The sequence below is a fragment of the Pannonibacter phragmitetus DSM 14782 genome, assembly GCF_000382365.1.
Classification (GTDB): Bacteria; Pseudomonadota; Alphaproteobacteria; order Rhizobiales; family Stappiaceae; genus Pannonibacter; species Pannonibacter phragmitetus.
Genome location: NZ_KB908236.1, coordinates 1 through 50,237, shown reverse-complemented (window position 1 = coordinate 50,237; position 50,237 = coordinate 1). Strand labels below are relative to the sequence as shown.

The following is a 50,237-nucleotide window of genomic DNA, read 5'->3' as shown; positions in this document are numbered from 1 at the left end:
CCATGATCGCCAAGGCAATAGCCCAGAATGAGCCGCAGCAGATCCACCGCACTCGAAAACGACCGCCGCCGCCGCAAGGCACCGGTCTGCGACGCGCTCTGCTCAAGAAAATCGGTGCCGCCAAGCCGCTCGACAACGCCTCGCCAGTCATCAGTCAGAAGTGATTCGGGTCTCATGCAAACTCAGAATCACAAAGCAAAAATCGTCGCAACAAAATAAGTTAGCGCGTATGGGCACAAGGCCGGGACGGCGCAGTGGGGAGGCTGCTCAGTGCCTCCTGAAAATGCGTACTGCAGCGGTTGGGTATCTCAAAAGAAAACCCGCTCTCCGCGCCGCCCCGGCCGCCGTGCCGGGGCCTGTGATGGGCGTACTGCTTTCAAGCCGCGACCTGATCACTGTCCGGAATATTCGCAATGCAGCCTCCGGTAAGGTGCAGAGCTTTGCAATCAAAACAAAACCCCCGGAACCTCGCGGCGCCGGGGGCTTTTCAATAGTCATACTGCCAGCCGGATTACTCCGCGGCGGCCTTGGACTTGGCGGGCTGCTCCAGCGCCACGACCTGGCGGCCGTCGAAGGCGAGGGCGATTTCACCGCGCTTGAGCTTCAGGGCCATCTCGCCGAACATTTCGCGGCGCCAGCCTTCCAGCGCAGGCACATCGGCCTGATCATCGGCGGCGATCTGCTCCAGATCCTCCACCGTGGCGATCACCTTGGCGGCGACGCCCTGCTGTTCGCTGACGAGCTTCAGCAGGACCTTCAGAAGATCCACTGCGGCGGCAGAGCCATCGGGCGCCTGACGGCCCTTGGGCAGCTTCGGAAGCTTCTCCTTGGGCAGGCTCATGGCAGCGTTGACGGCCTTGAGGATGTCCTCTGCCTGTTTGGAGCGTTCAAAGCCGCGCGGAATGGTGCGCAGGCGGCTGAGGGCATCTGCATTCACCGGCTGCTGGGCGGCAATCTCGTAGATGGCATCGTCCTTGAGCACGCGGGAGCGAGGCACGTCGCGGGACTGGGCTTCACGCTCGCGCCAGGCGGCGACTTCCATCAGTACAGCCAGCTCGATCGGCTTGCGCACGCGCATTTTCAGCCGCTGCCATGCATCTTCCGGCTCAGTGCGGTAGGTGCCTTCCGACAGCAGTACCTGCATCTCGTCGCCCACCCAGCTGATGCGGTTCTGTTCGGCCAGATTGGCCTTGAGGAACAGATAGACATCGCGCAGGTAGGTGACGTCCGCCAGCGCATATTCCAGCTGCTTCTGTGTCAGGGGCCTGCGGGCCCAGTCAGTGAAGCGGGAGGACTTGTCGATGCGCGCACCGGTGATGCGCTGCACCAGCTGGTCATAGGAGACCGAGTCGCCAAAGCCGCAGACCATTGCTGCGACCTGAGTGTCGAAGAGGGGCGTCGGGATCAGGCCGCCGAGATGATAGACGATCTCGATATCCTGCCGGGCGGCGTGGAAGACCTTGATGACAGCCTGATCGCGCATCAGCTCGAAGAAGGGCGCAAGGTCGAGCCCGGTGGCCAGTGCGTCGACGATGAAGGCATCATCCGGGCCAGCCAGCTGGATAACGCAGAGCTTCGGCCAGAAGGTCGTCTCGCGCAGGAATTCCGTGTCCACAGTCACGTAATCATGGGCGGCAAGGCGCTTGCAGGCGTCGGCGAGGTCAGATGTGGTCGTGATCAGATTCATGGTAACTCTGGTCTATACCGCAGACTTGCCATCTTGTCGCCATGAAACCGTCAGCCTCTTGTAATGTGCGCCGGCGAGGTTGCATGAAGGAAACACCTGCGCAAAGCTCAGGTTCCGGAGGACAGCTTCATGCGCAGGATTCTCATCGTCAACAGCAAGGGCGGCTGCGGCAAGACCACGCTAGCCACCACGCTTGCTGCCGCTTTTGCGGCAAGGGGCGAGCGGGTGTTTCTCGCTGATGCCGACCGGCAGCGCTCGTCGCTGGGCTGGCTGAAGCGGCGGCCGCAAGGCCTGCCGGTGATCCATGGGCTCGACTGGAGCAAGGGAGAGCATGACATGCCGTCCTTCAGCCATGGCTTTGTCTTCATCGACGGTCCCGGCGGCCTGCGCGGCGAGAAGGCAAAGGAACTGGTGGCGGAGGCCGATGACATCGTCGTGCCGCTGATGCCGTCGGCCTTCGACTGGGACGCGACGGCTGCGTTCCTGAAACGGCTCGCGGAGATGAAACGGATCCGCAAGGGCAAGGCGGAAATTCTCGTCGTGGCCAACCGGGTCCGCCGCAGCCGGGCTGATCAGCTTCTGCTGCAGCAACAGGCGCAGGAGTCAGGCTATCCGCTGCTGACCGAAATTGCCGACCGGGTGATCTATGCCCGCCATGCTGCCAGCGGAACCTGCGTCTTCGATCCGCCGGCAGCCCCGGCTGACGTTCTGGCGCAATGGCATCCGCTCATTCAGGCGCTGGATTGATATCCCAGCCGCAATGCGTTCTCACGGCTTTTCCTTTGCGCTTCCAGATCCGGCCAGTTTGGCGAAGAAGGCGGAGGTGCGCAGGAGGGAGCGGAAGCGGCTGCGGCGGCCTTCTGCCGGAACGCCTTCGCGCTGCAACATCCGCATCACCGTATAGATCATGAACAGCCCCTGCACGGCGGCAGTGTACCAGAAGAGGGAATGCGGCCCGTAACGGCCCATCAGCATCGAGGCAAAGAGCGGTCCGGCAATGGCCCCGACCGACCAGAAGAACAGGGTTCCGGCCGAGACAAGCGCATGCTGGCCGGGGGCCGCGTGGTCATTGGCGTGGGCCGAGCACAGGGAATAGAGCGGCATGGCAAAGGCGCCGAAAGCGAAGATGCCCAGATAATTGAGCCAGACGCTTTCTCCCGCAATCTGCGCCAGGAAAATGCCGGAGATGAAGGCGCCGAAGGTGGCGATGAGGATGATCAGCCGCCGGTCCAGTTTGTCGGAGTAATGCCCAAGCGGATATTGCAGCACCACACCGGCAAAGATGCCCGCGCTCATGAAGGTGGCGATGGAGGTGACCGTCATGCCGATCCCGTCCGCATAGACGGGGCCAAGCGAGCGGAAGCTGGCGTTGGTGAAGCCGACAACGATGCAGCCGATGGTCGCCAGCGGTGACACGCGCCACAGCACCCGCACATCGAAGCGCACATGCTCGGGCACCGCCGGGCTGGTGCGGTCGGTAAGGGAGATCGGCACCAGCGAGAGCGTCAGCGTCATGGCGATGATGACGAACAGTTCGAAGCCGCTGACGCCGACCGCCGGGATGATGTACTGGCCCAAGGTTACCGCGCCCAGATCGACAAAGCGGTAGATGGAAAGCGTGCGGGCGCGGTTGGCATTGGTGACGCGCGCATTGAGCCAGCTTTCCACCACGGCAAACAGTCCGGCGATGCACAGACCCTGAACGAGGCGCATCAGGAACCAGGGCAGGGGCGCGATATAGAGCAGCATCAGCATGGAAGCGGCGGCGGCAATCGCGGCCAGGGCGCAGAAGGCGCGGATGTGGCCGATGGCCCGGATGATCCGGGTGATATAGATGCAGCCGATGGCGAAGCCGATATTGTAGCCTGTGCCGATGACGCCGATGGTCTGCGGCGAAAAGCCTTCCTCCAGCGCGCGCAGCGAGATGAAGGTTCCCTGCAGCCCGTTGCCGCCGATGAGAATGCCGGCGGTGGCGAGCAGGGGAATGAGCGGGCGGATCGTTGACATCGGTTTCTCTGGAAGGCGCGTTGCGATTGCGGGCCGGCGCCTTGTTGCTGCGCTCTTGGACCTCTGGTCAGTTCTGTGTGCGGCGGTGCCGGGCCCGACTCAAAGGCCGCAGGCCGCCTGCAATTCCCTAGTCTCCCGTTGTACTCTGCGTTTGCCGGTGAAAACAGTTCACGAGGTGAATGGACACTTCACGGAAAGTGATCGGTTGGCGCGCAAGGCTCTAACGCGGCATGCCCCGGAAGGGCTGGAACGGGGGAGGAAACCCGCCTGCGTCTTGACTTTGGCGGCACAACGTGGCTTGTCGCTCGCACGATTGCGTGCCCTTTTGCGGGGCGCGCCCCTTGTTCATTGCCGAGATTGTCGAGGACTGCATGCACCGCTACCGGAGCCACACTTGCGGCCAATTGCGCGCGAGCCACGTTGGGGAAACCGTTCGCCTGTCGGGCTGGGTCCACCGTGTGCGCGATCATGGCGGGCTTCTTTTCATCGACCTGCGTGACCATTACGGCATCACCCAGTGCGTGGTTGACCCGGACAGCGCCGCCTTCAAGCTGGCCGAAACCGTCCGCTCCGAATGGTGCATCCGCATCGACGGCGAGGTGAAGGCCCGCACGGCAGAGACGGTGAATGCAGGCCTGCCGACCGGCGAGATCGAGCTGTTCATCCGCGACATGGAAGTGCTGGGCGCTGCCAAGGAGCTGCCGCTGCCGGTGTTCGGCGAGCAGGAGTATCCCGAAGACGTCCGCCTGACCTACCGCTTCCTCGATCTGCGCCGCGACACGCTGCACAAGAACATCGTCAAGCGCACCCAGATCATCGCCGCTATGCGCCGCGAGATGACCAAGGGCGGCTTTACCGAATATTCGACGCCGATCCTCACCGCCTCCTCGCCGGAAGGCGCGCGTGACTTCCTGGTGCCGAGCCGCATCCACCCGGGCACTTTCTACGCGCTGCCTCAGGCGCCGCAGCAGTACAAGCAGCTGCTGATGATGGCGGGCTTCGACCGCTATTTCCAGATCGCTCCCTGCTTCCGCGACGAGGACCCGCGCGCTGACCGTCTGCCGGGTGAATTCTACCAGCTCGACCTCGAGATGAGCTTCGTCACGCAGGAAGACGTGTGGACCACCATGGAACCGGTGATCCGCGGCATCTTCGAGGAATTTGCCGAAGGCAAGCCGGTGACGCAGACCTTCCGCCGCATCGCCTATGACGATTCGATCCGCATGTTCGGCTCCGACAAGCCGGACCTGCGCAACCCGATCGTCATGCAGGAAGTGTCCGATCACTTCCGCAGTTCCGGCTTCAAGATCTTCGCCCGCATGCTGGAAGACGAGCGCAACCAGGTCTGGGCCATTCCGGCCAAGACCGGCGGCAGCCGCGCCTTCTGTGACCGGATGAACTCCTGGGCGCAGGGACAGGGCCAGCCGGGCCTCGGCTACATCTTCTGGCGCAAGGAAGGCGATGTGCTGGAAGGCGCTGGCCCCATTGCCAAGAACATCGGCGAGGAGCGCACTGAAGCGATCCGCCAGCAGCTCGGCCTTGAGGACGGTGATGCCGCCTTCTTCGTCGCGGGTGATCCGGCGAAGTTCTACAAGTTTGCCGGCGAAGCACGCACCCGCGCGGGCGAGGATCTGAACCTCGTGGACCGTGACCGGTTCGAGCTGTGCTGGATTGTCGACTTCCCGTTCTATGAGTGGAACGAGGACGAGAAGAAGCTCGACTTCGCCCATAACCCCTTCTCGATGCCGCAGGGCGGCATGGAGGCGCTGGAGAACCAGGACCCGCTGACCATCAAGGCCTATCAGTATGACATGGTCTGCAATGGCTTCGAGATTGCGTCCGGCTCGATCCGTAACCAGTCGCCGGAGCTGATGGTCAAGGCCTTCGAGAAGGTTGGCCTGAGCGCTGCGGATGTGGAAGAGCGCTTCGGCGGCCTCTACCGCGCCTTCCAGTATGGCGCACCGCCCCATGGCGGCATGGCCGCTGGTGTGGACCGCATCATCATGCTGCTGGTCGGGGCGAAGAACCTGCGTGAGGTGTCGCTGTTCCCGATGAACCAGCAAGCGCAGGACCTGTTGATGGGCGCGCCGACGCCGCCCAGCAACGAACAGCTGCGGGAGCTGCATCTGCGGCTTAACCTCCCGGCCAAGTGATCTGATGCTGCGCCCGCCCAAAAGCGGGCGCAGCCGTATTACCCGGCGGTGATCCTTGTACCAAGGGCGCAGGCCGCCGCAGACCAGAGGCGTGAAACGTGAGCGTCAAGACCTGGTTTCAGGACCCGGATGGCACCTATGAGGTGATCCGGCGTCTCGTTTCCGAAAATGCCCGCGCCCATGTGCCGGGTTATCTGCTGTCCTTCCTGTTCATGGGCCTTGTTGCGGGCTCGACCGCGGCCAGTGCCTGGATCATGCGTGACGTGATCAACGAGGTCTTCGTCAACCGCGACCAGTCCATGGTCCGGCTGATTGCCTTTACGGTGATGGCGATCTTTGCGGTCAAGGGCATCTCGACCTACGGTCAGCAGGTGACGATGAGCCGGATCGGCAATGCCATTGTCGCCGATTGCCAGCGCCGCCTGTTCCGCACCATCACCCGGCAGGACATGGCCTTTTTCGACCGCACACCGCTGGGCGATCTGGCGACACGGCTTTCGCACAATGCACAGGCTGCCCGCAGCGTGCTGGACATGGTGGTTCTGTCGCTCGGCCGCGACCTCCTGAGCGTTGTGGGCCTCGTCGCCGTCATGGTCATTCAGGACCCCGGCCTCAGCGCCATTGCGCTGCTGATCATGCCGCCGGCCGTTTTCGGCGTGTCGCTGCTGGTGCGCCGGGTGCGCAAGCACGCCAAGTCACAGTTCGTTTCGACCACCAAGATCGTCTCTGCCGTGCAGGAAACCGCCATCGGTGTGCGTGTGGTCAAGGCCTTCCGCGTCGAGGACCGGATGCGTGCCGAGATGGACAAGGCGGTCAGTGATGTGGAACGCCGGGCCAACCGCATTGCCGCGCTGACGGCCCGCACTTCGCCGTTGATGGAAACGCTTGGCGGTTTCGCCATTGCCATGGTCATCCTTTATGGCGGTTTCAGCGTTATCGAGCAGGGCAAGGACCCCGGCGGCTTCTTCTCTTTCATCACGGCGCTGCTGCTCGCCTATGAACCGGTGAAGCGCCTCGCCCGCCTGCATGTGAACCTCAGCTCCAATCTGGTCGGCGTGCGTCTCATGTTCGAGATGCTGGACCGCCCGCCCGCCTTCGAGGATGCGCCGGATGCCGTTGAGCTGAAGACCGGCAAGGGCGAGGTCCGGTTTGAAGGCGTGCATTTCACCTATGGTGACAAGCCTGTACTGAACGGCCTCGATCTGATTGCGGAAGCCGGCAAGGTGACCGCTCTGGTCGGCTCGTCAGGGGCCGGCAAGTCCACCACCTTCTCGCTGCTGGAGCGGTTCTACGACATCCGCACGGGCCGCATTCTGATCGACGGTCAGGACATCCGGCAGGTGACGCTCGCCTCCCTGCGCGACCAGATCGCGCTGGTGACGCAGGATACCTTCCTCTTCGACCTCTCCATCCGCGACAACATCGCCCTTGGCCGCCCCGGCGCCGGGGACGCGGATATCATCCGTGCGGCTGTGGATGCCAATGCCCATGAGTTCATCGAAGCGATGGAACAGGGTTACGACACGTTCGTTGGCGAAGGCGGTGGACGGCTTTCCGGTGGCCAGCGCCAGCGCATTGCCATTGCCCGTGCCATGTTGCGCGATGCGCCGATCCTCCTGCTGGATGAGGCGACTTCGGCACTTGACGCGGAATCGGAAGCCAAGGTGCAGGGCGCGCTGAAGCGGCTGATGCAGGGCCGCACCACGCTCGTCATCGCCCACCGGCTTTCCACCGTGCGCGATGCGGATTGCATCGCCGTGTTCGACCGGGGCCGCGTGGTGGAAACCGGCACGCATGAAGCGCTTCTGGCCCATGACGGTGTTTATCGCAGGCTCTACGATCTGCAGTTCCGGGAGACGGCGAAGGGGTGATGCGGGCTTCTTTCAAGGAGCCTGCATTGCCGGGAATTGATACAGCGCAGCCGGAAGACAGAAAACGCCGGGCAGAGGGATCTGCCCGGCGTTCTTGTTTGCTGTTTCAGGTCTTCTCTTCCCGGCGAGCGTGGCTTGCCGGGGAAGGGGGATTACTCTGCCGTGGCGCTTGCGCCCAGCAGGTCCGGAAGGGTCTGCGGAGCGGTGGCGCCTGCGCCCAAAAGCTGGGTGACCGGGACCGGTGCCTTCGGGGCCATTTCGATTACGAGGTTCTTCGGATCGGCCGCGAAGGTGCGGGCTGCCTCCAGCAGTTCCTCGCCGAAGCGGGTGCCGGTGAGCGGGCCCATGTCCTGTGCCATCATGTCGACCAGACCTGCGGCGAGCTCTTCCTGGGTCAGGCCGGACTGGTCAGCCTGCGCACCGATGAAAGCGGAGAGAACGGCGAGGTTTTCCGCTTCGATGCGGCCGGACTTGATGCTGGCGGTTGCCAGCGCCATCTGCGCCAGTTCCGGGTTCTCGAAGACGTCCTTCGGGATCCCGCCGATGGTGAAGGTCATGTGGATCTTGCCGCCGTCCTTCATCTCAAGGCTCAGGTCCTTCAGCGTCAGATCACCCGTGGCTTCATCCCAGTTCATCTCGAAGTTCTGGTCGATGACCACTTCGGAGATGTTGAGACGCGAGGCGAGGTCCTGGAACTGCGGATCCGGAACAATCGCCACCGGGAAGCGCAGACCCTTGATCACGAGGCCAGCCTCGGTCGGAATGCGGTTGATGTGCTTCGTTTCCGTCTGGCGGTAGGTTTCAAGCTCGATCGGGCCGTCACCCAGTGCAGCGGCCTTGACCGAAACATTCAGCACTTCTGCCAGACCGATGATCGGACGGGCGTCGAGGATGTCCTGAACCGAAGGTTCCACCCCGTGCGAGCTGAGCTGTGTGGTGCGGATCAGTGCGTCCATCAGGGGGAAGTCGATGTCGCCGACCGCAATGCGCCCCAGATTGACAGAGACGGACTGCGCGCCCTGATCGGTGTCCAGCTTGAAGCCGTCAAAGGCAAAGAGGCCGAGGCCTTCGCTGCTGATGTCCTTCATCTCGAACTTGTCGAGAGCGCCGCTGACGCTGGGGGCAGTGAAGCTGACGCCATTGACCGCCATGCCATCGGCCTTGAAGAACCGAAGCGATGCAACGGCAGCCTCACCGGCCGCGTCGGTGCCGGCAGCAGATTCATCAAGCGCCAGCTGGTCAATATACGGCCAGATGGGAAGAACTTCCGCCTTGGTGATGCTCATGGGGTCGGCGGTGATGCTGTCGATCTTGACGTCGACGCCGGCGACGTTGACGGTCATCTCTTCAACTGTCTGGCTGCCCATGATGGTCAAGCGGCTTGGGTCGGAGCCCTGGCCGATCAGGGTCAGCAGCGGCATGAAGTCGATGTCCTTCACCACCTGCTTGCCGATTGTCATGGTCATCTGGGCCATCTGGCCGCCGGGTTCAAGGGGCATGAAGTCCTGGGTCTGGACCGTCTTGCCGACCGAATACTCGCCGATCCGGAAGTCCTTGTACCCGGTCATCGCATAGTCTTCGTAGACGGTCTTCTGGTTCATGCCGTCCGGGCCGGTCATCTCCAGTGTCATCGTCTCGATGTGATAGCGGTCGCCCTTGCCGTCCAGCAGGGTGCGGGCAATGTCGAAGTAACGCGTCACCGGGCGCTGCGGATCTTCCGGCACATCAGGGATGCGGCTCCAGGCCATGCCTTCAGCCTCATAGCCGGTCTGGCTGAGGGTGATCTTCACCGGTTCGGCAGGCTTTGCCTCCGGTGCGGCGGCCTCGGGAGCTTCGGCACTTTCCTGCGTTTCGCCAGACTCGCCTTCGGCCGGTGCATCTGCGGTCTCGTCTTCGGGGCCGGGGATCTCAAGCATCGTCTGGCCGGTGCTGGCGGTGTCAAAATACTTGCCGGGGATCTCGATGTCTGCACGGGCAGTTCCCGGCACGGAAATCTTGGCGGCCTCGTAGCCCTTGTCCGTCTCAGTCAGACCCTCGAAGGAAACGGCGTCAATGTCCAGCTTCACGTCCAGCTTGTCCTCGCCGCCAGGCAGCGGAATCGCGAACTCGATCTTGACCCCGTGGATCGTGACATCGTTGCCGGTTGCACCATCTTCGGCGCGTTCGTAGCTGGCTACGGAAGCCCCCATGCTGGTGAAATCCGCCATCCAGCGGTCCACCAGCACGCTGGCCTGGTTGGCAAAAGCGTGCGAGGGCAGCGACATGACCAGCACCACCGTGGCAGTGCGGGCGCTGAAGCGGGTGAAGATCGGGTTCGGCAACAAGGCTTGGCCTCCTTTTTGTGAAAATGCAAAGCGCGGCAGTTCAGTCAAACCGCCGCGCTGGCTGGTTCAGAATTCAGCGTCCGGTCCAAGGTTCCATCGCAGGATGCAGGAACCTCGGACGGCGCTTACTTCTTGTTGGCAGTTACGTCGATCCCGAGGATCTGCGGCAGGCCCTGCGGTGCCATCACGGCCGTTCCGAAGATCTGCGCGATGGAGACCGGTGCAGACGGCTTGGCGTCAGCCTGCAGCGACACGGGGTTGTCGAGGAACTCGGCTGCAGCCGTCGCCACCTTGGCCTGGAACTCCGGGTTCTGCAGCAGGGCGAGCATCATCGGCAGGCCGGTCTTGAGCTGGCCCACGACAGCAGTGCGATCCGAACCGGCAGCCTTGGCCTGCTGGTCCAGCAGACGGTCAACGATGGAGCCGTTGTCGAAACGCAGGCGCATGGAGTTGACGGTCAGCCCCTGAAGGATGGCCATGGCTTCGTCGCTGTTGTCCTTGGCGGCGGAGAGCTTTTCGGCCACTTCCTTGGTGAAGCCGCCGATCTGCACGGCCAGGGCAACACCACCCATATCGGCAGCGGTGATGTCCAGCTTCTGCAGGTCCAGAATCCCAGTCACCGGGTCCCACTTGAAGTCGGTCGTCAGATCGGCGCTGATGGTCTCATAGCCAAGATCGGTCAGCTGCTTTGCCGAGGAAGCATCCATCTCCGAAACGGCCATGGTCAGGCCGGAAAGGCTCAGTTCGCCTGCGGTCGGCAGTTTGTCTTCGCGGCTGTTGATGGCGGCATAGGCCGATTCCAGGCGCGCCTTTGTGGTGTCGCCTTCCGTAATCTCGATGCCTTCGGCCTCGATGCTCTTGTAATCGGCCACATCCTCGAAGGCCTTGGAGCCGTCGGCCGGGGGCAGGACCACTTCACTGGCAACAAAGGATGCGACGGAAACGGCCGTGCCCGTCTTGTCTTCCAGATAGGCTTCCTCGAGGGCGAGCCCGTCGAGCGTCATGGTGCCGTCAGCCTGCACCTCACCGTTGGTCAGCGTGATGACGCCAATGGAGCCCGCGCCGTCCTCCGGCGTCTTGCCTTCGAGGGCAACGTCTTCGATGGTGACCTCGCTGCCATCCTCCGATACGCCGCCGACCGACACGACCTTCACTTCCCCGGCTTCAAGACGGGTCAGGAAAGCATCGGCAATGTCATTGCCGGTCGCTTCGAAGGCCAGTGCGCCGTGGGCCAGCACCAGAGTCATGACAGAAGCGCTGACACCGCGCATCAGAAAGGATCGCATTTGAAGCTCCAGATTGAGAACTGAAATCTAAACCGCCGGAACCATGTCCCAACCTTGCCATCCGGGTCCGTGACCTGCGTCACACACAGGTCTTTGGCCGGAACATGACCGTCCGTGAGGCAGGTTAAACTACTCCGGCATAACGGCTTTGTGAAATGATCTGTCAAAGCGGGCAATTTCAGGGCGCTTTGACGCCGCAGGCTCATACTTTTTGCCGGTGTGTGGAAGCCTTGCAAGCCCGCACAAATGCTTTGGCATTGTTTCCGTGTGAGCTAGAGTGCCGCTGATGGGCCGCACAGACGAGGTCTGCTGCGGCAAAAATCAGGGAACGGGGTGAAGGGCTTGCATGTGAGGCAAGGCCTGATTCCCCGGCTGCCCCCGCAACTGTAAACGGCGAGCGACGCCCCGATGCCACTGGCCCACAGGCTGGGAAGGCAGGCGAAGCGGTGAACCGTGAGCCAGGATACCTGTCCATCACATGACCGGGCGCAAAGCCCCACCCAGTCCCATGCGCGGCGGGCGCAGAAAGGAACGAGCATGCATATCGAGGAAGGCGTCGTTGAAGGCGCGAAGATCATCCTGAGTTACGGCACGGCGGCAGCGGCTTTCGGGCTTGCGGCAAAACTCGCAATTGACGATCTGCGGACCAATGGCGGTGCCATTCCGCTTCTCCTGCGCAGCATCATGACGGCTGCGCTCGTGTTCTGCTTCTTCGAGGTGCTGCCGCATCACCCCGTGGGCGTGTCCGAGGTGCATCTGATTCTCGGCTCGACCCTGCTGCTGCTGTTCGGGGCAGGGGCTGCTGCCATCGGTCTGGCGGCCGGTCTGCTGATGCAGGGGCTGTTCTTTGCACCCTTCGACCTGCCGCAGTATGGCATGAATGTCACCACGCTGCTGGTGCCGCTCTTTGGCATCAGCCTGCTGGCAAAGCGAATCATTGCGCCGTCGACGCCTTATGTGGACTTGAAGTACTCGCAGGCGCTGGCGCTTTCCACCGCCTATCAGGGCGGCATTGTTGCCTGGGTGGCCTTCTGGGCCATCTACGGCCACGGCTTTTCTGCGGAGAACCTGGCGGACGTGGCCAGCTTCGGTGCGGCCTATATGACCGTGATCATTCTGGAGCCGCTGGTGGATCTCGGCGTGCTGGCGGGCGCAAAGGCTCTGAAGCACCTCAGCCGGAGCCCGCTGTTCAACGCAAGGCTTCATGTGGCGGGCTGAACCTTTGGCATGAAAAGAGGCCGGGGAACTCCCGGCCTCCATGCAAATGATCTGATCAAAAAGGATCGATGCCGATGCGGCTCAGCTTGTCCTGGGTCCAGCCGTCGCCCTTGCAGCCTTTGTAGGCGCCGCCGGAGGCGTAATCGAGCAGCTCGTCCGGCAGTTCATCTGCTTCGATCCTGCGCGGCAGCACCAGCACGATCTCTCCTGCGGCTTCTTCCAGAACGCGGATCGCAAGGCTGGGCACCGGATCCGTGCCGAGCAGATCCAGGAGTGCTGCGTGCGGATCGCTCAGAAGCGCAGCTCGGAAGGCTGTGTCTGACTGTGCCTTGCTCCGAAGTTCGGCCTCCAGCAGGGCGCGGGCCTTTTCGAATGGATAGGCAATGATTTCGCTCATGATTGTCATCCTCAGAACAGGCCGCGGCCTTCGATCGGCGTGAAGAAGCCGATGTCACGCAGGCACTTGTCGAGGCTGCCACCGGAGGCATAATCGAGCAGCTCATCCGGCAGCTCGTCTTCGGCGATGGAGCGCGGCAGCACGAGAAGCACTTCGCCGGCCTCTTCCTCGACGACGCTGATCTTCATCGAGGGGATCGGATCACTGCCGAACATCTCGCGGATAGCGGCATGCGGGTTGCTCTTCAGCAGCTCGCGGAAGGCCGTGTCGGAGGTCGCCCTGGCAACGAGCGCAGCCTCGATGTGGGCACGGGCGCCGGCAACGGCATCTGTCATGGACGTCATCTGAATGTCCTTTCTGATCAAGTGATAAGTGGTTACTTCTTCTTGTCGAACCGGCCGAAGAGCCAGTCGTTCTTGAACTGGTTCCAGCATTCCTGCGCGTTACCGCCTGAGGCGTAATCAAGCAGCTCGTCCGGCAGCTCGTCCTGAGCGATCTTGCGGGGCAGAACGAGCGTGACTTCGCCAGCCCGCTCTTCCACCACGGTGATCTTCAGCGACGGGATCGGATCATTGCCGAGCAGCTCACGCAGGGCGGCATGCGGATTGCTCTTCAGCAGCTCGCAGAAGGCTGCGTCAGACGTGGCCTTTTCGATCAGCGCAGCCTCGATGTGGGCGCGGGCGGATGCCATGGTGTCTGTGAGATGAGACATGCTGTTCTCCTTGCCGGATTGCGTTATTTGGGCAGCCAGTCCTGCTTGTAGGCCCACTGGTTGAACTTCCACCAGCACTCCTTGGCATTGCCGCCAGAGGCAAAATCGAGAAGCTCATCCGGCAATTCTTCCGGCAGATCGTTCTGCGAAATCGCGCGGGGCAGGACGAGGGTGACCTCGCCAGCCTGTTCCTCGATGACGCGGATCTTGAGCGAGGGGATCGGGTCCACGCCAAGCAGCTGCTTCAGGGCAGCGCGCGGATCGCTCAGCAGAAGGGCGCGGAAGGCGGCATCTTCGCCAGCCTTCGCCAGCAGCGCTTCCTCAACATGCAGGCGGACGCGAGCCATCGGGTCTGTTGAACTGGTCATGTGAATGGCCTTTATCTTTCCGCTTGCAGCTGCCAGCGTTCGATGCTGACACAGCAGACAAGCATTTAGGTTCGAAAGTTCGTAGTGTCCGCCTGAATATCTGCGGAACTCGCAGAAGTATCAGGAGATGAAAAGAAATTCCGGAAAATCCGGTCACGCGTTACATGCGGCGTGCCCTGTTCCTGATGTTTCTTTTCTATTGCATGGCTGACGGCTGATGGTGATTGGACCTGAAAAGTTCCAAATCCTGCCGCAGTTCGCTTGCCGGTTTTTTGCCGCAATCATGGCCTCGACAAGTGCCGCCGGAATGGACGACGATTGGCTGCCCCCGCGCAGGCGCACAACGCATCAGGAGCCGCCGAACCATCATGCAGACCAGCATTACAACGCTTTCCGCCGTCCAGCTTTCCGCTGCCATCCATCAACGGCAGATCTCCTGCGTTTCCGTGATGGAGGCCTATCTGGAGCGGATCGGGCGGATCAATCCGCTGATCAACGCGCTCATTTATCTGCGGCCTGCAAGAGAACTGCTGGAAGAGGCGCGCGCGTGCGACCGGGAGCTGGCGGACGGGCACTCGCGCGGCTGGATGCACGGAATGCCGCAGGCGGTGAAGGATCTGGCGGAGGTGAAGGGCCTGCCATGCTCATGGGGCTCGCCCCTGTTCCCCGGCTATGTGTCCCCGGCTGATTCCATCCATGTGGCGCGGGTGCGGGCGGCGGGGGCCATTTTCATTGGCAAGACCAATACGCCCGAGTTCGGGCTGGGCTCACACACCCGCAATCCGGTGCATGGGGCGACACGCAATCCGCATGATCCGGCGCGCAGTGCCGGGGGCTCCAGCGGCGGCGCGGCTGCGGCCCTGGCCGCAAGGCTGCTGCCGGTGGCCGATGGCTCCGACATGATGGGCTCGCTGCGCAATCCGGCCGGGTTCAACAATGTCTACGGTTTCCGCCCCAGCTTTGGCCGGGTGCCGAACGGCAAGAGCCCGGATCTGTTCTTCAGCCAGCTTGGAATCAACGGCCCCATGGGGCGCACGGTGGCCGACATGGCGCGTCTTCTGGAAACGCAGGCCGGATATGATCCGGTTGACCCGCTGTCGCTCGCCGATGAAGACCTGAGCTTGCGCGGAGCTGCCAATCTCACGGGCAGAAAGGTTGCCTGGCTGGGGGATATGGGCGGCTATCTGCCGTTTGAGCCGGGCGTGCTTGAGGTCTGCCGAAAGGCGCTGGATGTGCTGTCCGCCATGGGCTGCGAGGTGGTGGAGGTGACGCCGCCATTCGACTTTGCAAAGCTGTGGGACTGCTGGCTGACCTTGCGCAGCTTCTCCGTCGCTCATGGCCTGCGCGGGTTCTACGACAAGCCGGAGGCACGCTCGAAGCTCAACGCCCAGATGCATTACGAATTCGAGCAGGCCCTGAGCAAGAGCGCGGCAGACATTCACACCGCTTCCGTGGTGCGCACCAGCTGGCACGGCGTGATGCGGCGCATGTTCGAGACTTACGACTTCCTGATCCTGCCGTCAGCGCAGGTGTTTCCCTTCGATGTCAATCTGCCCTGGCCCAGTGAGATCGGAGGGCGGACGATGGACACCTATCACCGCTGGATGGAAGTGGTCATTGGCCCGACGCTGGCGGGCCTCCCCGTGGCTGCCGTCCCTGCAGGTTTTGGGTCAGGCGGATTGCCGGCCGGCGTGCAGCTCATCGGCGCGCCACGGGCGGACCGGCAGACACTGGAATTTGCGCTGGCCTATGAGGAAGCGGCGGGGATCGGGACGGGCGGGCTGGAGTTGTGACGACTACCAGCGCGGCGCTATGAGGCGGCCTTCGGCATTCTCAGCCGCAGCGCGGCAGACGGCCTTGCCATCTTCCAGCTGCATCTGACCGGAGGCAACCAGCGCCAGCGCCTGCGGATAGATCTGGTGCTCGACGGTCAGCACCCTTGCGCCCAGTGCTTCTGGTGTGTCGCCGGACAGCACGGGTACGGCGCCCTGCGCAATGATGGCGCCTTCGTCCATGCCGGGCGAGACGAAATGCACGGTCGCGCCATGCAGGCGCACGCCCGCTTCCAGCGCACGCTCGTGGGTGTGAAGGCCCTTGAAGGACGGCAGCAGGGCAGGGTGGATGTTGATCATCCGCCCGTTCCAGCGCTCCACGAACCAGGGCGTCATCAGCCGCATGAAACCGGCGAGCACCACCAGTTCGATGCCTTCTGCCACCAGCATGGCGTCCAGCGCGCGCTCGAAGGCTTCCCGGTCACGGCCAAAGGTCTTGTGATCGAGAACCTTGGCCGGAATGCCAAAGCTCTCCGCCCGGGCAATGCCGCCTGCATCCGGCCGGTTTGAGACAACGAGGACGATCTCTGCCGGATAGGCAGGGTCCTTCGCAGCCTCGATCAGCGACAGCATGTTGCTGCCCCGGCCCGAAATCAGAACGGCGGTGCGCTTTCGGCTCACGGTCATGCGAAAATGCTGAGGTGATTGTCGAAGACGACTTCGCTTTCGCCTTCGGCACCGGCTTCCATTCGGCCGATGATGGCAACGGTCTCGCCTTCGGCTTCAAGGGCTGCCTTCACGGCCTCAACGCTGTCAGCAGAAACGACCACGACCATGCCGGCGCCGCAGTTGAAGGTGCGCAGCATTTCCTTTTCGGCGACATTGCCGGTGGCGGCGAGCCAGCCGAAGACCGGGGGAACGGAAACGGCGGACAGATCGATGCGCGCATTGGTGCCCTTCGGCAGCACGCGCGGCAGGTTTTCCGGCAGGCCGCCGCCGGTGATATGGGCCAGCGCCTTGATGCCGGAGGTGGCCTTGAGTGCCGCCAGCAGCGGCTTCACATAGATGCGCGTCGGCGTCATCAGGGCTTCGCCCAGCTTGCGGCCATCCGCGAAGGGGGCCGCATTCTCATAGGTGAGGCCGGAGACCTCGACGATCTTGCGGACGAGCGAATAGCCGTTGGAATGCACACCGGAAGAGGCGAGGGCGAGGAGAACATCGCCTTCCTGAACGTCAGGGCGCGGCAGCAGGCCATCGCGCTCGACGGCGCCAACCGCGAAGCCTGCAAGGTCATAGTCGCCCTTGCCATACATGCCCGGCATTTCCGCCGTTTCGCCGCCGATCAGCGCGCAGCCGGCGATCTTGCAGCCTTCCGCAATGCCGCCGACAACAGAGGTTGCCGTGTCGACATCCAGCGCGCCGGTTGCGTAATAGTCGAGGAAGAACAGCGGCTCGGCGCCCTGAACGACCAGATCATTGACGCACATGGCAACAAGATCGATGCCCACGGTGTCATGGCAGCCGGTGTCGATGGCGACCTTCAGCTTGGTGCCGACGCCGTCATTGGCGGCAACCAGCAGCGGGTCGGAGAAGCCTGCGGCTTTCAGGTCGAAGATGCCGCCGAAGCCGCCGATGGCGCTGTCCGCGCCGGAGCGGGCGGTGGCCTTGACCAGCGGCGCGATGCGCTTGACCAGAGCGTTGCCTGCGTCAATATCGACGCCTGACTGGGAATAGGTGAGGCCGTTCTTCCCCTGGCTGTCCTGCGCGCTCATGGGTCAAGTCTCCGTGCCGGTTGCGGTTTGCCAGCGCAATGCCCGATTTTCGGCCGCCTTGCAACGGCTGAGAGGCTGCACATCACGAAAAACCGCCAATTGCGCCTGCATGAGCCGTGGACGGCATCTGCCAAGGGAGGTGGCTGGCAGCTTCCGGCTTGACCTTGCGGCCTGAAACTGTCCCTATCGCGCTCATATGCTCATTGTTGCGGTGCGGAACGGAGTTGCATCATGACCTTACGCCGGCAGGTCCAGTTCTGGCTTCTGTCCCTTGTGGTCTTCATCCTGTTCATGATGCTGTTCAGCGCGGTTCTGCTGCCCTTCGTGGCCGGCATGGCGCTGGCCTATCTGCTGGACCCGGTGGCCGACTGGTTCGAGCGCCGGGGCCTCAGCCGGCTGGCGGCCACGCTGATGATTCTGCTGCTGTTTGTCGTCGTTCTGGTGATCGTTCTGGTGCTGCTGGTGCCGGTTCTCGGCAATCAGATGCTGGGATTTGTCGACAAGCTGCCTGGCCTTGTACGCTCCCTTCAGGATCTGCTGACCCAGCAGCTGGGTGACCGGATTACCAAGTTCAGCGGCCTGCGGGTCGAGGATCTGCAATCCTCCCTCGGCGACATCATGGGCAAGGCAGCAAGCTGGATTGGCGGTGTGCTGAAATCCGTCTGGAGCGGCGGTCAGGCGCTGATGTCGATCCTCTCGCTCTTCGTGATTACGCCCGTGGTGGCCTTCTACATGTTGCTCGACTGGGACAACATGATCGAGCGCATCGACAGCTGGCTGCCGCGCCAGCATCTGGAAACCATCCGGGGCCTTGCACGTGAAATGGACAGCGCCGTGGCCGGTTTCGTGCGCGGGCAGGTGTCCGTTTGCCTGCTGCTGGGCCTCTTCTATGCGGTGTCGCTGGTGATGCTGGGGCTCAATTTCGGGCTGCTGATCGGCATTGCTGCCGGGCTCGTCAGCTTCATTCCCTTCGTCGGCGCAGCGCTCGGCTTCATTGCCTCCATGTCTGTGGCGCTGGTGCAGTTCTGGCCCGACTGGCACTGGATTGCCGCCGTGGCCGCCGTCTTTGGCGTGGGGCAGTTTCTGGAAGGCAACATCCTGCAGCCGAAACTGGTGGGCAGCAGTGTCGGCCTGCATCCGGTGTGGCTGATGTTTGCCCTGTTTGCCTTTGGATATCTCTTTGGATTTGTCGGTATGCTTGTGGCTGTTCCGGCAGCTGCAATGGTGGGCGTGCTTGCGCGCTTCGCGCTGAGGCAGTACCTAGCCAGTGCCCTGTACAAGGATACGGGCGTTCCGGAGGGACCCGGAGCATCTGACGAGTAGAGTTCAAAGCCTGAGAGACCATGGCTGACACACCGCGCCAGCTACCCCTGATCCTGCCGCATGAGCAGGCACTGAGCCGGGATGATTTCCTGGAAGGCGAGGCCAATCATGCCGCACTGGAGATGATCGAGTCCTGGCCTGACTGGCCTGCGCCCGTCACCGTGCTGGCTGGTCCCGTGGGCAGCGGCAAGACGCATCTGGTGGAAATCTGGCGGGCGCTGTCGGGTGCAGTGGTCATTCAGGCCCGTGATCTCACCTCTGAAAAGGTGGCGGATCTCGTAGCTGCCGGGGCTGTCGCTGTCGAGGATGCCCACCGGGGCTTTGACGAGACGGCGCTGTTCCATCTCATCAATGCGGCGCGGCAGGCGGGGGCAAGCCTTCTCATCACCAGCCGCACCTGGCCATCAAGCTGGCCGCTGACGCTGCCGGATCTGGTCTCGCGCCTCAGGGCTGCGACACCTGTGGAAATTCTGGAGCCGGATGACGGGCTTTTGCGCTGTGTCCTTGTGAAGCTCTTTGCCGACCGGCAGGTTGCCATTGACCAAGGGGTGGTGGACTATCTTGTCGTGCGCATGGAACGCTCGCTTGGCGTTGCCGGCCGTCTGGTGGCCGCGCTGGACGCCGAGGCGCTGGCCGCAGGCAGCCGCATCACCCGCAGCCTTGCGGGCAAGGTGCTTGAGCGGCAGACAGGCAGCGCCTGAGAACAAATTGAAACGGGAGCAGCACTTTGGTTGACAGGGAAGAGACACCGGCAGCACCTCAAGTAGAGGGCGCCCAGCCTGTACCTCAGCAGAATGCTGTTGATCCTGCGGCGGTGGAGCAGATGATGCAGTCGCCGGCCCGGTTCATGAACCGGGAACTCTCCTGGCTGCAGTTCAATCACCGGGTGCTTGAGGAATCCATCAACAAGGATCACCCGCTGCTGGAGCGCCTGCGCTTCCTGTCGATCTCGGCGAACAATCTCGATGAATTTTTCATGGTACGTGTCGCGGGCCTCAGGGGGCAGCTGCGCGCGGATGTGAGCCAGCGCTCCGACGATGGCCTGACACCGGCCGAACAGCTGGAGAAGATCGGCACGGCCTGCCAGCGCCTGCAGAGCGAGCAGCAGCGCCTGTGGCGGCAGATCCGTTCGGAGCTGGTCGGCGCCGGCATCCGCATTCTGCTGGCGACGGACCTCGCTGAGGCGGAACGCGACTGGCTGGAAGGCCATTTCCTCGCCCATATCTTCCCGGTGCTGACGCCGCTGGCGATCGATCCGGCGCATCCGTTCCCCTTCATTCCGAATCTGGGCTTCTCGCTGGTGTTCGAGCTGGTGCCGGTGAAGGGCGGGCGCGGCATGACGGCGCTGATCCGCCTGCCTGCCCATATCGACCGTTTCGTCCGCTTGCCGGATCTGGGGCAGGGCGAGGGTGAGGTCCGTTACATCACCATCGAGAAGGTGATCGGGCTCTTCATCGGCCGCCTGTTCCCTGGCTACGAGATTCGCGGCAAGGGCACCTTCCGGGTCATCCGTGACAGCGATCTTGAAATCGAGGAAGAGGCGGAGGATCTGGTCCGCCTGTTCGAATCCGCCCTCAAGCGCCGCCGCCGCGGCTCGGTGATCCGGCTCGAGATCGATGCCAATGCCCCGGCCTCGCTCAGGGCGTTCGTCGCCAATGCGCTTGGCGTGACGGACAACGAGATTTTCCTGGTGGATGGCCTGCTGGCGCTGGACAACCTGTCCCAGCTGGTCGCCATGGACCGGGACGACCTGAAGTTCACACCCTACACACCGCGCTTCCCCGAGCGCATCCGCGAACATGGCGGCGATTGCCTCGCCTCCATCGTTCAGAAGGACATCATCGTCCACCATCCATACGAATCCTTCGATGTGGTGGTGCAATACCTGCGACAGGCGGCGCAGGACCCGGATGTTGTGGCCATCAAGCAGACGCTTTACCGGACCTCAAAGGACTCGCCCATCGTCAAGGCTCTGGCTGAAGCTGCCGAAGCCGGCAAGTCGGTCACGGCGCTGGTGGAACTGAAGGCACGGTTCGACGAGGAAGCCAACATCCGCTGGGCGCGCGATCTGGAGCGGGCGGGCGTGCAGGTGGTGTTCGGCTTCATCGAGCTGAAGACCCATGCCAAGCTCTCCATGGTGGTGCGCCGCGAGAATGGCGAGCTGAAAACCTATGTCCACATCGGCACGGGCAACTATCACCCGATCACGGCGCGCATCTACACGGATCTGTCATATTTCACCGACGATCCGGAAATCGGTCAGGATGCGGCGCGCGTCTTCAACTACATCACCGGCTATGCGGAACCTGCCGAACTGAAGCGGCTGGCCGTTTCGCCCGTGACCATGCGCAAGCGCATCATGGAACTGACGGAAGCCGAGATCGAACACGCACGGGCAGGGCGCCCGGCGCAGATCTGGATGAAGATGAATTCGCTGGTGGATGCCGGCATCATCGATGCGCTCTACCGGGCGAGCCAGGCAGGTGTGCAGATCGATCTGGTGGTGCGCGGCATCTGCTGCCTCAGGCCCGGCATTCCGGGCCTCTCCGAGAACATCCGCGCCAAGTCCATTATCGGCCGGTTCCTCGAACACAGCCGCATCTTCTGCTTCGGCAATGGCCATGGCCTGCCGTCTCCGCAGGCGCATGTCTACATCGGTTCGGCCGACATGATGCCGCGCAACATCGACCGGCGCGTGGAAATCCTTGCGCCCATGCTGACGCCGACGGTGCATGAGCAGGTGCTGGACCAGATCATGGTCGCCAACCTGCGCGACAATCAGCAGAGCTGGCGCATTCTGGCCGATGGCACCCACAAGCGCATCATTCCGGGACCGGGCGAGGAACCTTTCAACGCCCACCGGTATTTCATGACAAACCCTTCACTCTCGGGCCGTGGCAAATCGCTCAATGCTGACAGACCTAAACCCTTCATGGAGCGGCCAAAGCGTGGCTGATTCAAGCGAAAAGCATCCTCCGGCCCGCGGCCGTTTCAATGGCAGCGGGCCGGTCGCAGTGATCGACATCGGATCGAATTCGGTCCGCCTAGTCGTCTATGAACGGGAAGCGCGCTCCCCGACAATCCTGTTCAACGAAAAGGTGCTGGCAGGCCTTGGCCGGGGCATTGCCACCACCGGGGAACTTGCCGAAGAATCGACCGCTTCGGCCCTTGCGGCGCTGAGCCGGTTCCGGTTCCTGTGCAGCCATCTGGACGTGAAGGCGGTCTATGTGCTGGCAACGGCAGCCGCCCGGGATGCCAGCAACGGCGCGGCTTTCGTTGCCGAAGTGGAACGTGTGACCGGCCAGACGGTGCGCATTCTCAACGGGCCTGAAGAGGCCTATTACTCGGCTCTGGGCATCATGGCCGGCTTCTGGAAGCCGCATGGGGTCGTCGGCGATCTGGGCGGCGGCAGCCTTGAGCTGGTCAGCATCGGCGCCCGCGGTCCGGGCGCGGGGGAGACCTTCCCTCTGGGCGGCCTGCGCCTGCAGGAAGCCTCTGGCGGACGTATTCCGCGCGCGCAGAAGATCGTGGACGATGCGCTGGCCAAGGCCAACTGGCCTGCCCGCACTGCCCGGCATACGTTCTACGCGGTCGGCGGGACCTGGCGCTCTCTGGCCCGGCTGCATCTCTTCCAGGCGGGCTATCCGCTGCATGTGATGCACAACTATGCCATTCCGGCGGAAGAGGCGATCGAGTTCTGCCGGGTGGTCTCCACCCGGGACGTCAACACGCTGGACTTCATTGACGTCATCTCCCGCCAGCGCCGCGCGCTGCTGCCTTTCGGGGCCATCGTGATGGAGCGGGTGCTGCGGGCCATGAAGGCCGACCGGGTGGTCATGTCGGCCACCGGTGTGCGCGAGGGGCTGCTCTACGAGCACCTGCCGCCTGCCATCCGCCGTCAGGATCCGCTTCTGGAATCGGCCCGTGAGCTGGCGCATCTGCGCGCCCGTTCGCCGCAATATGCGGAGGAACTGATCACATGGACCGACCAGCTCATGCCAGTGATCGGGGTGGATGAAACCGAAGAAGAGATGCGCCTGCGCCATGCAGCCTGTCTTCTGTCCGATATCGGCTGGCGCGCGCACCCCGATTATCGCGGCGAGCAGAGCCTCAACATCATTTCCAACGCAGCCTTTGCCGGCATCGACCATGCGGGCCGCGCCTATCTGGCAATGACGGTGTTCTTCCGCCATCAGGGACTGATTGACGATGCCCTGTCACCGCGTCTGCGCGAACTGGCCCCGACCCGGTTGAAGGAACGGGCCCGCATTCTGGGTGCGGCGCTGCGGGTGGCTTCTCTTGTCTCAGCCTCAATGCCCGGTTCGCTGCTCAAGACGTCGATCGAACGGGATGAAGACAGCCTGACCATAACCCTGCCGGGAGATCTGGCGATGCTGGATGGCGAGCGGCTGCGCAAGCGTATGGTGCAGTTCGCCAAGCTGGTCGGCGCCAAGGGCGAGGTTCTGCCGCTGCCGTGAGTAAAAGGGCCTGACTGCGGCACCGGGTCCGCAGTCAGGTGTTACGTGTCAGTTCACCGTCACCGGTTCATCGGCTGTGCGCGTCGCGTCGGCATGCAGAAGCGCGGCGGCGATCGTTTCGGCGGTTTCCGCTCCGGCAATCGCAAAGCGGCCGTCGATGATGAAGAAGGGCACGCCGGTGACACCCATGCCGCCGGCCTGCTCGATCTGGCTGCGCAGCTTGGCAAGGTCGCTGTCCGTTTCCAGAAGCTGGGCAACGAGATCGGATTCCATGCCCGCTTCGGCCGAGATATCGACCAGTGTCGAGGCTTTGGACAGATCGCGTCCTTCAATGAAATAGGCCCGGAACAGCCGCTCCACCACTTCATCCTGCAGCCCGTCCGCCCGGGACCAGAGGATGAGGCGATGGCTGTCAAGCGTGTTCGGAGACACGCGGATCCTGTCGAAGGCGAAGGCGATGCCTTCTTCCGCGCCTGCTGCGCTCACCCGCTGGTAGATGGCGGCTGCCTTGGCTGGGCCTCCGAATTTCCCGTTCAGATAGGTCTCCCGGTCCTTGCCTTCACGCGGAAGCGACGGATCGAGCTGGAAAGGGTGCCAGCGCACCTCGATGCTCAACTCCGGCACCTGCCGGATGGCTTTCTCCAGCCTGCGTTTGCCAATGTAGCACCAGGGGCACATGACATCTGAGATGACATCGACGGTAAGGGGCGGCTGATCCGCCATGGCTGCCTCCTGGCTGCGGGCTCATGTAGAGTCAGGCTAGACAGACTTGTTGAGCCACGCAAGGGCAACCAGGACGGATATCCGCTGCGCTGCTTACAAAAGGGTTGACCCAAGAATGGCATTGATGCGCCGCTTCAGGCTCGGTCCGGCCTGCTCATGCTTCAGCACAGCCACAGGTCCCCGGCCCGCCACATAGCAGATGAGGTCTTCCTCCCGGCTGGTGGCATCGGCGATGGAGAGGATTGTGCCCGAAAGGTCGCCCGCAAGCTGCGTGACCGGAATACCGGCCGCATCTTCCCCGGGATAAAGGCGGATCTCGTCAAGGAACAGCCCACGCAGTGCCGCCTGATCGGCGCTGCGGCGCAGATAGGCCTGATAAAGCGGCTGCGGCAGCCCGTCTTCGCCCGCCTGACGCAGCAGCCAGACGCGGCTTTCCGCCAGCAGCCGGTCCGCCAGACGCCGCCGCTTGCCCATGCGTATGGCGCTGGCAAGCCTTGCCGACAGCATCGCCCGCGTCAGATCGCCATGCAGAACGTCATTGACGCCCATCTCGAACAGGGCGGCCACTTCCTGCCGGTCTTCGGCGAAGGCCAGCACGGGGATCTGGGAGAAGCGGGCATCGCGGCGGATGCGTTCGACCAGATCGAGACTGTCCTCTATCCCGGCCTCGATGATCACTGCATCGAAAGCGCGCTGGGAAAGGTAGTTCTCGGCCATGTCGGCGGACAGGGCGCCGATCAGATCCACATTTCTTGCGCGGGCGTCGAAGAGCTCGATGAAACGGCGGCCAAGACCGGCGACCAGAAGGCTGGAGCCGCCCTGCTGATGCGGAGCGGAGCCGTAGCTGGGCACGCGGCCAAAGACGGCGCGCCGGATGCGCGCCTCATCGCTGCGCAGAATGGCGCGCTGGCGCGAACAGATCATCCGGAAAAGGCTTGATTCGGGGATATCCGCGTCCACAAGGCCGTGGGAGCGGCGCAGCGGCAGGCCAACAGCGCTTCCGGCACCGCACAGAAGCAGGGCGGGCACCTCCACCGGCAGCTTGCTTTCGGCTCTGGCGAGGCGCGCCAGTGGGGCAAGCGTCTCGTCCAGCCTGACCACCACGGCAGCCGGCAGCTCTGTCAGCTCGTCATCGCTTGCCGTCAGAAGGTCCAGCTCACGCGGCCAGCCGGGAGCGCCAGCCCCAAACACGGGCTCCGGGCCAATACGCCATACAGGCCCCTGCCAGACGAGGGCGCTGTCGCCATCTCCGTCAAAGGCCGCCATTGATCATGCCACCTGCCGGTCCTGGCGCTGAAGCCGTGCCGCCAGCCGGTGCCGGTCGACACTGCCATCCTCCAGCCTCGGGAGTGCCTGCAGCATCAGCACACGTGTGGGCACCTTGGCGAGGTCAACCCGTTCGGTGTCGAGCCAGGCAAAGAAGGCACGGGCATCGGGCGAGCAGCCGGGGCGCATAACAAGGGCCGCATGGAGCTTTGCGCCCAGGATCGGATCATCCACCAAAAAAGCGGCAGCCTCCGTCACCTCGTCATAAGCGGCGTAGATCTGATCGATCCCTTCCAGCGCACCGGCGCCGGGGGCCAGTTCGCCCGGAATGCCGAACCCGGCAAGCCCGCCCTCGACGGGGATCACGGAAACGCCCGTCCGGAGAAAACCGGCCGCGTCAGTCAGTGGACCCGGACCGGCCTTGCGTCCGGTTTTCCAGCCAGCATCGGCAACCATCGGACCACGGGCCAGCAGCTTGTGCGGATTGCCGTTCTCGCCGCCTTCCGTCTTGATCTCCAGGACACCGGCGGAAACATCGGTTCCGGCCGGGGCGCCGAAGCTGCCAAGCGGAATGGGATGGATGCGGGCCGATTTGCCGCGCAGCCTTGCGACCAGCGCGAACTCGTCTGCCACATGCAGATCCACCAGCTGGTGGCGCGGCACGAAGGTGGTGGCCTGCGGCGAGGAAATGCTCCAGCACGCAACGATGCTGGTGGACTTGCGGCCCAGCCGCACATCCAGCGCCTCGGCCAGCGGGCCGGGCGTCAGCACATAGTCGGCTTCCACGGCCTCGGCATGGGCCGCAAGGCGCTGCAGCGAGGTGGGGTGATGCAGGTGCATGGTGCCGCCGGACAGGAGCCATGGCACCATCCCGGCGCCGACACCCGTCATGCCGCTGAAGGCATAGGGAACAACAATGCTGGCCCCATCCGGCAGGCGTGTTTCGAGATAGGGCATGAAGCCGGCGGCAATCCACTGATTGTGGCTGCGGGTCACGGGCATCGGCTCGGCGCCATTGCGCGACCAGGTGACCGTTGCCGTATGTTCGGCCGAATTGGGCCGTGACAGCTGCGGGGCGGGCATGTCATCGCCCATCTCTGCAAGCACGGGGCCCAGTTCGATCAATCCATCCGGAATATCCTTGCCGAGACCAAAGACGAAACGCAGGCTGAACAGCTCGGCTGCCACATCGCGGGCGGCATGGCCCACTTGCCGCGTCTCCAGCCTGTCCGCCGCCACAAGGCCCTTGGCCCCGAGGCTGTTGAGCGCTTCCAGAACGTCCTTCTGCCGCCAGTGCAGGGGCAGGGGCGAGACGATCAGCCCGGCCCTGAGCGCGGCCAGAAAGGCAATCACCGTGTCCACCGTGTTCGGCGCCTGAATGCCGATCACATGGTCTGTGGACAGGCCAACGGCGGCGTAGAAGGCGGCGAGCTTCTGGATCTCCCGCTCGGCCTGGCCGTAGGTCAGCTGGCGGGCCTCGCCGCCGGTCCAGGAGGAACGGTCGGGCGCGTCCACGAGGGCGAGCCGGTCCGGATTGGCGGCAGCCGTCTTGCGGAAGATCTCGTCGAGCGTCACGCGGCCCCAGAAAGCGCTGAGGCGGTTGCGTTCGATGGAGTCTGCAGGCGTTGTAATCATGATCCTGGTCCCTTGCCGGGTCTCAGTTGGCGCCTTCGGTTTTCCACCACGTCGTGGTTTCGAAACCGTAAATCGGGTCTATCTGAGGTGACGTGATTCTGGTCCAATGTCCAAGCCATTCCGCAGGCGGATGGAACAAGGGCACGGCGTAACGGCCTGAAATCAGAACACGGTCGAGCGCCCGGACGGCCGATATGAAGTCTTCCTTGCTGTGTGATGCGACCATCGCGGCGATCATCGCGTCAATTGCGGGCTCCTTGGCGCCGGTGATGTTGAACGAGCCGGGTGTGTCGGCTGCGGCCATGGACCAGCGCCCCATCTGCTCGCCGCCAGGCGAGAGAGAAGAGCTCCACATGTGGAACACCATGTCGAAGTCGAACTTGATGCGGCGGTCCTCGAACTGGGACGGGTCCACGGTACGCACGTTTGCCTTGATGCCGATCACATCCAGATTGCGTGCATAGGCGAGGGCGATCTTTTCTTCGTCCTCGTTCTTGGTCATGATCTCGAAACTGACCGGCTGGCCATCAGGAGCTTTGAGCACACGGCCGTCGAGGGTGTATCCGGCCTCCTTCAGCACGGCCATGGCATCGCGCAGCACGGCCCGGTCGCGTCCCGAACCATCGGTCTGCGCCGGTATCCAGGCGCCCGCCATCACATCCGGGTCAACAACGCCGGGGAAGGGGGCCAGAAGCTCCTTCTCCCGTTCGCTGGCCGGATGGCCGATGGACGACAGCTCCGACTTGTCCCAGTAGCCTGCGGTGCGGTCATAAAGGCCCGCATAGAGATTGCGGTTGATCCATTCGAAATCGAACAGCATCGACAGGGCCTTGCGCATGCGCTTGTCGGCAAAGACCGGACGGCGCGTGTTGAAGGCAAGGCCCTGGATCACCGGCGGAATGCCCTTGACGATCTCCTTGCGCACCACCTTGCCTTCCTTCGCCGCCGGGAAGTCGAAGCCATTGGCCCAGCGGGAGGGATTGTTGAAGGGCAGCACATCGATCAGCCCCTTGCGGAAGGCTTCCTGCAAGGTGGTCTCGTCGCGGTAATATTCGATGCGAATCTCGTCGAAATTGTCCATGCCGCGCTTGGAGGGCAGATCCTTGCCCCAGTAATCCGGATTTCGCCGGTACACGGCCCGCCGACCGGGGACGATCTCGGCGAAGACATAGGGGCCGGTGCCAAGCGGCGGCTTCAGGCTGGACTTGTCGAATGTGGCCGGATCGGTCGCGGCCTTCGAGAACATTGGCGCCAGCGCAATGAGCAGCGGCAATTCGCGATTCTCGTTGTTCTTGAAGGTGAAGCGGACGGTTCTTTCACCGGTGACTTCACTCTTCTCGATCTCGGCATACCAGTTGCGGAAGGGAGGGCGGCCTTTCTCGCGCATGATGTCGAGCGAGAAGATCACATCTTCGACCGTGAAGGGGCTGCCGTCCGAGAACTTCGCCTTCGGGTTCAGGCGGAATTCGATCCAGGACCGGTCTTCGGCCATGCGGACGGCTTCGGCGAGGTGGCCGTAGAGCGAGAAAGCTTCAGCGTTGGAGCGCACCATCAGGCTTTCGATGATGTTTTCCCCGAATTGCCGCTCCTTCATGCCGCGCGCGCTGGTGAAGCCGCCCTGCACCACGAAGGAATTGAGGCTGTCAAACGTGCCCTGCACCCCCAGCGTCAAAGTGCCGCCCTTGGGCGCACCGGGATTCGCATAAGGAAAATGTGTGTAGTCCGCAGGCAGGGCCGGATCACCATGCATTGCGATTCCATGGACCCACGGGGCCGGGTTTTCCTCGCCCGCAGCAGCTGTTCCCGGGGTCTGAGCGCGGCAGTCCTGCGTGAAGGTCAAACCGCCCGCTGCCAGCACAAAGACTGGAAAAGCCAGCGCGAACCGGCGGAAAGCCGCCGCGCGTCCGGTCTTTCCAGAAACAGTTTTCAGGGAAAAAGCCATTGTGTGATGTATGTCCGTCTTGATTCTGTCCCCGGAATGGTAACACACCAGTGGCCACCCGCGCATTCGTGCCCGGAGACGCTGGAAATCCGCTCACGATGCGGTTAAACATGGGCCCGCGCAGGTGAAGGGTCACCCTGTTGCCGCAATCTTCCGGCATCGGGGCTGGTGATGTTGGCCAGCGTAACGGCGGCAGTTCCGCTGGACGCGCGGGGCCGTGGGGAACGCAAGGCCTGGAAGAGCGAACGCACAATCGAGGATGTTTCGAATGAAGAGTTTTCTGATGAGGGGGATGGCGGGCTGTGCGGTCGCTGCGCTTGCCATGCTTGGCGGTACGGCCGCTGTTTCGGCGCAGCAGGCCGAGGCTGAGTCCCCCTGGGTCAAGGTGTGCAATACCGATCCGAGCGTGAACAAGGAAATCTGCCTTGTGACGCAGGAGCTGCGGACTGCCACGGGTCAGTTCCTGTCGTCGGTTGCGATTCGCGAAATCAGTGGCGAAGCCCGCAAGACGCTGCTCATCGCCGTGCCGACCGGCATGCTGATCCAGCCGGGCATGCGCGTGCAGATCGATGCCGGCAAGCAGACCGAAGCCAAGTATGGCATCTGCTTCCCGAATGCGTGCTATTCGGAACTCGTGATTGACGAGGCCTTCGTCGCCCAGCTGAAGAAGGGCTCCAAGCTCGTCATCACCGCCCTGAACCAGCAGGCAAAGCCGGTTCCGCTGGAACTGACGCTTGCAGGCTTCACCAAGATCTATGACGGCGCCGCCATGGATGTGGGCGAAATCCAGAAGAAGCAGGAACAGCTTCAGAGCGAGCTGCAGCGCCGCGCTGACGAAGCCCGTCAGAAGCTGATCGACAAGCAGAAGGAACAGACCCAGTCGGGCAACTGATTGGCTGGTCTATGCTTATATGAACACGAAACGCCGCGCGGGAAACCGGGCGGCGTTTTCATTTGGGCCTTGCAGATGCCGCAAGCGGGCCGCTCAAGCGGCCTGCCTCAATGCAGGCCGCTTGAGCGCGGCAGGTAGGAGCCGTCATCCTGCTCTTCGAAGATCTCCTCGATCTGCGGATGGCGCACCGGTTCGCCCGTGTTGTCCGGCACGAGGTTCTGCTCGGACACATAGGCGACGTATTCGGTTTCCTCGTTTTCCGCGAGGAGATGATAGAAGGGCTGATCCCGGCTCGGGCGGACATCCTCGGGAATGGCGTTCCACCATTCCTCGGTGTTGGAGAAGGTCGGATCCACATCGAAGATCACCCCCCGGAAGGGATAGACCTTGTGGCGGACGACCTGTCCGATCTTGAATTTTGCCGTACGCATGACTGTCACCGTGGCTTGAACCGGCGCAGACGCCCCAGGGTGTGGAGGGGCACGATGCGGCGTCAGCGCGCGGTGAAGACTTTCCCTTATAATAGGGAACCGTCTAGAGTCCGTAAACCTCTGCAAACTTGGTGTCGCGTGCCGCAACAAGGCGTGCAAGGTCAACAATTACCTTGGCCTGTTTCCAGGTGGCATCATCCTGCATCTTGCCGTCGATCATCACGGCGCCGCTGCCGTCCGGCATGGCGTCCAGAATCCGGCGCGCAAACGCAACTTCCGCCGGGTCCGGGCTGAACACGGTCTTGGCGATGTCCACCTGAGACGGATGCAGCGACCAGGCCCCAAGGCAGCCCATCAGAAAGGCGTTGCGGAACTGCGCTTCGCAGGCAGCGGGATCGGAGAAGTCGCCGAAGGGGCCATAGAAGGCCTTGAGGCCGGCCGACATGCAGGCATCGACCATGCGGGCCACCGTATAGTGCCATGGGTCCTGCTGCATGCGGGCGCGGGGTGCACCGCTGCCATCCTCATCCGCCAGCACCGCATAGCCGGGATGGCCGCCTCCGACACGGGTCGTCTTCATGCCGCGCGAGGCGGCAAGGTCCGCCGGTCCGAGGCTCATGCCATGCATGCGCGGCGAGGCGGTGGCGATGGCCTCCACATTCTTCACTCCCTCAGCCGTTTCCAGAATGGCATGAATGAGGATCGGCTTCATCAGGCCCGCGCGGGCTTCGAGCTGGGCCAGCAGCTGATCGAGATAATGGATGTCCCAGGGGCCTTCGACCTTCGGCAGCATCACCACGTCGAGCTTGTGGCCCACGGCCGGAATGATCTCCAGCATGTCATCGAGAAACCAGGGGCTGTTGAGGCAGTTGACGCGGGTCCACAAGCCAGTGCTGCCGAAATCATTCGCCCTCGCCATTTCGATGAAGCCATGCCGGGCTGCCGTCTTCGCATCGGCGGGGATGGCGTCTTCCAGATTGCCGAGGATCACATCCACCTGCGAAATGAGATCCGGGATCTTGGCGCGGATCTTTTCCAGATGCGGCGGCACGAAATGGATCATGCGCTCCAGCCGCACCGGCAGGTCGCGGAAGGGCGCCGGCGCGCCAATGGCAAGCGGGGCGTAAAAGGCGCGTGGTGTCTTCATCATGCTGCGGCTCCTCCGGTCTTCTGGACCACAGCTATAGCATCATGGTGCGGAGCAGCAATTCACCGAAAGACGGAAGGGCAAGCAGCGGATCAATCCGCCCACTTGCGGTGGATCCACATCCATTGCTCCGGCACTTCGCGGATCCATGCCTCGAACTGGGCATGGATGGCGGCAGTCGTCGCCAGAATATCGGCCTCCTTGTCTCCATCCGAGGCCGGATCGATGCAGATGCCCTCGATGCGGAAGCGGGCGCCTTCCAGCCGCACCACGCGGCCAATGACGATCGGCACGCCGCAGGCGCGGGCGAGGGTGGCAGGAACGGGCGTCGCATAGGCCTCCCGCCCGAAGAACGGCACCTTCACGCCGCGCCGTTCGCGCAGGTCCGCCATCAGGGCAAAGACGCCGCCGGAGCGCAGGATGGACAGCAGCTTGCGCGCCGTCTGATGCCCCTTGGAATAAAGCCCGAGCGGATAGAGCGTGCCGCGCAGGCTGCGCAGCAAAGCATCGGAATAGGGGTTCTTCAGTGCCTGATAGACGCCAGCCATCGGCAGGCCGCGCTGGAAGGCGGGCGTCACGCAAAGCTCCCAGCAGGCCGAATGCATCGACACGAAGACGCAAGGGCCAGCGCCGTTGAGGATGGCATCGGTGCGCGCATCCACCAGCAGCTCGAAACGGCTTTCATCCCGGATCATCCGGTCGATCTGGAAGGTTTCGGCGGTTACCCGGCCGAGATTGTCCCACATGCCGTCGATGATCTGGCGGCGTTCTGACGCCGTCAGCTCCGGCATGGCCAGCTCCAGATGCTTCAGCGCCCTTTTGTGCCGCTTGTTGAGCGGGGCAAGCTTGCGCCACAGAAAGCCCATGGCGGCCGAAGCCCGGTCCACCGGCACGAGGCGGAACAGGAACACAACAGCCGCCAGAACGGCCCATTCAGCCTTCAATGCGAGAGTGCGGAACGGGGAGCGCGGGGTCATGGGCAGCGGTCGGATCCGGATCATGGCCGGCAGGGCATGCACGGATGGCACATGTGTCCGGCTGGCGCGTCACATAGCCAGAGGGTTCATTGACCGTCTGGCGCGAACAGGTTAGGCGTGGATTACCCAAGCCACATGCCGGTTGCAAGCGGCAGATCCTCTGTCACTGCGCAATCCTCACCCTGTCTTGGCCCACCACGTCTTGGCCAAAGGTCCCGGATCCTGCCATGCAAGATGTCATTGCGCTCGCCTTTCCCTTCTTCGGCCTGATCTTTCTGGGCTTCGGAGCGGGCAAGCTCAGCAAGATTCCGCCGTCCGGCATGGCGTGGATGAACTTCTTCATCATCTATATCGCGCTGCCCGCCCTGTTCTTCCGCCTCCTGTCGGAGACGCCGGTGGAACAGCTGACCGACCTCAGCTACGTGGCCGCGACCACCTTTGTCACCTACACGGTCTTTGCCATCTGCTTCTGCATCGGCGTGCTGGCGACCAAGGGCAGTATCCCCGAATCCACCATCATGGCCATCGGCGGCTCCTATTCCAACGTCGGCTACATGGGGCCGGGTCTGACCATGGCGGTGCTGGGACCGGCCGCCACCGTGCCGACCGCTTTCGTCCTGTGCTTCGACAACACGCTGATGTTCATTCTCGCGCCGCTGATGATGGCCATGGCCGGAACGGAAAAGGAGCATCTGTCACAGACCATGAAGAAGGTGGCGGTGCGCGTCTTCACCCATCCCTTCATTCTGGCGACGATTGCAGGCGTCGGCGCGGCCTTCATCGGCTTCAAGCCGCCGCAGGGACTGGACACCATGCTGAAATTCCTCAGCGGTGCGGCGGCCCCTTGCGCGCTCTTTGCCATGGGCGTGACGGTGGCGCAGCGCCCCATCGAAAAGGTGCCGCTGGAGCTGCCGGTCATTCTGGCGGTGAAGCTGATCCTGCACCCGGTGCTGGTCTATCTGATGCTGACCTGGGTCGGCGGCTTTGATCCGGTCTGGATCGCGACCGCCGTCCTGATGGCCTGCCTGCCGCCCGCGACCAACGTTTTCGTCATCGCGCAGCAGTATCAGGTCTACGTCAACCGCGCCTCCAGCCTCGTCATGATCGGCACCATGGCCTCGGTGGTGACGGTGACGGGCGTGATCTGGGCCATCCAGCACGGGTGGCTTTAGGGGGCTTTGCCTCTCCACCGTCATTCTGGACGCGCCTCTGCGATCCAGGGCCGCTGAGGCAAAGCCTGTAAGGCAGGAATAGCCCAACCGGTGTCATCCCGGTTTGGCGCGGAGTGGCAAGACCGGGATCCAGTAGCCCCGGCGCATGAGATGCCAAATACCGGGGGTACTGGATCCCCGCCTTTCGCGGGGATGACAAGGTGAGAAGCTGCGGAGTGGACTGCTTTCAGCACCGTTTGGCCGATCCGCCCCAGCCTCAAATCTCAACAATGGGCCGGAGCCTGTGCGGCGGGCACGGTACCCCGGCCGGAAGACCGCTCACCCCTCTTCCAGCTCCGCTGACAGCAGCAGCCATTCCTCTTCCGTGGTGACGAGCTTCTTTTCGATATAGGCCCGCTCCTTGGCGAATTTCGCCGCCCGCTCGGGATCGCGGGTGAAGAAGTCCGGTTCGGACATGGTGGCATCCAGCATGACGATCTTGTCGGAAAGCCGCGCCATTTCCTTTTCCGCCGCCTCGATCTTCTTGCGCAAGGGTGCCTCGCGGGCGCGCCGTTCGGCAGCTTCACGCCGCTTGTCCGTGGCGGAGGCCGCCTTGGCCTCGTCCTCGCGGGCCTTCTTCACCGCATCCGGCCCTTGCAGGATGTAGCGGCGGTAGTCTTCCATGTCGCCGTCGAAGGTGCTGACCTTGCCATCGGCCACCAGCCACAGCCGGTCGGCGCAGGCTTCCACCAGATGCCGGTCGTGCGAGATCAGCACCACGGCGCCCTGAAACTCGTTCAGCGCCAGAACCAGCGCCTCGCGGCTGTCAATGTCGAGGTGGTTGGTCGGCTCGTCGAGGATGATCAGGTTCGGCCCGTCGAAAGTGGCAAGGCCGAGCAGCAGCCGCGCCTTTTCACCGCCCGAGAGATCCTTGGCCGGCGTTTCCATCCGGTCGGTCGGCAGGCCGAAGCGGGCGACGCGAGCGCGCACCTGCGCTTCGGCCGCCTGCGGCATCAGCATGCGCACATGCTGGACGGCGCTTTCATTCGGGCGCAGTTCATCCAGCTGATGCTGGGCGAAGAAGGCGATCTTCAGCTTGGTGGCGCTGGTCACCTCGCCGGAGAGCGCTGCCAGACGGCCGGAGATCAGCTTGGCGAAAGTGGACTTGCCGTTGCCGTTGGAGCCGAGCAGGGCGATGCGGTCATCGGTGTCGATGTTGAGCGTCAGGCGCGACAGGACCGGCTTGCCGTCATAGCCCACCGAGACATTTTCGAGCTTCAGGATCGGCGGCGACAGGCGCCCCTGCGGATCGGGGAAATGGATCGGGCGGCCGCTTTCCTCGGTCAGCGCGGCGATGGGCTCCATCCTCTCCAGCATCTTCAGGCGGGACTGGGCCTGCCGGGCCTTGGTGGCCTTGGCGCGGAACCGGTCGACGAAGGCCTGCATATGCTTGCGCTGCGCGTCCTGCTTTTCCTTGGCTTTCTGCTGCAGCATCATGGTTTCGCGCCGCTGCCGGTCGAAGCTGTCATAGCCGCCGCGGTAGAAGGTCAGCTTGCCCCGGTCCAGATGCACGATGGAATCCACCGCCTTGTTGAGAAGGTCGCGGTCGTGCGAGATCAGCAGCACCTGATGCGGATAGCGCGCCACGTAGCTTTCCAGCCACAGCGTGCCTTCCAGATCGAGATAGTTGGTCGGCTCGTCCAGCAGCAGCAGATCGGGCTCGGAGAAGAGCACCGCAGCCAGCGCCACACGCATGCGCCAGCCGCCGGAAAAGGCCGAGCAGGGCCGCTTCTGCGCTTCTGCATCAAAGCCAAGGCCGTGCAGAATGGCGGAAGCACGGGCCTCTGCCGTGTGGGCGGAAATATCGGCAAGCCGGGTGTGGATGGCTGCAATCCGGTCCGGGTCCTTCGCCGTTTCCGCTTCTGCCATCAGGGAGGCGCGCTCCGTGTCAGCGGCCAGCACCACCTCGATCAGGCTTTCCTCCGTGCCCGGTGCTTCCTGTGCCACCTGGCCGATGCGGGCAAGGCGCGGAACGCTGACGGAGCCGCCCTCACTCGTCAGATCGCCGGTGATCAGCTTGAACAGGGTGGATTTGCCCGCGCCATTGCGGCCCACGAGGCCGGTCTTGCTGCGGGCGGGCAGGGTGACGCTGGCATTGTCGATGAGAAGACGGCCGCCGATGCGATAGGTGAGGTCTGAAATCTGCAACATGGGCGGATCTTTGGGCGAGCTTGGCCCGCATTGCAAGAGGGCAACGTGCGGCCAGCGTGTTTGCGCAGGGGCCCCATGTCTTTCGCGCCGCCCCCCTTGCGGGGCGCGCGAGGCAAAGCTATAGGAACGGCCAAGTTTCCGCGCCCGTCAGCCGATGGGGCGCAGCGCAACGCGGCCGCTCCAAAAGGGCGGCCTTCACACACTTCACCGCCGCATGCGCGGCACCCGTATTTTTAAAGGATGAGACCAATGGCCATCGAACGCACTTTCTCCATGATCAAGCCGGACGCCACCAAGCGCAACCTGACCGGCGCCATCACCGCGAAGCTCGAAGAAGCCGGCCTGCGCGTCGTTGCTTCCAAGCGCGTGTGGATGAGCCAGCGTCAGGCCGAAGCCTTCTACGCCGTCCACAAGGACCGTCCGTTCTTCGGCGAACTGACCGAGTCCATGTCCTCCGGCCCGACCATCGTTCAGGTTCTGGAAGGCGAGAACGCCATTGCCAAGAACCGCGAAGTCATGGGCGCCACCAACCCGGCCAACGCTGACGAAGGCACCATCCGCAAGCTCTTCGCCCTGTCCATCGGCGAAAACTCCGTGCACGGCTCCGACGCTCCGGAAACCGCTGCCGAAGAAATCGCCTTCTGGTTCGCCGGTCACGAAATCGTCGGCTGATAGCCCGGCATTTCCGGAAACTGAGCAAAGGCCGGCCTCGCAAGAGGCTGGCCTTTTTGCTTGTCCACACAGGCGAGTAGCGGCGCTGGCGGCATTCTTGTCATTGAACTTCCCGGACAAAGCCCCACCTGCGGGGCGGTGCTGCACTGGCCCGGCCGGGCACAGCGGCACCGGACAGACGTTTGACCATGGAGTTTTCATGCAGCCGATTGAAACGGCCCGGTTGATCATCCGCAATTTCCGCAGCAGCGATGGCGAAGGGCTCTATGCCTATCTGCGCGAACCAGTGGCGAGCTGCTTCCTGTCGATGCGGCTGGAGAGCCTTCAGGCCGCAGAAGCGGAGGCCGGAAAGCGCGGCCTGGATGACGAATATCTCGCGGTTACCCTGAAGGACACGGGCGTACTGATCGGCGATGTCTTCGCCATGCAGGAAGAGGACACATGGTCCGTGGGCTGGAACTTCAATCCCGCTTATGGCGGCGCAGGCTATGCGCTGGAGGCGGCGCGGGCGCTCTTCACCCATCTCTTCACCACCTGCAAGGCCCGCCGGGTCTATGCCTACGTGGAAGACCACAACAAGGCCTCGCAGCGCCTGTGCGAAAAGCTGGGCATGCGCAAGGAAGGCCTGTTTCTGGACTACATCAGCTTCCGCAATGATGCGGCGGGCAATCCGGTCTATGAGAACACGTTCCAGTTCGCCCTGCTGCACAAGGAATGGGTGAGAGGCCTCACGCTGCCGGAAGGCTGATCTGCCGGTTGCTGTTGCGGCGGTGCTCGCTGAACACCGCCGTGATGGCGCGCAGGGTTTCGCGGGTTCTGGCGTCGGTCAGCGAAGAGTGCAGCACGATGGACTGCGAGGGGATCGGCGGCAGGTTCAGCGCTTCGCTGACTTCCACCATGTCAGCCGTCGCCAGGCGGCAGGGGAAGGCGGCCACCGCCAGCCCGGCAGACAGCGCCGCAATGACGGCCGTGGTGCCGCCGACAAAGACCTCCACCCAGGGAATGCCCGCCCCGTTGAGCAGATGCACCGCCACTTCGCGGACCGTGCAGACAGAGGGATGGCTGGCGATCCGCAAGGGCTCGCCCGCGTGATGCTTGAAGCTGGGGGAGGCAAACCAGCCGAAATGCTCGGGCCCCAGCACCTCGCCATCGCGGCGGCCATCATCGCTGCGGGCGATCACCGCATCCAGCGCACCATTTTCGAAGGATTCGATCAGCACCCGGGAATTGTCGACGATCACCTCCACCGTCAGGCAGGGGTCGAGCGACTTGAGCCGGGCCAGCAGCGCCGGCACCTCCGGCCCCATGACATGGGCGGCGATGCCCAGCCGGAAGCGGCGGCGCTCGGCCGAAAGAGCCGCGAGCGCCCGTTCATGGGCCGCCAGAAACTCCCTTGCAGGCGCCAGAAAGGTTTCCCCCTGTGCCGACAGGCGCACCTGCCGGGGCGTGCGCTCGATCAGCTTCTTGCCGAGCCGCTCTTCCAGCCGCTTCAGCTTGACGCTGACTGCCCCTTGCGTCGAGCCAAGCGCCACCGCCGCACGGGTGAAGCTCTGAAGATCGGCGATCATCACGAAGGCCCGTACGGCCTCGACCTCAAGCGCGCTCATCTATCCAAATCCGTTATCTCTGATATGTCCGGCCATATGATTGCCAAATGATCATAGCTCCGGCATTCCTGCAAGTGAACCTTACCGCCGCGCACAGTGGATCAGCCGGGCAGCACGCTGTCAGCGGCAACGAACCGGCTTGCGCGGCATTCAACTGCAGGGTCAGACAATGAAATCAGCCACCTCATCCGGAAACAGCTTCGCGCTGGCCGCCGTGTGTCTTTCGGCGCTCATGCTGGGGCTGGAGATCACCAGCATTCCCTCCATTCTTCCCACGCTCGAACATGTGCTGCCGGCGGATTTCCGCCAGCTGCAATGGATCATGAACGGCTACACCATTGCCATGTGCGCGGTTCTGATGGCCATGGGCGCCCTGGGCGACCGGTTCGGCCGCAAGCGCATCTTCATCGCCGGTGTCGCCGTCTTCGGTGCGGCCTCGCTCATCTGCGGGCTCGCCACCAGCGCGCCCCTGCTCATAGCGGCGCGGTTCCTGCAAGGCTTCGCCGCCGCCGCCATGCTCGCCTGTCAGGTGGCGGTGCTGTCGCATCAGTTCCGGGACAGGGCAGACCGGGGCAGGGCCTTTGGCTGGTGGGGGATCATCTTCGGGATCGGCCTTGGCTTCGGCCCCATTGCCGGGGGCGGCATCATCACGCTGGCCAGCTGGGAATGGGTGTTTCTCATCCATGTGGGCCTTGCCGCGCTCACCGTGCTGTTTGCCCTCAAGGGCGTTGAGGAATCACGCGATCCCCACGCGGTGCAGATCGACCTTGGCGGCATGATCACCCTGTCGCTGGCGGTGCTTGGCATCGTCTATCTGATCACGCAAGGGGAGCAGCCGGGGCCGGACAACCCTGCGGGGCTTGCCATCCTGTCGGCCTGCATCGTTTGCCTTGGTCTCTTCGTTCTGATCGAGACGCGCATCGCCCGGCCGATGTTCGACTTTGCCGCCCTGCGGATCCGCAGCTTCTCCGGCGCGCTGCTCGGCTCCTGCGGCATGAATTTCAGCTTCTGGCCTTTCGTCATCTATCTGCCGATCTACCTTCAGGCCGTGTTGGACTATGACGCCATCAGCGCCGGTCTGACCGTGCTGGCCTATACCGTGCCGACGATCCTGGTGCCGCCGCTGGCCGAAAAGCTGCTGCTGCGCCGCGGCCCCGGCATGGTCATCCCCCTTGGGCTTTTCCTGACCGGCGCCGGGTTCCTGCTGCTGCATCTGGCTGTCGTCAGCGGGGAGGCGGGCTGGCTGACGCTGCTGCCCGGCTGCGCCGTTGCCGGGATTGGCCTTGGCTTCACCAACACGCCGGTCACCAACACCGCAACCGCTGCCGTGCCGCCGGAGCGGGCCGGCATGGCTTCGGGCATGGACATGAGCGCAAGGTTCATTTCGCTCGCCGTCAACATCGCGGTCATGGGGCTGATCCTGTGGAGCGGCGTCCACGCCCATCTGGCCAATGTCTTCAACGGGGCGCCCGCTGACAACGTTCTGGCCAGTCTTGCCGGCGCCGTATCCGCCGGAAATCTCGCCGCCGCCACCGGTTACGGCCTCTCCCTTGCGGAGGCCCGGGGTGCCCTGACACAGGGCACCGGCTGGGTCACGCTCTACGGCGCCATCGCCGCCTGGTGCTTCGCCGGCCTCTCGCTCCTCACCTTCGCCAGCCGCAAGCCAGTCCCGGCAGATGCCTGCCTGAGGTGACAGGAACGAGAAAAGCCGCTGGCGGATTTCCGCCGGCGGATGTTTCCTGGAGAAGGGCGTCATGCGGCAGGTAGCTGGCGCCGTTGCCGGTCTCCGGGAATGACTGGCATAAATGGCTGGACAAGCACGGAGCAAGACCATGAACGATGTCATCGAGATCAATGGCGAGAAGGCGGTGATCACTTTTGACCCAGAGCTTCAGATGCTGCGGGGGGAGTTCGTGGGCCTGAGTGGCGGGGCAGACTTCTATGCTGAAAGCGTCCACGATCTGATGGAAGAGGGCCGCAAGTCACTGGCCGTCTATCTTGAAATGTGCTTGGAAAAAGAATCGAGCCGCGCCGGAAATTCTCCGGAAAATTCAATGTCCGCCTGAAGCCGGAAGACAACGCCACCGCCGCTGGAGCCGCAGGCAAAAGCCTGAATGAATGGATTACGGCGGCAATCCGTGAGGCGGCGGAGTAGGGGGAATTGCCGTCTCTCTGCCCGCGTCAGGTGAGAGTGATGATCTGCGCCGGGGGCTTGCGGATGCATGTCACCCGATTGAAAATGAGCCGTTCGCCGTTCCCGGCAGTGGGTGGATTATGAGCGAGTATCAGTTTTATGATTTTCTGGCCGTCGGCAAGCCGCTTACCAGGACAGATCTGGAGGCTCTGAGGTCCTTGTCCACGCGTGCCCGGATTTCCTCCACCAGCTTCACGAACTCCTATGAATGGGGCTCCTTCCGGGGGGATCCGGATAGCATGATGGAGCGCTGGTTCGACTTGCATCTCTATCTGGCGAACTGGGGAGCCCGCCGGCTGATGATGCGTTTGCCTGCCGATCTGGCCGGCCGCGCCCGGTTCGATCAGTTGGCCGGAAGCCTCCATTGTGTAGAGCTGCGTGCCGCTGGCCAAAACCTCATTCTGGATATTTCCATTGATGAGATGGAACTGGATGGCTGGGAGGATGGCGCGGGATGGCTGGCAGCACTTGCTCCGTTGCGTGCTGACGTGCTCGCCGGTGATCTGCGGCTTTTCTATCTTATGTGGCTGATGGAGGTTGATCTGGGGCTTGTGGCGGCGGACCAGTTGGAGCCAATGCCCGGTATCGGACCAGTAACGGATGCGCTGGAAGCTTTCGCAGATTTTTTTGGAATTGACTGCGATCTCGTGGCAGCCGCCGCCGAACGGGAAGACGACGCCTATATGGGCGTGGACGTATCTTCGGAGACCGCAGCGCAGGTTATTGCCGGGCTGCCTGATGCGGACAAGTCCGGTTTTCTTGTCCGCCTTGTCAGTGGCGATGCGCATGTTGTCAGCGAATTGCGTGCCCTTGTCCGCAACAGCCTTAAATCTGCGAATACAGACTCTCCCGTTGCCGCGCGAACGGCAGGTGACCTTTGTGCCCGCGCCAAGATGCTCCGCAAGGCTCGTGAGGCAGAACAGGCCGCACAGGCAGAGGCAGAGATCAAGCGGCATGAGGAAGAGAAGCTGCGGTTTTTTCGGACCAGGGCCGATCAATTAATGCGGCACGGGTACAATGTCTGGGACGAAATCAACTCAGAGGCCGAACGGCGCAATGCGTCAGGCTATGACACAGCCGCCAATCTAATCCGTGCACTCAGGTCCATTTATGAAGAAAACGGATCGCTTGACGAATTCAGGCTGCGCCTTCAGGAGATTCGCGATCTTCACGCAAGAAAAGAACGTTTTCTGGAGAGATTTGCGGATTTGGGGTGACTGATTCCCCGTCGTACCGGAAGCTCTGCTGAAACTTCAAAGTTTGGCGCAGCTAGGCTGTCTTCACATAGGCTGGCTCCCGCCACTTCAGGACCTGTCTGGTATGGGCACGATGGACCGGAACCTGCTGCCAGCGTTCGAGACGGCTTTTCGGGGCGAATACCTTCGCTTTGACTATCAGGATGCAAAGGGCAGGCACATCAGGCGCGAAGTCGAACCATAGGCCATGCTGATCCTGCCACCGCTTTGGTATCTTGTCGGATGGGACCCTGGGCGCGAGGACTTTCGTCATTTCCGGATGGACCGGATAAGTCATCCACAACCAGTTGCGGGAAAGAGCTTTCGTCAACGCCACGTCCCATTCGAAGACGATGTTTGCCCCTACCGGTTATACCAATGCTCGATGAGCTTGACTCATCGAGCATTGGTTAAGCCCGTGCGGCGCTTGAGCATTTTCAAGGCGTGATGCGTCAGCATCTCAGCGCCTTGGTATTAGTTACACAGGTCCCGTGAAGGACGCATCTGGAGAGTCTTGTGTGGCAGCCGGGCTTGTTCGGCGGCCCTATCTCCCCTGCCGGTATCGGTATCGCCAAGTTGTTTGCCGCCAATGTCAGTGCAGCCTGCGCTGCGGCGCTGCCCGGGCTGCATGGCCTGACGTCAGAAGATGCAGGTCTTGAAGGGCAGGGCGGCGGCGCCAATGGCGGAGGCCTCGCCTTCCAGCTCGGAGACGATCAGCTTGGGCGTCCTGCGCCGGTTGCCGTAGCGGGGGCTGTTGTTGAAGGTGACTCGCTCGATCAGCATGTCGGCGAGTTTGCGCGGGACTTCGCCGCCAAACACGATTGCCTGCGGATCGATCACCGACCAGATGGCGTTGAGCAGCGTGTTGGTGAAGGGCGTGACGTCATCGACCCAGGCCTCGACACCAGGCCAGTCGGGGCGGAAGTTGCGTCTCAGCCATTCCAGGCTCGGAACATGCATGCCTTCAGCCTCAAGACGGGCGATGAGCAACTGCAGGGCCGGGCGCCGCTTGCCGCCCTCCACATCGACGATGCCGCTGAACTCGCCCGCATTGCCGTTCGAGCCGGCATAGAGCTCGCCGTTCAGGATCAGCCCGCCGCCGAAGCCGTAGTTGAACGACAGATAGGCAAAGCTCTGGACGTGGCGCCCGACGCCCAGCATCGCCTCGCCGACGGCGGCGGTGCTGGCGCCGTTTTCCACCCAGACCGGCAAGTTGAAGCGCCGCGCGAGCAGCGGCCCCAGCTCGATCAGCGACCAGTCATGCAAGGGTAGCGGCGCATTGTAGGTGGTGCCCTCGATGCGGTACCCGGCAATGCCGAGGCTGAGCCCCAAGATCTTTTCGGCGGCGACACCGCGCTGGTCGAGGAGTTGTGCCAGCCGGTCCTGAATGCGGCCGAGGCTGTCCGAAAGGCTCTGGCCGCCGATGTCGACGGAGACGGTCTCGGCCGGACCGGCGAAGGGCATCAGGCAGAGGCCGGCCCGGTCCGTGTTGACCGACAGGCCGACCGTCCAGGCGAATTCCGGGTTGAGAGACACCGTCGGGCTCGGCTGACCGCGGCCGGTGCCGGGCCTCGGGCTGCCAAGCAGAATGAGGCCGCGTTCGGCAAGGGCATCGATGATCCGGTGCACGGACTGCTGCGCCAGCGGCAGGCGCGCGGCGATCTCGGAGCGGGAATGACCCGGATAGGCCCGCGCCAGGCGCAAGAGGGCGCGCTCGTTGTCCGAGACGACCTCGCACGGGTCGCTCGAGCGCAGGAACCGGGGCGAGATCAGGGAGACGGGATCATAGGTCATGGCCGTATTTAAAGCACAGGGCAGGCCGGCTGCAAAGGCGTCCTGCGTCACGGCATTGTCACACCTAAAGTGTAGTAATTCACCTGCCTTCACCACCTCCCCATGAGGAGCCGTCATGACTGTTCGAGCCACTGCCGCCGCGCTGTGCGCGCTGGCCTGCACCACCCTGTCCAATCCGGTCAACGCCGCCAATTTCGAGTTCTGGTATGGTAATACCGGCAAGATCGAAGAAGCGATCCAGGCCAACTGCGCCAGCTTCAATGCCGCCCAGAGCGAGCACAAGGTCACCTGCGTCGGGCAGGGCGGCTATGAGGTTGCCATGCAGAAGGCAATCGCCGCCTATCGCTCCGGCACCCATCCGGTGCTGATCCAGTTCTTCGACGCCGGCACGCTCGACCTGCTGCTGTCGAACGCCGTGGTGCCTGTCTCCGAGGTGCTGCCCGGCGTCGACTGGAACAGCTACATCGGCGGCGCGCGCTCCTATTACGAGACGTCGAAGGGTGCGCTCTGGTCGCAGCCCTACAATGCCTCGACGCTGATTTTCTACGGCAACCGAGAGGCGCTCGCCTCCGTTGGCGTCAGTGAGCTTCCAGCCACCTGGGAAGGCGTGATCGAGGTCGCGACCAAGCTGCGCAATGCCGGTCATCCCTGCCCCTTCGCCACCGACGGCCATCCCTGGCGCGTGCTTGAGCAGTTTGCGGCCCGTCACGGCGCACCGGTTGCCACCCGGGGTAACGGCTTTGCCGGTCTCGATGCGGAGTACGCCTTCAACGCCGGCCTGCCGGCCAAGCATCTGGAAAACCTTGCGGGCTGGCGCAAGGACGGGCTCGTCCGTCTGGCAGCCGACACGCGCGCCGGCAAGTTCGCCGATGCCTTCAACGCCGGCGAATGCGCCATGATCGAGAACTCGACGGGCGGCTATTCCAGCCATCTCGCTGCGCTCGGCGACAAGCTGATGGTGGGTCTGGCGCCGATGTACGAGGGCGTCGAGCGGCGCAACACGCTGGTTGGCGGTGCCTCCATCTATGTGATGAAGGGGCATGGCGAGGACCAGATCAAGGCGGCGCGCGCCTTCCTAGACTTCCTGCGCGACCCGGCCCCGCAGCTCGAGTTCGTCAAGGCGACCGGTTATGTGCCGGTGACGCAGGCCGCCCTTGACCTGATCAAGACGACCGGCCGGGCCTCGGATCCGGCCTTTGCGGTGGCAGAGCTGGGCGTCACGTCCATGGACGTGGCCGGCAACGAATACAGCCGCGGCATCCGGCTCGGCTTCTTTGTCCAGTTCCGGGATATCTTCATGGAAGAGACGCAGAAGGCCTTCAACGGCGAGAAGCCGATGCAGGCAGCCCTCGACAGCGCCAAGACCCGTGGCGACGAGCTGCTGCGCCGCTTCCAGGCAACCTATGCCGGCGTGACCCTGCCGTAAGCAAGACGGCCCAGCCCCGGGCCATGAGCGTCAGGGGGCTGGTCTTTTTCCCGGAAGGATCCCCAATGCTCGCCCTGTTTCCTCAGCGCTGGCTGGCCGTTGCTCTTGTCCTGCCGCAGACGCTGCTGATTGCGCTGTTCTTCTATCTGCCGGTCTATCTCGCGTTCTACTGGTCCTTCACGCTGGAGCGTCCGTTTGGTGGGGGGGCGGAGTTCGTTGGCCTGCAGAACTACGCAAGAGTGCTGGCCGACCCGGAGTTCTGGGGATCGCTGCGCCTGACCTTTGTCTTCATGGTGATCGGCTCGTCCCTAGCCATCGTCATACCGCTGATCCTGGCGCTCGCCGCTGACAGGCACATCCGGTTGAGCCAGCCGGCACGCAACATCCTCGTCTGGCCGAAGGGCGTGGCCGGGGCCTCGATCGGACTTGTGTTCGTGTTCATTTTCAACCCGTTTCTGGGCCTGCTGGCACCGCTCAATGTCGTGTTTCCGGGGATCTGGAACCCGCGCATCGACGGAACGGACGCCTTCACGATGATTGTCGTGGCCCATGTCTGGGGCGGAATCCCGTTCAACTTCGTCGTTCTGCTCTCCGGCCTGCAGGCCGTGCCGCAGGTGCTGCACAGGGCGGCGGCGCTGGATGGGGCAGGGCCCTGGCGCCGGGTGCGCGACGTCCAGTTGCCGCTGATCGCGCCGCAGCTGTTCCTGGCCTTTGCCCTCGAATTCACCGAAAGCGTCACCGGCGCCTTTGGCCTGATCGACTCGATGACCGAAGGTGGGCCGGGCGGATCTACTACACTTCTAGTGTATAAAATCTACTCGGACGGCTTCCGTGGGTATGACCTGTCGGGTGCTGCGACTCAGACGGCTCTTCTGATGATCTTTGTCCTGATGCTGACGGCCTTCCAGTTCCTCGTTCTGGAACGCCGCGTGAGATACGAGCGCTGACATGGTCGAGAACACCAAGAGCATCGACCGCGTCGCCGGTCTCATTCTGGCCCTCGGCATAGGGTTCGTGCTGCTGCCCCTCGTCGTCGCGGTCATCACGGCCACGCAGGCCTATGAAACGGTACTGACCGGTGGCCTGAGCTGGCTGCCGGGCGACCAGCTCCTCGCCAACATCGACCGGGTGTTCGAGAAGACGCCGCTCCCCGGCCAGCTGGTCAATTCATTCGTCGCGGCCATGCTGGTCGCGACGCTGAAGTGCCTCTTCGCCTTCATGACCGCGCTGGCGATCGTGTTCTTCCAGATCCGCTGGGGCGGGGCGCTGTTTGCCCTGACGCTGGTCACCATCATGCTGCCGCTCGACCTCCGGGTGATCACCACCTATCAGGTCGCCGCCGATGTCGGCATGCCGGTGAACCTCGTGCTGGACCTGTTCGGCATCGGGCCGCTGATGCGGCTCTCGGTACTGGACACCTGGTTCGGGTTGGCGGCTCCGCTGGTTGCGCATGGAACGGGCACCTTCCTGTTCCGTCAGGCGTTCCTTGCCATGCCGCGTGACCTGCCCCGGGCCGCCGCAATGGACGGAGCAGGACCAATCCGTTTTGCCCTCGACATCCTGCTGCCGCTGTCGCGCGCGCCGCTCATCGCCCTGTTCATAATGATGTTCCTCGGCGGCTGGACCCAGTACCTGTGGCCGCTGGTGGCCGCCTCGCGGCCCGACATGCAGACGGCCGTTGTCGGCCTGTCCCGGCTGGCCAACGACATGCCGGGGGCGGTGCCGGACTATCCGCTGATCATGGCCGGCGCGCTCGTCGTCTCGGCCATCCCGCTGGCCATGGTTGCCCTGCTGCAACGCTTCATCGTGCGCGGGTATGCCCTCTCGGAGAAATGACATGACACAAGCCGCTGAAATCGTCCTGAAAGGGGTTGCCAAGCGCTTCGGCACGACCGAGGTGCTGCCACCGCTCGACCTGATCTTCACCGCCAGCGCCTTCACCGTCATCCTGGGGCCGTCCGGCTGCGGCAAGTCCACGCTGCTCAACCTCATTGCCGGGCTGGAAGCGGTCTCCGGCGGGGAGATCGAGATCGGCGGACGGAAAGTGCAGGACCTGCCGCCGCGCGAGCGTGGCTGCGCCATGGTGTTCCAGTCCTATGCGCTCTATCCGCACATGACGGCGGGCGACAACATCGGCTATCCGCTGAAGGTCGCCGGGGTGCCGCGCCGCGAGCGCATGACCCGGATTGCGGAAGCCGCCCGCGTGGTGGGACTTGGCGATCTGCTTGCCCGGCGCCCTTCGGAGCTGTCGGGCGGTCAAAGGCAGCGGGTGGCGATTGCCCGCGCCATAGTGCGTGCGCCGCAGGTGATGCTGTTTGACGAGCCCCTGTCGAACCTCGACGCGCTGCTGCGCCATGAAACCCGTGCGGAACTCGCCGACCTGCACCGCCGCATCGGTGCGACGACGGTCTTCGTCACCCATGACCAGGCCGAAGCGCTGACGCTGGCCGACCAGATTGTCGTCATGAACGCTGGCCGGGTCGAACAGATCGGAACTCCGGCTGACATCTACCACCGCCCGGCCACGCGCTTCGTTGCCAGCTTCATCGGCCATCCGCCGATGAGCCTCATCACGGCCATGGGCGACGGCACCTGGCTACGGCTTGGTGACGGCACGCCGCTGGCCGCCTCCACGCACCGAGGCGCCGTTCTGGCTGGTGTCCGGCCGGAAGCTGTGGTTCTGGACGCGGGAGGGGCATCATTTGTCCCGCTTCACCGGGAAGATCTTGGCTCGCATGTCGTCCAGTTCTTCCGTCTGCCCGATGGTCAGACGGTGGCCGTGCAGTCTCCGGCCGGGCGTCCGGTGCCTGCCGATGCTGGTCTCGGCATTCCCGAGCATGCCCTGCATCTCTTCGACGCCGAAACCGGCGCTCGTCTTGTCTCCTGACCGAAAGGACATTCCGTTGTTGAACTACCGTGACTTCGTCGCCCGCAAGAACCGCCAGCCGTTGATTGTTGCCCATCGCGGGGCCTGGACCAGCGGTCCCGAGAACAGCCTTCTCGCCATCCGCGGCGCCTTTGACGCCGGGCATCAGATTGTCGAGATAGATATCCAGGAGAGCGCTGACGGGATCCTGTTTCTGATGCATGATGACACGCTGGGGCGGATGACCGGCGAAACCGGCGCGGCCTCGGACAGAACCATGGCCGAGTTGGCGAGCTTCAGGCTGCGCGAGCGCGATGGCGGCAGCGATTCAGCCGCGTCGGATGAGCCGGTTCCGGCCCTCGCCCAGGTTTTGGCACAGGCGGAAGGCCGCGGCTTTCTCGATCTCGATGTGAAGCATCCGCACCTGATCGAAAAGGTCGCTGAAACGGCTGCCGAGCTGGGTGCCGCAGCCCGGGTGAACGTCAAGTTCCCGCTGCGTACTGCCGAGGACCTTGCCCGGCTGCGCCACATCGAGGCCACGACGGGCGTCATGGTCATGCCGATGCTGCGGCTGACGGTTGAAACCTGGGCCGATGATGTCGCGCGCGTGCTGGAAAGCGGTGCGGTGATGACCGAAATGAAGTTCGACAGCCTCGACACCCTTCGTGCTGCCGCTGGCCAGCTCAATGCGGGCGGCACCTCGGTCTGGGTCAATACGCTCGATCCCGTCTGCTCGGCCGGGCTCAGCGACAGCCGCGCGGCGCATGAACCGGATGCGATCTGGGGTGTTCTGGTCGAGGCCGGAGTCTCTGTCTTCCAGACCGACATTCCCGATCTGCTTTCTGCCTGGATCAAACGGCAGGGAGTGGCAGCTTGACGGCACCTTCGTCCAAAATCTGGGACTGGTTGATCGACGAGGTGCGCGCGGGTGCGGCAGAAGAAATCCTGCCGCGCTTCCGCCGGCTGTCCTCTGACATGGTCAGCGCCAAATCCGCGCCGGATGATCTGGTGACCGAAGCGGACCGGCAAATGAAGCAGCGCCTGCGCGAGGCCTGCGCGCGCCTGATGCCGCAGGCCCTGTTCCTGGGCGAGGAGGCGGTCTCCGCCGACCGGAGCCTGCTGGAGGCGTTGCCGCAGGCGGAACTGGCGATTCTCTGCGATCCGGTCGACGGCACCTGGAACTTCGCCAATGGCCTCGCGGTGTTCGGCGTCATCATCGCGGTGCTCAGGCGCGGCGAGCCGGTGTTCGGTCTGCTTTACGATCCGCTCGGCGATGACTGGGTCATGGCCGAGCGCGGGGCAGGTGCGTTCTTTGCCCGGCCGGGCAGTGAGCCGGAACGGCTGTCGGTGCAGCCGGGCCCGGCAGGGCAGGGCAGGGCGTTGCCGGATTCGTGCCGCTGTACCTGTTTCCAAAGCAAGACCGGCCGCGGATTGCAGCTGGCATGGCTGAACTCGGCCGGGCGACTTCGCTGCGCTGCTCCTGCCACGAATACCGCCTGCTGGCGCAGGGCCGCGTCGACTTCAACGTCAGCGCTAACCTTCAGCCCTGGGATCATATCGCCGGTGCGCTGGCGGTGGAGGAGGCAGGCGGTATAGCAAGGCTTGGCGACGGCTCGCCCTATCGCGGTGCACAAGTTCAGAAAGGCCCGCTGATCGCCGCCGCATCTCTGGCAGTCCATGGTGAGATCTGCGAATGCCTTGGGTTTGCCGAAGGGTAACAACACCTCTCTGCAGCGGCTTGCGGCTTTTGCATTCGGTGGCGCCCGCCCCGGCCGTAGGGTCGGGGCATCTGCGGCAACACACCTGTACAGAAACTGAAAATGGCGTCGTGAATTCTACCGCAGAGCCCCGTTGAGAATGGGGGGCATCAGATCGCCGATTGCACCCAAGCCGATGCGCTCACAGAAGGACACGGTGAATGCGACATCTTGCTTGCCCATTTCGCGCGTTACCCGCGCTTCGGTCGAGACGATGCCGATTGTCGAGGTGATGAGGCCTGCGATGCGCGCTAGTGGGCCGGCGACTGGCGGCGCACACCCCTTTGAACCTGAACAACAAGGTTTTGCCTCTGTGGCAACCTTTGCTAGGCGATCATGCCGCCGCAATGATCAAAATTTATTGCCGATCATCGAGGCGTAATATCGTTTATTTTTCTTCTCGGGATTTTTTCTTTCCTTGAAGGAGAAAAAGATTCGTATTTCTATTGTGTGCGGCTCTTTGGGGAGGTTATGAAATTCACAGCCTTCAATCTCGTTTTCATTTACTTGTCCAGGCTTCGCAGTCTGCACCTCAATATACGCAGACCCAAGCATGCATTCTGCACGCTTGGTAAGCAGCATATGCTTCCCATCAATCTGAATTGAGGAGGCATTTCCGAAATCCCAGGAAAACGCGAAAGCAAACAGGAAGATGAATTTAAAGCGTAACCCCACGGTGAGTGCCGCCTTGTTCGGTGATGGCGAACATCGGAAGTCCTAGTGCAACACTAGGAGTAGTCGTATGACGAAGCAGCCGATTGCAGTGATCACATCTGTCGAGCGCCGCAGGCGCTGGTCTCGGGAGGATAAGGAGCGGCTCGTTGCAGCCTGCCTCGAGCCGGAAGCGGTTCTTTCGGAGATTGCCCGTGGGGCCGGTATCCATGTCAGCCAGCTCTTCCGTTGGCGCAAGGAGCTTTGCCAGATCGAGCAGCCGCGAATGGAG

The 50,237-nt window shown here is 63.3% G+C and carries 45 protein-coding genes, 1 pseudogene and 1 riboswitch; of the genes and pseudogenes, 25 read left to right on the top strand and 21 right to left on the bottom strand.

Annotated elements, in window-relative coordinates; genetic code table 11:
- Positions 1-511: 511 nt before the first annotated feature.
- Positions 512-1,687: a ribonuclease D gene (rnd, locus tag H163_RS0120785; protein WP_019966550.1), complete on the bottom strand. Its 1,176-nt coding sequence runs from the start codon at positions 1,685-1,687 to the stop codon at positions 512-514.
- A gap of 129 nt (positions 1,688-1,816) precedes the next feature.
- Here rnd and H163_RS0120780 point away from each other — a divergent pair, with 129 nt between their 5' ends.
- Entirely contained in the window at positions 1,817-2,434 is a 618-nt protein-coding gene (locus H163_RS0120780; protein ID WP_019966549.1) for a ParA family protein, read from the top strand.
- Positions 2,435-2,455: 21 nt separating this feature from the next.
- Here H163_RS0120780 and H163_RS0120775 read toward each other — a convergent pair whose 3' ends face one another.
- Positions 2,456-3,694, bottom strand: coding sequence for an MFS transporter (locus H163_RS0120775; RefSeq protein ID WP_019966548.1), 1,239 nt, complete (start codon positions 3,692-3,694; stop codon positions 2,456-2,458).
- 371 nt (positions 3,695-4,065) lie between these two features.
- Between H163_RS0120775 and aspS the strand changes: the two genes are divergently transcribed.
- Entirely contained in the window at positions 4,066-5,847 is a 1,782-nt protein-coding gene (aspS, locus tag H163_RS0120770; RefSeq protein ID WP_026356136.1) for an aspartate--tRNA ligase, read from the top strand.
- Between the two features lie 98 nt (positions 5,848-5,945).
- On the top strand, positions 5,946-7,718 hold the full coding sequence (locus H163_RS0120765; RefSeq protein WP_019966546.1) for an ABC transporter ATP-binding protein: 1,773 nt from the start codon (positions 5,946-5,948) through the stop codon (positions 7,716-7,718).
- Positions 7,719-7,870: 152 nt separating this feature from the next.
- On the opposite strand, the gene H163_RS0120760 is transcribed toward H163_RS0120765, so the two are convergent.
- Both H163_RS0120760 and H163_RS0120755 read right to left on the bottom strand, forming a co-directional pair.
- Positions 7,871-10,042 carry a hypothetical protein gene (locus tag H163_RS0120760; RefSeq protein ID WP_026356135.1) on the bottom strand — a complete coding sequence of 724 codons (2,172 nt, stop codon included), beginning with the start codon at positions 10,040-10,042 and terminating at the stop codon, positions 7,871-7,873.
- Positions 10,043-10,167: 125 nt separating this feature from the next.
- Positions 10,168-11,328, bottom strand: coding sequence for a hypothetical protein (locus tag H163_RS0120755; RefSeq protein ID WP_019966544.1), 1,161 nt, complete (start codon positions 11,326-11,328; stop codon positions 10,168-10,170).
- A 270-nt stretch (positions 11,329-11,598) separates the two neighbouring features.
- Positions 11,599-11,818, top strand: a riboswitch (cobalamin riboswitch).
- A 47-nt stretch (positions 11,819-11,865) separates the two neighbouring features.
- On the opposite strand from H163_RS0120755, the gene H163_RS0120750 reads away from it, so the two are divergent.
- Positions 11,866-12,546 (top strand): energy-coupling factor ABC transporter permease, encoded by a 681-nt coding sequence (locus H163_RS0120750; RefSeq protein WP_019966543.1) that lies wholly within the window; start codon positions 11,866-11,868, stop codon positions 12,544-12,546.
- A gap of 55 nt (positions 12,547-12,601) precedes the next feature.
- Here H163_RS0120750 and H163_RS0120745 read toward each other — a convergent pair whose 3' ends face one another.
- The 4 genes from H163_RS0120745 to H163_RS23360 are packed head-to-tail and all read right to left on the bottom strand — an operon-like array spanning position 12,602 to position 14,023.
- Positions 12,602-12,943 (bottom strand): hypothetical protein, encoded by a 342-nt coding sequence (locus H163_RS0120745; RefSeq protein WP_040679398.1) that lies wholly within the window; start codon positions 12,941-12,943, stop codon positions 12,602-12,604.
- 11 nt (positions 12,944-12,954) lie between these two features.
- Positions 12,955-13,287 (bottom strand): hypothetical protein, encoded by a 333-nt coding sequence (locus H163_RS23365; protein ID WP_019966541.1) that lies wholly within the window; start codon positions 13,285-13,287, stop codon positions 12,955-12,957.
- Between the two features lie 32 nt (positions 13,288-13,319).
- Positions 13,320-13,655, bottom strand: coding sequence for a hypothetical protein (locus H163_RS0120735; RefSeq protein ID WP_019966540.1), 336 nt, complete (start codon positions 13,653-13,655; stop codon positions 13,320-13,322).
- Between the two features lie 23 nt (positions 13,656-13,678).
- Positions 13,679-14,023 (bottom strand): hypothetical protein, encoded by a 345-nt coding sequence (locus H163_RS23360; RefSeq protein ID WP_040679396.1) that lies wholly within the window; start codon positions 14,021-14,023, stop codon positions 13,679-13,681.
- A gap of 368 nt (positions 14,024-14,391) precedes the next feature.
- On the opposite strand from H163_RS23360, the gene H163_RS0120725 reads away from it, so the two are divergent.
- Positions 14,392-15,816: an amidase gene (locus H163_RS0120725; RefSeq protein WP_019966538.1), complete on the top strand. Its 1,425-nt coding sequence runs from the start codon at positions 14,392-14,394 to the stop codon at positions 15,814-15,816.
- Between the two features lie 3 nt (positions 15,817-15,819).
- On the opposite strand, the gene purN is transcribed toward H163_RS0120725, so the two are convergent.
- Positions 15,820-16,482, bottom strand: coding sequence for a phosphoribosylglycinamide formyltransferase (gene purN, locus H163_RS0120720; protein WP_019966537.1), 663 nt, complete (start codon positions 16,480-16,482; stop codon positions 15,820-15,822).
- Positions 16,479-17,567: a phosphoribosylformylglycinamidine cyclo-ligase gene (purM, locus tag H163_RS0120715; protein ID WP_019966536.1), complete on the bottom strand. Its 1,089-nt coding sequence runs from the start codon at positions 17,565-17,567 to the stop codon at positions 16,479-16,481. Before purM ends, purN begins: the two co-directional genes overlap by 4 nt.
- 231 nt (positions 17,568-17,798) lie before the next feature.
- Between purM and H163_RS24860 the strand changes: the two genes are divergently transcribed.
- The 4 genes from H163_RS24860 to H163_RS0120695 all read left to right on the top strand — a co-directional run bounded on the left by H163_RS24860 (position 17,799) and on the right by H163_RS0120695 (position 23,368).
- Positions 17,799-18,890, top strand: a complete 1,092-nt coding sequence (locus H163_RS24860) for an AI-2E family transporter (protein ID WP_019966535.1) — start codon at positions 17,799-17,801, stop codon at positions 18,888-18,890.
- Between the two features lie 20 nt (positions 18,891-18,910).
- Positions 18,911-19,591, top strand: a complete 681-nt coding sequence (locus H163_RS24855) for a P-loop NTPase family protein (RefSeq protein ID WP_019966534.1) — start codon at positions 18,911-18,913, stop codon at positions 19,589-19,591.
- A 122-nt stretch (positions 19,592-19,713) separates the two neighbouring features.
- On the top strand, positions 19,714-21,846 hold the full coding sequence (locus tag H163_RS23355) for an RNA degradosome polyphosphate kinase (RefSeq protein ID WP_019966533.1): 2,133 nt from the start codon (positions 19,714-19,716) through the stop codon (positions 21,844-21,846).
- The gene (locus H163_RS0120695; RefSeq protein ID WP_019966532.1) at positions 21,839-23,368 is read left to right on the top strand and encodes a Ppx/GppA phosphatase family protein; all 1,530 of its coding nucleotides are present in this window, start codon (positions 21,839-21,841) and stop codon (positions 23,366-23,368) included. Before H163_RS23355 ends, H163_RS0120695 begins: the two co-directional genes overlap by 8 nt.
- 48 nt (positions 23,369-23,416) lie before the next feature.
- Here H163_RS0120695 and H163_RS0120690 read toward each other — a convergent pair whose 3' ends face one another.
- The 4 genes from H163_RS0120690 to H163_RS0120675 form a co-directional block, all read right to left on the bottom strand.
- Positions 23,417-24,091, bottom strand: a complete 675-nt coding sequence (locus H163_RS0120690; protein ID WP_019966531.1) for a DsbA family oxidoreductase — start codon at positions 24,089-24,091, stop codon at positions 23,417-23,419.
- A 93-nt stretch (positions 24,092-24,184) separates the two neighbouring features.
- The gene (locus H163_RS0120685) at positions 24,185-25,357 is read right to left on the bottom strand and encodes a response regulator (RefSeq protein ID WP_019966530.1); all 1,173 of its coding nucleotides are present in this window, start codon (positions 25,355-25,357) and stop codon (positions 24,185-24,187) included.
- A gap of 3 nt (positions 25,358-25,360) precedes the next feature.
- Positions 25,361-26,992: an AMP-binding protein gene (locus H163_RS0120680; RefSeq protein WP_019966529.1), complete on the bottom strand. Its 1,632-nt coding sequence runs from the start codon at positions 26,990-26,992 to the stop codon at positions 25,361-25,363.
- A gap of 22 nt (positions 26,993-27,014) precedes the next feature.
- The gene (locus H163_RS0120675; protein ID WP_244296122.1) at positions 27,015-28,742 is read right to left on the bottom strand and encodes an extracellular solute-binding protein; all 1,728 of its coding nucleotides are present in this window, start codon (positions 28,740-28,742) and stop codon (positions 27,015-27,017) included.
- Between the two features lie 460 nt (positions 28,743-29,202).
- On the opposite strand from H163_RS0120675, the gene H163_RS0120670 reads away from it, so the two are divergent.
- Positions 29,203-29,826: an invasion associated locus B family protein gene (locus H163_RS0120670; RefSeq protein WP_026356132.1), complete on the top strand. Its 624-nt coding sequence runs from the start codon at positions 29,203-29,205 to the stop codon at positions 29,824-29,826.
- Between the two features lie 107 nt (positions 29,827-29,933).
- Here the strand turns inward: H163_RS0120670 and hspQ are convergent, their stop codons facing one another.
- The 3 genes from hspQ to H163_RS0120655 all read right to left on the bottom strand — a co-directional run bounded on the left by hspQ (position 29,934) and on the right by H163_RS0120655 (position 32,381).
- Positions 29,934-30,257, bottom strand: coding sequence for a heat shock protein HspQ (hspQ, locus tag H163_RS0120665; RefSeq protein ID WP_019966526.1), 324 nt, complete (start codon positions 30,255-30,257; stop codon positions 29,934-29,936).
- Positions 30,258-30,360: 103 nt separating this feature from the next.
- Positions 30,361-31,404: an HpcH/HpaI aldolase/citrate lyase family protein gene (locus H163_RS0120660; protein WP_026356131.1), complete on the bottom strand. Its 1,044-nt coding sequence runs from the start codon at positions 31,402-31,404 to the stop codon at positions 30,361-30,363.
- Positions 31,405-31,496: 92 nt separating this feature from the next.
- Complete coding sequence (locus H163_RS0120655) at positions 31,497-32,381, bottom strand: lysophospholipid acyltransferase family protein (RefSeq protein ID WP_026356130.1); 885 nt, start codon at positions 32,379-32,381, stop codon at positions 31,497-31,499.
- Between the two features lie 227 nt (positions 32,382-32,608).
- On the opposite strand from H163_RS0120655, the gene H163_RS0120650 reads away from it, so the two are divergent.
- Entirely contained in the window at positions 32,609-33,553 is a 945-nt protein-coding gene (locus tag H163_RS0120650; protein WP_019966523.1) for an AEC family transporter, read from the top strand.
- A 318-nt stretch (positions 33,554-33,871) separates the two neighbouring features.
- Here the strand turns inward: H163_RS0120650 and H163_RS0120645 are convergent, their stop codons facing one another.
- Positions 33,872-35,743, bottom strand: coding sequence for an ABC-F family ATP-binding cassette domain-containing protein (locus tag H163_RS0120645; RefSeq protein WP_019966522.1), 1,872 nt, complete (start codon positions 35,741-35,743; stop codon positions 33,872-33,874).
- Between the two features lie 249 nt (positions 35,744-35,992).
- Between H163_RS0120645 and ndk the strand changes: the two genes are divergently transcribed.
- Both ndk and H163_RS0120635 read left to right on the top strand, forming a co-directional pair.
- Complete coding sequence (ndk, locus tag H163_RS0120640; RefSeq protein ID WP_019966521.1) at positions 35,993-36,415, top strand: nucleoside-diphosphate kinase; 423 nt, start codon at positions 35,993-35,995, stop codon at positions 36,413-36,415.
- A gap of 199 nt (positions 36,416-36,614) precedes the next feature.
- A complete protein-coding gene (locus tag H163_RS0120635; RefSeq protein WP_019966520.1) occupies positions 36,615-37,163 on the top strand; it encodes a GNAT family N-acetyltransferase in 549 nt (182 codons plus the stop codon).
- On the opposite strand, the gene H163_RS0120630 is transcribed toward H163_RS0120635, so the two are convergent.
- Complete coding sequence (locus H163_RS0120630; protein ID WP_019966519.1) at positions 37,144-38,022, bottom strand: LysR family transcriptional regulator; 879 nt, start codon at positions 38,020-38,022, stop codon at positions 37,144-37,146. The two genes, H163_RS0120635 and H163_RS0120630, sit on opposite strands and share 20 nt — an antisense overlap.
- Positions 38,023-38,191: 169 nt before the next feature.
- Between H163_RS0120630 and H163_RS0120625 the strand changes: the two genes are divergently transcribed.
- The 5 genes from H163_RS0120625 (at position 38,192) to H163_RS24920 (ending at position 41,899) form a co-directional block, all read left to right on the top strand.
- On the top strand, positions 38,192-39,715 hold the full coding sequence (locus H163_RS0120625; RefSeq protein ID WP_019966518.1) for an MFS transporter: 1,524 nt from the start codon (positions 38,192-38,194) through the stop codon (positions 39,713-39,715).
- Between the two features lie 139 nt (positions 39,716-39,854).
- Entirely contained in the window at positions 39,855-40,088 is a 234-nt protein-coding gene (locus H163_RS23350; RefSeq protein ID WP_147290426.1) for a type II toxin-antitoxin system HicB family antitoxin, read from the top strand.
- Positions 40,028-40,177: a toxin-antitoxin system HicB family antitoxin gene (locus H163_RS24730; protein ID WP_115336448.1), complete on the top strand. Its 150-nt coding sequence runs from the start codon at positions 40,028-40,030 to the stop codon at positions 40,175-40,177. Before H163_RS23350 ends, H163_RS24730 begins: the two co-directional genes overlap by 61 nt.
- A 119-nt stretch (positions 40,178-40,296) precedes the next feature.
- The gene (locus tag H163_RS0120615) at positions 40,297-41,433 is read left to right on the top strand and encodes a hypothetical protein (protein ID WP_019966517.1); all 1,137 of its coding nucleotides are present in this window, start codon (positions 40,297-40,299) and stop codon (positions 41,431-41,433) included.
- Positions 41,434-41,659: 226 nt separating this feature from the next.
- Positions 41,660-41,899, top strand: a complete 240-nt coding sequence (locus H163_RS24920; protein WP_280176603.1) for a WYL domain-containing protein — start codon at positions 41,660-41,662, stop codon at positions 41,897-41,899.
- Between the two features lie 191 nt (positions 41,900-42,090).
- Here the strand turns inward: H163_RS24920 and H163_RS0120605 are convergent, their stop codons facing one another.
- A complete protein-coding gene (locus H163_RS0120605; RefSeq protein ID WP_019966515.1) occupies positions 42,091-43,245 on the bottom strand; it encodes an ROK family transcriptional regulator in 1,155 nt (384 codons plus the stop codon).
- Between the two features lie 115 nt (positions 43,246-43,360).
- Between H163_RS0120605 and H163_RS0120600 the strand changes: the two genes are divergently transcribed.
- From H163_RS0120600 to H163_RS23340, 6 genes and pseudogenes are all read left to right on the top strand, one after another.
- Positions 43,361-44,671 carry an extracellular solute-binding protein gene (locus H163_RS0120600; protein ID WP_019966514.1) on the top strand — a complete coding sequence of 437 codons (1,311 nt, stop codon included), beginning with the start codon at positions 43,361-43,363 and terminating at the stop codon, positions 44,669-44,671.
- A gap of 65 nt (positions 44,672-44,736) precedes the next feature.
- Entirely contained in the window at positions 44,737-45,618 is an 882-nt protein-coding gene (locus H163_RS0120595) for a carbohydrate ABC transporter permease (RefSeq protein WP_019966513.1), read from the top strand.
- A 1-nt stretch (position 45,619) separates the two neighbouring features.
- Positions 45,620-46,507 (top strand): carbohydrate ABC transporter permease, encoded by an 888-nt coding sequence (locus H163_RS0120590; RefSeq protein ID WP_019966512.1) that lies wholly within the window; start codon positions 45,620-45,622, stop codon positions 46,505-46,507.
- A gap of 1 nt (position 46,508) precedes the next feature.
- The gene (locus H163_RS0120585; RefSeq protein WP_019966511.1) at positions 46,509-47,558 is read left to right on the top strand and encodes an ABC transporter ATP-binding protein; all 1,050 of its coding nucleotides are present in this window, start codon (positions 46,509-46,511) and stop codon (positions 47,556-47,558) included.
- Positions 47,559-47,574: 16 nt separating this feature from the next.
- On the top strand, positions 47,575-48,414 hold the full coding sequence (locus tag H163_RS0120580) for a glycerophosphodiester phosphodiesterase family protein (RefSeq protein WP_160118258.1): 840 nt from the start codon (positions 47,575-47,577) through the stop codon (positions 48,412-48,414).
- 98 nt (positions 48,415-48,512) lie between these two features.
- Positions 48,513-49,255, top strand: a pseudogene (locus tag H163_RS23340) (inositol monophosphatase family protein).
- A gap of 390 nt (positions 49,256-49,645) precedes the next feature.
- Here H163_RS23340 and H163_RS0120565 read toward each other — a convergent pair.
- Positions 49,646-49,969, bottom strand: a complete 324-nt coding sequence (locus H163_RS0120565) for a hypothetical protein (protein ID WP_019966508.1) — start codon at positions 49,967-49,969, stop codon at positions 49,646-49,648.
- A 67-nt stretch (positions 49,970-50,036) separates the two neighbouring features.
- Between H163_RS0120565 and H163_RS0120560 the strand changes: the two genes are divergently transcribed.
- Positions 50,037-50,237 (top strand): transposase (locus H163_RS0120560; RefSeq protein ID WP_019966507.1); only part of this gene is annotated, 201 nt, incomplete at its 3' end.

Excerpts from the sequence above, each read along its gene's own strand:
- H163_RS0120775 (WP_019966548.1), bottom strand. The coding sequence starts at position 3,694 with ATGTCAACGATCCGCCCGCTCATTCCCCTGCTCGCCACCGCCGGCATT.
- H163_RS0120675 (WP_244296122.1), bottom strand. The coding sequence starts at position 28,742 with ATGCATGGTGATCCGGCCCTGCCTGCGGACTACACACATTTTCCTTAT.
- H163_RS23355 (WP_019966533.1), top strand. The coding sequence starts at position 19,714 with ATGATGCAGTCGCCGGCCCGGTTCATGAACCGGGAACTCTCCTGGCTG.
- H163_RS24860 (WP_019966535.1), top strand. The coding sequence starts at position 17,799 with ATGACCTTACGCCGGCAGGTCCAGTTCTGGCTTCTGTCCCTTGTGGTC.
- purN (WP_019966537.1), bottom strand. The coding sequence starts at position 16,482 with ATGACCGTGAGCCGAAAGCGCACCGCCGTTCTGATTTCGGGCCGGGGC.
- H163_RS0120595 (WP_019966513.1), top strand. The coding sequence starts at position 44,737 with ATGCTCGCCCTGTTTCCTCAGCGCTGGCTGGCCGTTGCTCTTGTCCTG.
- H163_RS0120605 (WP_019966515.1), bottom strand. The coding sequence starts at position 43,245 with ATGACCTATGATCCCGTCTCCCTGATCTCGCCCCGGTTCCTGCGCTCG.
- H163_RS23350 (WP_147290426.1), top strand. The coding sequence starts at position 39,855 with ATGAACGATGTCATCGAGATCAATGGCGAGAAGGCGGTGATCACTTTT.
- H163_RS0120780 (WP_019966549.1), top strand. The coding sequence starts at position 1,817 with ATGCGCAGGATTCTCATCGTCAACAGCAAGGGCGGCTGCGGCAAGACC.
- H163_RS0120585 (WP_019966511.1), top strand. The coding sequence starts at position 46,509 with ATGACACAAGCCGCTGAAATCGTCCTGAAAGGGGTTGCCAAGCGCTTC.
- H163_RS0120655 (WP_026356130.1), bottom strand. The coding sequence starts at position 32,381 with ATGACCCCGCGCTCCCCGTTCCGCACTCTCGCATTGAAGGCTGAATGG.
- H163_RS0120630 (WP_019966519.1), bottom strand. The coding sequence starts at position 38,022 with ATGAGCGCGCTTGAGGTCGAGGCCGTACGGGCCTTCGTGATGATCGCC.
- H163_RS0120735 (WP_019966540.1), bottom strand. The coding sequence starts at position 13,655 with ATGTCTCATCTCACAGACACCATGGCATCCGCCCGCGCCCACATCGAG.
- purM (WP_019966536.1), bottom strand. The coding sequence starts at position 17,567 with ATGAGCGCGCAGGACAGCCAGGGGAAGAACGGCCTCACCTATTCCCAG.
- H163_RS0120750 (WP_019966543.1), top strand. The coding sequence starts at position 11,866 with ATGCATATCGAGGAAGGCGTCGTTGAAGGCGCGAAGATCATCCTGAGT.
- H163_RS24920 (WP_280176603.1), top strand. The coding sequence starts at position 41,660 with ATGCTGATCCTGCCACCGCTTTGGTATCTTGTCGGATGGGACCCTGGG.
- H163_RS0120680 (WP_019966529.1), bottom strand. The coding sequence starts at position 26,992 with ATGATTACAACGCCTGCAGACTCCATCGAACGCAACCGCCTCAGCGCT.
- H163_RS24855 (WP_019966534.1), top strand. The coding sequence starts at position 18,911 with ATGGCTGACACACCGCGCCAGCTACCCCTGATCCTGCCGCATGAGCAG.
- H163_RS0120600 (WP_019966514.1), top strand. The coding sequence starts at position 43,361 with ATGACTGTTCGAGCCACTGCCGCCGCGCTGTGCGCGCTGGCCTGCACC.
- ndk (WP_019966521.1), top strand. The coding sequence starts at position 35,993 with ATGGCCATCGAACGCACTTTCTCCATGATCAAGCCGGACGCCACCAAG.
- H163_RS0120625 (WP_019966518.1), top strand. The coding sequence starts at position 38,192 with ATGAAATCAGCCACCTCATCCGGAAACAGCTTCGCGCTGGCCGCCGTG.
- H163_RS0120615 (WP_019966517.1), top strand. The coding sequence starts at position 40,297 with ATGAGCGAGTATCAGTTTTATGATTTTCTGGCCGTCGGCAAGCCGCTT.
- H163_RS0120755 (WP_019966544.1), bottom strand. The coding sequence starts at position 11,328 with ATGCGATCCTTTCTGATGCGCGGTGTCAGCGCTTCTGTCATGACTCTG.
- rnd (WP_019966550.1), bottom strand. The coding sequence starts at position 1,687 with ATGAATCTGATCACGACCACATCTGACCTCGCCGACGCCTGCAAGCGC.
- H163_RS0120645 (WP_019966522.1), bottom strand. The coding sequence starts at position 35,743 with ATGTTGCAGATTTCAGACCTCACCTATCGCATCGGCGGCCGTCTTCTC.
- H163_RS0120590 (WP_019966512.1), top strand. The coding sequence starts at position 45,620 with ATGGTCGAGAACACCAAGAGCATCGACCGCGTCGCCGGTCTCATTCTG.
- H163_RS23365 (WP_019966541.1), bottom strand. The coding sequence starts at position 13,287 with ATGACGTCCATGACAGATGCCGTTGCCGGCGCCCGTGCCCACATCGAG.
- H163_RS23360 (WP_040679396.1), bottom strand. The coding sequence starts at position 14,023 with ATGACCAGTTCAACAGACCCGATGGCTCGCGTCCGCCTGCATGTTGAG.
- hspQ (WP_019966526.1), bottom strand. The coding sequence starts at position 30,257 with ATGCGTACGGCAAAATTCAAGATCGGACAGGTCGTCCGCCACAAGGTC.
- H163_RS0120690 (WP_019966531.1), bottom strand. The coding sequence starts at position 24,091 with ATGGCGGATCAGCCGCCCCTTACCGTCGATGTCATCTCAGATGTCATG.
- H163_RS0120660 (WP_026356131.1), bottom strand. The coding sequence starts at position 31,404 with ATGAAGACACCACGCGCCTTTTACGCCCCGCTTGCCATTGGCGCGCCG.
- H163_RS0120635 (WP_019966520.1), top strand. The coding sequence starts at position 36,615 with ATGCAGCCGATTGAAACGGCCCGGTTGATCATCCGCAATTTCCGCAGC.
- H163_RS0120650 (WP_019966523.1), top strand. The coding sequence starts at position 32,609 with ATGCAAGATGTCATTGCGCTCGCCTTTCCCTTCTTCGGCCTGATCTTT.
- H163_RS0120725 (WP_019966538.1), top strand. The coding sequence starts at position 14,392 with ATGCAGACCAGCATTACAACGCTTTCCGCCGTCCAGCTTTCCGCTGCC.
- H163_RS0120685 (WP_019966530.1), bottom strand. The coding sequence starts at position 25,357 with ATGGCGGCCTTTGACGGAGATGGCGACAGCGCCCTCGTCTGGCAGGGG.
- H163_RS0120670 (WP_026356132.1), top strand. The coding sequence starts at position 29,203 with ATGAAGAGTTTTCTGATGAGGGGGATGGCGGGCTGTGCGGTCGCTGCG.
- aspS (WP_026356136.1), top strand. The coding sequence starts at position 4,066 with ATGCACCGCTACCGGAGCCACACTTGCGGCCAATTGCGCGCGAGCCAC.
- H163_RS0120745 (WP_040679398.1), bottom strand. The coding sequence starts at position 12,943 with ATGAGCGAAATCATTGCCTATCCATTCGAAAAGGCCCGCGCCCTGCTG.